The 57,671-nt window shown below is 46.1% G+C and carries 55 protein-coding genes and 1 tRNA gene (2 of these 56 cut by a window edge); 43 read left to right on the top strand and 13 right to left on the bottom strand.

All coding sequences use genetic code 11. The features are described 5' to 3' along the window. The 8 genes from MKY41_RS06050 to MKY41_RS06015 all read left to right on the top strand — a co-directional run. Nucleotides 1-1,388 carry the 3' portion of a tripartite tricarboxylate transporter permease gene (locus MKY41_RS06050; protein WP_340744184.1) on the top strand. Its footprint begins 142 nt before the window's first position, so only the last 1,388 of its 1,530 coding nucleotides appear in the window; its start codon lies beyond the left edge, outside the window; the stop codon is at nucleotides 1,386-1,388. 13 nt (nucleotides 1,389-1,401) lie between these two features. Further along, nucleotides 1,402-2,775, top strand: coding sequence for an FAD-binding oxidoreductase (locus MKY41_RS06045; protein ID WP_340744183.1), 1,374 nt, complete (start codon nucleotides 1,402-1,404; stop codon nucleotides 2,773-2,775). A 30-nt stretch (nucleotides 2,776-2,805) separates the two neighbouring features. Further along, a complete protein-coding gene (locus tag MKY41_RS06040) occupies nucleotides 2,806-3,765 on the top strand; it encodes a formylglycine-generating enzyme family protein (RefSeq protein ID WP_340744182.1) in 960 nt (319 codons plus the stop codon). Between the two features lie 334 nt (nucleotides 3,766-4,099). Then, on the top strand, nucleotides 4,100-4,750 hold the full coding sequence (gene bluB, locus MKY41_RS06035) for a 5,6-dimethylbenzimidazole synthase (protein ID WP_340744181.1): 651 nt from the start codon (nucleotides 4,100-4,102) through the stop codon (nucleotides 4,748-4,750). A gap of 63 nt (nucleotides 4,751-4,813) precedes the next feature. Further along, nucleotides 4,814-5,218: a YugN family protein gene (locus MKY41_RS06030; RefSeq protein WP_340744180.1), complete on the top strand. Its 405-nt coding sequence runs from the start codon at nucleotides 4,814-4,816 to the stop codon at nucleotides 5,216-5,218. A gap of 125 nt (nucleotides 5,219-5,343) precedes the next feature. Continuing rightward, complete coding sequence (locus tag MKY41_RS06025; protein WP_340744179.1) at nucleotides 5,344-5,895, top strand: DUF420 domain-containing protein; 552 nt, start codon at nucleotides 5,344-5,346, stop codon at nucleotides 5,893-5,895. Nucleotides 5,896-6,051: 156 nt separating this feature from the next. Continuing rightward, entirely contained in the window at nucleotides 6,052-6,414 is a 363-nt protein-coding gene (locus MKY41_RS06020; RefSeq protein ID WP_340744178.1) for a general stress protein, read from the top strand. 139 nt (nucleotides 6,415-6,553) lie between these two features. Then, a complete protein-coding gene (locus MKY41_RS06015; RefSeq protein WP_340744177.1) occupies nucleotides 6,554-7,249 on the top strand; it encodes a DUF421 domain-containing protein in 696 nt (231 codons plus the stop codon). 89 nt (nucleotides 7,250-7,338) lie between these two features. Here the strand turns inward: MKY41_RS06015 and MKY41_RS06010 are convergent, their stop codons facing one another. Next, nucleotides 7,339-7,515, bottom strand: coding sequence for a hypothetical protein (locus MKY41_RS06010; protein WP_173426008.1), 177 nt, complete (start codon nucleotides 7,513-7,515; stop codon nucleotides 7,339-7,341). Nucleotides 7,516-7,657: 142 nt separating this feature from the next. Further along, complete coding sequence (locus MKY41_RS06005) at nucleotides 7,658-8,128, bottom strand: general stress protein (protein ID WP_041074381.1); 471 nt, start codon at nucleotides 8,126-8,128, stop codon at nucleotides 7,658-7,660. A 258-nt stretch (nucleotides 8,129-8,386) separates the two neighbouring features. Between MKY41_RS06005 and MKY41_RS06000 the strand changes: the two genes are divergently transcribed. Genes MKY41_RS06000 through MKY41_RS05990 form a run of 3 tightly spaced genes read left to right on the top strand, consistent with a single transcriptional unit; the run spans nucleotide 8,387 to nucleotide 13,093 of the window. After that, nucleotides 8,387-12,007: an AAA family ATPase gene (locus tag MKY41_RS06000; protein WP_340744176.1), complete on the top strand. Its 3,621-nt coding sequence runs from the start codon at nucleotides 8,387-8,389 to the stop codon at nucleotides 12,005-12,007. Nucleotides 12,008-12,012: 5 nt separating this feature from the next. After that, a complete protein-coding gene (locus MKY41_RS05995; protein WP_340744175.1) occupies nucleotides 12,013-12,453 on the top strand; it encodes a hypothetical protein in 441 nt (146 codons plus the stop codon). 4 nt (nucleotides 12,454-12,457) lie between these two features. Next, complete coding sequence (locus MKY41_RS05990; RefSeq protein ID WP_340744174.1) at nucleotides 12,458-13,093, top strand: hypothetical protein; 636 nt, start codon at nucleotides 12,458-12,460, stop codon at nucleotides 13,091-13,093. 50 nt (nucleotides 13,094-13,143) lie between these two features. Here the strand turns inward: MKY41_RS05990 and rpoN are convergent, their stop codons facing one another. Further along, nucleotides 13,144-14,490, bottom strand: a complete 1,347-nt coding sequence (rpoN, locus tag MKY41_RS05985; protein ID WP_340745644.1) for an RNA polymerase factor sigma-54 — start codon at nucleotides 14,488-14,490, stop codon at nucleotides 13,144-13,146. Nucleotides 14,491-14,756: 266 nt separating this feature from the next. On the opposite strand from rpoN, the gene MKY41_RS05980 reads away from it, so the two are divergent. The 13 genes from MKY41_RS05980 to MKY41_RS05920 all read left to right on the top strand — a co-directional run bounded on the left by MKY41_RS05980 (nucleotide 14,757) and on the right by MKY41_RS05920 (nucleotide 31,389). Beyond that, entirely contained in the window at nucleotides 14,757-16,646 is a 1,890-nt protein-coding gene (locus MKY41_RS05980) for a sigma 54-interacting transcriptional regulator (protein WP_340744173.1), read from the top strand. Between the two features lie 56 nt (nucleotides 16,647-16,702). Beyond that, nucleotides 16,703-17,092, top strand: coding sequence for a PaaI family thioesterase (locus MKY41_RS05975; RefSeq protein WP_340744172.1), 390 nt, complete (start codon nucleotides 16,703-16,705; stop codon nucleotides 17,090-17,092). Between the two features lie 161 nt (nucleotides 17,093-17,253). Continuing rightward, nucleotides 17,254-18,006: an enoyl-CoA hydratase/isomerase family protein gene (locus MKY41_RS05970; RefSeq protein WP_340744171.1), complete on the top strand. Its 753-nt coding sequence runs from the start codon at nucleotides 17,254-17,256 to the stop codon at nucleotides 18,004-18,006. 59 nt (nucleotides 18,007-18,065) lie between these two features. Beyond that, nucleotides 18,066-19,040 (top strand): TAXI family TRAP transporter solute-binding subunit, encoded by a 975-nt coding sequence (locus MKY41_RS05965; protein WP_340744170.1) that lies wholly within the window; start codon nucleotides 18,066-18,068, stop codon nucleotides 19,038-19,040. Between the two features lie 46 nt (nucleotides 19,041-19,086). Next, nucleotides 19,087-21,018, top strand: coding sequence for a TRAP transporter permease (locus MKY41_RS05960; RefSeq protein ID WP_340744169.1), 1,932 nt, complete (start codon nucleotides 19,087-19,089; stop codon nucleotides 21,016-21,018). Between the two features lie 91 nt (nucleotides 21,019-21,109). Next, nucleotides 21,110-22,255, top strand: coding sequence for an MFS transporter (locus MKY41_RS05955; RefSeq protein ID WP_340744168.1), 1,146 nt, complete (start codon nucleotides 21,110-21,112; stop codon nucleotides 22,253-22,255). Nucleotides 22,256-22,271: 16 nt separating this feature from the next. Then, on the top strand, nucleotides 22,272-23,633 hold the full coding sequence (locus MKY41_RS05950; RefSeq protein WP_340744167.1) for an MmgE/PrpD family protein: 1,362 nt from the start codon (nucleotides 22,272-22,274) through the stop codon (nucleotides 23,631-23,633). Nucleotides 23,634-24,137: 504 nt separating this feature from the next. Next, nucleotides 24,138-25,340, top strand: coding sequence for an acyl-CoA dehydrogenase family protein (locus tag MKY41_RS05945; protein WP_340744166.1), 1,203 nt, complete (start codon nucleotides 24,138-24,140; stop codon nucleotides 25,338-25,340). Continuing rightward, entirely contained in the window at nucleotides 25,306-27,426 is a 2,121-nt protein-coding gene (locus MKY41_RS05940; protein WP_340744165.1) for an acetate--CoA ligase family protein, read from the top strand. The genes MKY41_RS05945 and MKY41_RS05940 overlap by 35 nt, the downstream gene beginning before the upstream one ends. A 32-nt stretch (nucleotides 27,427-27,458) precedes the next feature. Next, nucleotides 27,459-28,301, top strand: a complete 843-nt coding sequence (locus tag MKY41_RS05935) for a 3-hydroxyacyl-CoA dehydrogenase NAD-binding domain-containing protein (protein ID WP_340744164.1) — start codon at nucleotides 27,459-27,461, stop codon at nucleotides 28,299-28,301. A gap of 30 nt (nucleotides 28,302-28,331) precedes the next feature. After that, nucleotides 28,332-29,525: a thiolase family protein gene (locus MKY41_RS05930; protein WP_340744163.1), complete on the top strand. Its 1,194-nt coding sequence runs from the start codon at nucleotides 28,332-28,334 to the stop codon at nucleotides 29,523-29,525. A gap of 68 nt (nucleotides 29,526-29,593) precedes the next feature. Then, nucleotides 29,594-30,367: an electron transfer flavoprotein subunit beta/FixA family protein gene (locus tag MKY41_RS05925; protein WP_340743372.1), complete on the top strand. Its 774-nt coding sequence runs from the start codon at nucleotides 29,594-29,596 to the stop codon at nucleotides 30,365-30,367. Nucleotides 30,368-30,411: 44 nt separating this feature from the next. Then, nucleotides 30,412-31,389, top strand: coding sequence for an electron transfer flavoprotein subunit alpha/FixB family protein (locus MKY41_RS05920; protein ID WP_340744162.1), 978 nt, complete (start codon nucleotides 30,412-30,414; stop codon nucleotides 31,387-31,389). Between the two features lie 238 nt (nucleotides 31,390-31,627). Here the strand turns inward: MKY41_RS05920 and pssA are convergent, their stop codons facing one another. Beyond that, nucleotides 31,628-32,167 carry a CDP-diacylglycerol--serine O-phosphatidyltransferase gene (gene pssA, locus MKY41_RS05915; protein WP_340744161.1) on the bottom strand — a complete coding sequence of 180 codons (540 nt, stop codon included), beginning with the start codon at nucleotides 32,165-32,167 and terminating at the stop codon, nucleotides 31,628-31,630. Between the two features lie 57 nt (nucleotides 32,168-32,224). Here pssA and asd point away from each other — a divergent pair, with 57 nt between their 5' ends. Next, nucleotides 32,225-33,013: an archaetidylserine decarboxylase gene (gene asd / locus MKY41_RS05910; RefSeq protein ID WP_340744160.1), complete on the top strand. Its 789-nt coding sequence runs from the start codon at nucleotides 32,225-32,227 to the stop codon at nucleotides 33,011-33,013. A gap of 212 nt (nucleotides 33,014-33,225) precedes the next feature. On the opposite strand, the gene MKY41_RS05905 is transcribed toward asd, so the two are convergent. The 5 genes from MKY41_RS05905 to MKY41_RS05885 all read right to left on the bottom strand — a co-directional run bounded on the left by MKY41_RS05905 (nucleotide 33,226) and on the right by MKY41_RS05885 (nucleotide 36,289). Next, nucleotides 33,226-33,630, bottom strand: coding sequence for a MaoC family dehydratase (locus MKY41_RS05905; RefSeq protein WP_340744159.1), 405 nt, complete (start codon nucleotides 33,628-33,630; stop codon nucleotides 33,226-33,228). 65 nt (nucleotides 33,631-33,695) lie between these two features. Then, entirely contained in the window at nucleotides 33,696-34,199 is a 504-nt protein-coding gene (locus MKY41_RS05900) for a hypothetical protein (RefSeq protein ID WP_340744158.1), read from the bottom strand. A gap of 79 nt (nucleotides 34,200-34,278) precedes the next feature. Continuing rightward, nucleotides 34,279-34,692, bottom strand: a complete 414-nt coding sequence (gene phaQ / locus MKY41_RS05895) for a poly-beta-hydroxybutyrate-responsive repressor (protein WP_340744157.1) — start codon at nucleotides 34,690-34,692, stop codon at nucleotides 34,279-34,281. Between the two features lie 144 nt (nucleotides 34,693-34,836). After that, nucleotides 34,837-35,787 carry a hypothetical protein gene (locus MKY41_RS05890; protein WP_340744156.1) on the bottom strand — a complete coding sequence of 317 codons (951 nt, stop codon included), beginning with the start codon at nucleotides 35,785-35,787 and terminating at the stop codon, nucleotides 34,837-34,839. Then, a complete protein-coding gene (locus MKY41_RS05885; protein ID WP_340744155.1) occupies nucleotides 35,780-36,289 on the bottom strand; it encodes a sigma-70 family RNA polymerase sigma factor in 510 nt (169 codons plus the stop codon). Before MKY41_RS05885 ends, MKY41_RS05890 begins: the two co-directional genes overlap by 8 nt. Before the next feature lie 402 nt (nucleotides 36,290-36,691). Here MKY41_RS05885 and MKY41_RS05880 point away from each other — a divergent pair, with 402 nt between their 5' ends. The 5 genes from MKY41_RS05880 to glpK all read left to right on the top strand — a co-directional run bounded on the left by MKY41_RS05880 (nucleotide 36,692) and on the right by glpK (nucleotide 42,090). Continuing rightward, nucleotides 36,692-37,147 carry a polyhydroxyalkanoate biosynthesis repressor PhaR gene (locus MKY41_RS05880; protein ID WP_340744154.1) on the top strand — a complete coding sequence of 152 codons (456 nt, stop codon included), beginning with the start codon at nucleotides 36,692-36,694 and terminating at the stop codon, nucleotides 37,145-37,147. Nucleotides 37,148-37,241: 94 nt separating this feature from the next. Further along, nucleotides 37,242-38,024: a 3-oxoacyl-[acyl-carrier-protein] reductase gene (gene fabG, locus MKY41_RS05875; RefSeq protein WP_340745643.1), complete on the top strand. Its 783-nt coding sequence runs from the start codon at nucleotides 37,242-37,244 to the stop codon at nucleotides 38,022-38,024. Nucleotides 38,025-38,103: 79 nt separating this feature from the next. Beyond that, complete coding sequence (phaC, locus tag MKY41_RS05870; RefSeq protein WP_340744153.1) at nucleotides 38,104-39,192, top strand: class III poly(R)-hydroxyalkanoic acid synthase subunit PhaC; 1,089 nt, start codon at nucleotides 38,104-38,106, stop codon at nucleotides 39,190-39,192. 201 nt (nucleotides 39,193-39,393) lie between these two features. Further along, nucleotides 39,394-40,578, top strand: a complete 1,185-nt coding sequence (locus tag MKY41_RS05865) for a CaiB/BaiF CoA transferase family protein (RefSeq protein WP_340744152.1) — start codon at nucleotides 39,394-39,396, stop codon at nucleotides 40,576-40,578. A 21-nt stretch (nucleotides 40,579-40,599) separates the two neighbouring features. Beyond that, the gene (gene glpK, locus MKY41_RS05860) at nucleotides 40,600-42,090 is read left to right on the top strand and encodes a glycerol kinase GlpK (protein WP_340744151.1); all 1,491 of its coding nucleotides are present in this window, start codon (nucleotides 40,600-40,602) and stop codon (nucleotides 42,088-42,090) included. A 282-nt stretch (nucleotides 42,091-42,372) separates the two neighbouring features. On the opposite strand, the gene MKY41_RS05855 is transcribed toward glpK, so the two are convergent. Then, nucleotides 42,373-43,137, bottom strand: coding sequence for an NRDE family protein (locus MKY41_RS05855; protein ID WP_340744150.1), 765 nt, complete (start codon nucleotides 43,135-43,137; stop codon nucleotides 42,373-42,375). A gap of 142 nt (nucleotides 43,138-43,279) precedes the next feature. Here MKY41_RS05855 and MKY41_RS05850 point away from each other — a divergent pair, with 142 nt between their 5' ends. Then, entirely contained in the window at nucleotides 43,280-43,726 is a 447-nt protein-coding gene (locus tag MKY41_RS05850) for a YusW family protein (RefSeq protein WP_340744149.1), read from the top strand. A 97-nt stretch (nucleotides 43,727-43,823) separates the two neighbouring features. After that, a complete protein-coding gene (locus tag MKY41_RS05845; RefSeq protein ID WP_340744148.1) occupies nucleotides 43,824-45,362 on the top strand; it encodes a class I adenylate-forming enzyme family protein in 1,539 nt (512 codons plus the stop codon). A gap of 42 nt (nucleotides 45,363-45,404) precedes the next feature. Here MKY41_RS05845 and MKY41_RS05840 read toward each other — a convergent pair whose 3' ends face one another. Next, nucleotides 45,405-46,364, bottom strand: coding sequence for a ketopantoate reductase family protein (locus MKY41_RS05840; protein ID WP_340744147.1), 960 nt, complete (start codon nucleotides 46,362-46,364; stop codon nucleotides 45,405-45,407). A 145-nt stretch (nucleotides 46,365-46,509) separates the two neighbouring features. Between MKY41_RS05840 and dacB the strand changes: the two genes are divergently transcribed. After that, entirely contained in the window at nucleotides 46,510-47,976 is a 1,467-nt protein-coding gene (dacB, locus tag MKY41_RS05835) for a D-alanyl-D-alanine carboxypeptidase/D-alanyl-D-alanine endopeptidase (protein WP_340744146.1), read from the top strand. Between the two features lie 204 nt (nucleotides 47,977-48,180). After that, nucleotides 48,181-48,798: a class I SAM-dependent methyltransferase gene (locus MKY41_RS05830; RefSeq protein WP_340744145.1), complete on the top strand. Its 618-nt coding sequence runs from the start codon at nucleotides 48,181-48,183 to the stop codon at nucleotides 48,796-48,798. A gap of 86 nt (nucleotides 48,799-48,884) precedes the next feature. On the opposite strand, the gene MKY41_RS05825 is transcribed toward MKY41_RS05830, so the two are convergent. Continuing rightward, nucleotides 48,885-48,975 (bottom strand) — tRNA-Ser (locus MKY41_RS05825). Between the two features lie 168 nt (nucleotides 48,976-49,143). Between MKY41_RS05825 and MKY41_RS05820 the strand changes: the two genes are divergently transcribed. The 5 genes from MKY41_RS05820 to MKY41_RS05800 all read left to right on the top strand — a co-directional run bounded on the left by MKY41_RS05820 (nucleotide 49,144) and on the right by MKY41_RS05800 (nucleotide 52,083). Further along, the gene (locus tag MKY41_RS05820; protein ID WP_340744144.1) at nucleotides 49,144-49,611 is read left to right on the top strand and encodes an S-ribosylhomocysteine lyase; all 468 of its coding nucleotides are present in this window, start codon (nucleotides 49,144-49,146) and stop codon (nucleotides 49,609-49,611) included. A gap of 19 nt (nucleotides 49,612-49,630) precedes the next feature. Continuing rightward, nucleotides 49,631-49,846 carry a hypothetical protein gene (locus tag MKY41_RS05815; RefSeq protein WP_340744143.1) on the top strand — a complete coding sequence of 72 codons (216 nt, stop codon included), beginning with the start codon at nucleotides 49,631-49,633 and terminating at the stop codon, nucleotides 49,844-49,846. A gap of 335 nt (nucleotides 49,847-50,181) precedes the next feature. Beyond that, nucleotides 50,182-50,862, top strand: a complete 681-nt coding sequence (locus MKY41_RS05810) for an RluA family pseudouridine synthase (protein WP_340744142.1) — start codon at nucleotides 50,182-50,184, stop codon at nucleotides 50,860-50,862. A gap of 304 nt (nucleotides 50,863-51,166) precedes the next feature. Next, a complete protein-coding gene (locus tag MKY41_RS05805; RefSeq protein WP_340744141.1) occupies nucleotides 51,167-51,700 on the top strand; it encodes a YhcN/YlaJ family sporulation lipoprotein in 534 nt (177 codons plus the stop codon). Nucleotides 51,701-51,924: 224 nt separating this feature from the next. Further along, entirely contained in the window at nucleotides 51,925-52,083 is a 159-nt protein-coding gene (locus MKY41_RS05800; protein ID WP_340745642.1) for an aspartyl-phosphate phosphatase Spo0E family protein, read from the top strand. Between the two features lie 188 nt (nucleotides 52,084-52,271). Here the strand turns inward: MKY41_RS05800 and MKY41_RS05795 are convergent, their stop codons facing one another. Next, on the bottom strand, nucleotides 52,272-53,366 hold the full coding sequence (locus MKY41_RS05795) for a branched-chain amino acid aminotransferase (protein WP_340744140.1): 1,095 nt from the start codon (nucleotides 53,364-53,366) through the stop codon (nucleotides 52,272-52,274). A 382-nt stretch (nucleotides 53,367-53,748) separates the two neighbouring features. Between MKY41_RS05795 and MKY41_RS05790 the strand changes: the two genes are divergently transcribed. From MKY41_RS05790 to MKY41_RS05775, 4 genes are all read left to right on the top strand, one after another. Beyond that, nucleotides 53,749-54,780 carry an ABC transporter substrate-binding protein gene (locus MKY41_RS05790; RefSeq protein WP_340744139.1) on the top strand — a complete coding sequence of 344 codons (1,032 nt, stop codon included), beginning with the start codon at nucleotides 53,749-53,751 and terminating at the stop codon, nucleotides 54,778-54,780. Nucleotides 54,781-54,802: 22 nt separating this feature from the next. After that, nucleotides 54,803-55,855, top strand: coding sequence for an ABC transporter permease (locus MKY41_RS05785; protein ID WP_340744138.1), 1,053 nt, complete (start codon nucleotides 54,803-54,805; stop codon nucleotides 55,853-55,855). Next, the gene (locus tag MKY41_RS05780; protein ID WP_340744137.1) at nucleotides 55,830-56,627 is read left to right on the top strand and encodes an ABC transporter ATP-binding protein; all 798 of its coding nucleotides are present in this window, start codon (nucleotides 55,830-55,832) and stop codon (nucleotides 56,625-56,627) included. The genes MKY41_RS05785 and MKY41_RS05780 overlap by 26 nt, the downstream gene beginning before the upstream one ends. Before the next feature lie 307 nt (nucleotides 56,628-56,934). After that, nucleotides 56,935-57,671, top strand: the 5' portion of a protein-coding gene (locus tag MKY41_RS05775) for a bifunctional diguanylate cyclase/phosphodiesterase (protein WP_340744136.1). Its footprint extends 1,408 nt past the window's final position; only the first 737 of its 2,145 coding nucleotides appear in the window; it begins with the start codon at nucleotides 56,935-56,937; its stop codon lies off the right edge, out of view.

Genomic DNA, 57,671 nt, shown 5'->3' with positions numbered 1-57,671 from the left:
CACTGACATTCCATCTATCCAGTTTGAATGGACTCTTATTATTAATGTGCGTGTATATGGGGGTTCAATTTGGCGGTCGGATCAGTGCGATTTTAATTAATATTCCTGGGGATGCAACAGCGGTCGTTTCCACTTTTGACGGCTATCCATTAGCGAGACAGGGAAGGGCCGGCTTTGCTTTGACCATCAGCGCCATTGCTTCTTTTATCGGCGGACTGATTGGAATCATCGGTTTGGTGTTTTTGACATCCAAGTTAGCACAAGTTTCCTTGTTGTTTGGGCCAATGGATTATTTTGCTTTAATGTTATTCACTTTGATCGCGACTTGCGGAGTATTGGAGAAAAAACCGTTAAAACCTCTCATTGCTGTTAGTATGGGCGTATTGATTTCGACCATCGGATTGGATGCTGTTACCGGCCAGGCGAGACTGACATTCGGAACTCCCTACCTTTGGGATGGTATTCATATCGTCGCAATCGCCATCGGGTTGTTTGGACTTTCCGAAACATTTTTCCGCTTTGAACAACGAAAGAAAAATGTCGGAGAAGCTGATTCGCTCAGTGACAAAATAAAATTTTCTAGTTTGTTCCCTAAAACGTCAGAAATGATCAAGGATTTGGGCGCGATGCTTCGCGGTTCTATTGTAGGTTTTGTAATCGGAGTTTTGCCTGGAGCAGGCGGTGTGTTGGCGACATTTTTATCATATGGCTTGGAGAAGAAGATATCCAAGGAGCCTGACAAATTTGGGCAAGGCGCTTCAAAAGGGCTTTCGACGGCTGAAGCCGCGAATAATTCAGCGGTAGGGGGCGCACTGATACCTACATTTGCTTTGGGTATTCCGGGATCGGGAGCGGCGGCTGTTTTGCTAGGCGGGCTGTTGATTATGGGATTGCAGCCAGGTCCGATGATGCTGACAAATTCAGGTGATATTGTCTGGGCCGCCTTTGCCGGATTATTCATTGGCAACGTATTACTGCTATTATTAAATGTGTTGCTCGTCCCTTTCTTCGCTACGCTTATTGTAAAGGCCGAGCCATATATGATGGCGATTATCGCGGCACTTTGTTTTATCGGGGTTTATTTTACTGATAATAGTTTGTTTAACGTAGGCGTCATGATCGTCTTTGGGATTCTCGGCTATTTTTTACGAAAAACTGGTTTTCCATTGGCCCCTTTATTTCTCGGCGTCATTCTCGGGCCCATGGTTGAGAAAAACTTGCGTCAATCTCTTTCCATGTCGCAAGGTGACTATTCTATTTTTTTCGTCAACCCGATATCGTGTACGTTGCTCATTTTGTCGGGGGCAATTCTTCTAATGCCGTTGTTGCGATTTCTTTCGAGAGTCATGAAACTCGGTGGAAATAGGAGAAAATCAATTGTTTCATAAGGAGTTGGTACCAATGGAAGTTACAGCGAAAAACATTGTTGAATCATTAAAAAACGCTTTGTGGGATGTTGAAGTTACAACGAACGAAACTATAAGAGAATTACATAGTAAAGATGAATCCTATCACGAACCTAGGATGCCCGATGTCGTTGTTTTTCCAACTAAGACGGAAGACGTCTCCAAAATTATGAAAGTGGCTCAACAGCATCAAGTGCCGGTCGTTCCGTTCGGACTTGGCTCCGGCTTGGAAGGACAAGTGATTCCCTTGAATGGTGGAATTTCGGTTGATTTTTCATCGATGAATAAAATTCTCGAAATCCGGGAAGATGATCTGCTTGTGACGGTGCAGCCTGGCGTGACACGTTCCCAATTAAATCAGGAACTAAAGAAGCATGGGCTGTTCTTCACCGTGGACCCCGGCGCTAATGCGACTCTCGGCGGCATGGCCGCAACGAACGCCAGCGGGACGACCTCTGTGAGATACGGGGTGATGCGTGATCAAGTGCGGGATCTGGAAGTCGTATTGCCGGATGGTACCGTCATGCATACGGGAAACAAGGCAGCAAAATCGTCCTCCGGCTACCATTTGAACGGGCTGTTTGTCGGTTCGGAAGGCACCCTCGGCAGCATTACAGAATTGACGCTTCGGGTGTATGGGATTCCCGAGCATGTCATGGCGGCGAGGGCTTCATTCCCGACGATGAAAGACGCCGTTGAATCGGTCGTCTCCATATTGCAAGCCGGAATTCCAATTGCCCGGGTGGAGCTAGTTGACGAAGCTTCCATGAAACAAGTAAATCTTCATAGCGAAACCGATTACGAGGAAAAGCCGACCCTTTTCTTGGAATTCCATGGCAACGAGGCGGGACTGCAACAGGATGTCGAATTCTTGATGGATATCGTCAACGACCATCATTGCAGCAAAATAGACTTTGAGAAGGATAACGCGGCCCGCAATCAATTATGGGAAGCGCGCCATAGCTTAGCGTATGCTTATATGCATGGATACCCCGGCAAGGGGATGATCACTACCGATGTGTGTGTCCCAATTTCCGAATTGGCGAACGCAGTGCTGTTCGCCCGTGAGAGGTTGGATGCCGCCGGATTGCCAGCGGGATTAGTGGGTCATGTCGGTGACGGAAACTTCCATACGCTTCTGATGGTTGACATGGATGATGCAGAACAGCTCGCAAAAGTAAATGAGATTAATGAACAAATTGTCCTGTACGCATTGGAGCGTGGCGGCACTTGCACAGGCGAGCACGGCGTCGGGGTTGGCAAGCAGAAATACCAGTCTACTGAACATGGTGCCGCTTTGGCAGTGATGCAGAACATCAAAAAAGTTTTAGATCCGGATAATTTAATGAACCCAGGAAAGATTTTTTAATTCGGACTACATCTATAGAAGGGGTGACCTATGGATACAATTAGAAGTTGCTGTGCAGGTAGCCGAGCCTCATACTCACAGGACATCCAACAGATCGCTTCTCCGGAAGTGAAGCAATCGATTTACCTGACAGAAGGGGAGATGGCCTATATTCCGGGAGGGACTTTCTTGATGGGGACGGATTATAAGTATGCGTTCCCTGACGATGGGGAGGGACCTGTCCGTAAAGTGGAAGTCAATCCGTTTAAGATGGACATCCATGCAGTCACAAACGAAAAATTCAAAGCATTTGTTGAAGATACTGGTTATATTACCGAAGCGGAACAATTTGGATGGTCTTTCGTATTTCACCATTTTGTCAGCAAGAAAACGGCGGCCATTGTCACACAACAAGTGCACGCAACCCCATGGTGGTGGGTCGTAGAAGGCGCTACTTGGAAACATCCCGAAGGACCGGATAGCGCTATTGAAAACAGATTGGATCATCCAGTCATCCACGTATCATGGAATGATGCCGCCGCCTACTGCAAATGGGCCGGCAAACGATTGCCAACTGAGGCGGAGTGGGAGTTCGCTGCAAGAGGAGGATTGGAACAAAAACTCTATCCATGGGGCGATGAGTTGACTTCAAACGGCCAACACCGATGCAATATATGGCAAGGAGAGTTTCCGGTATCCAATGAAAAATTGGACGGATATGCAGGCACAGCTCCTGTGGATTCCTATGATCCAAATGGGTATGGCCTATACAATATGGTCGGGAATGTTTGGGAGTGGTGTTCGGATTGGTTTGTCAATAACGTAGAAGAGCAAGGAGGACGGAACAATCCAAAAGGGCCCGAGATTGGAATGGCCCGATCGATTCGCGGCGGCTCGTATTTATGCCACTTTTCCTACTGCAACCGATATCGCGTGGCAGCACGGACTTCCAATACGCCGGATAGTTCATCCGGGAACATTGGTTTTCGCTGTGTATGGGACATCGACTGAAGTCTTTGCGGACTAATGAATCAAACATTGGCGATTTCTGTTGCTTGAAATGGAAGGCAACGACTCTAGCGGGAATCGAAAATTCTTTTGTTCCAAATGCGTAGCGTTTGGAAACATGGGATGCCTTAATTTCTCCAAAGGGCGCAGAAATACGGCAAATCGAACCCTTCGCTGTTCGTAAGTCGTGCCTTAATTTCTGCAAAGGGCGCAGAAATATGGCAAATCGAACCCTTCGCTGTTCGATTGGCTGGCATTTTTCAAATTATCAATCTGACACGGATGTAATCCTGCCCTTTATTGATATAATGAAGAGAGAAGAAAAAGGGGGGGTCCCATGTTTACGTATGAAGAAATGGAAGCTGTATATAAAGCCATCTATCAAAGAAGGGATATCCGTACATTTTTGCCGACGCCTGTGCCGGAAGAGAAGATCCATCGTATCCTGCATGCGGCCCATCATGCGCCTTCGGTCGGGTTCATGCAGCCGTGGAATTTCATTTTGATCGATGATTCGGAGGTCAAGGAGAAATTGGCTTGGGCGGCGGACAAGGAAAGACGGGCTTTGGCCATCCATTACGAAGGAGAAAAGGAGACGAAATTCCTCGGACTCAAAGTCGAAGGATTGAAAGAAGCGCCGCTCACCATCTGCGTGACGTGCGATCCGACAAGGGGCGGCTCCCATGTACTGGGTCGCAATTCCATACCGGAAACCGATATCCTCTCCACCGCGTGCGCCATTCAAAATATGTGGCTCGCCGCTTGTGCGGAAGGATTGGCGATGGGGTGGGTCAGTTTTTATAAGAAAAATGACATTCGGGATATATTGGACATCCCGCCGCATATCGATCCTGTCGCCTTATTGTCGATCGGCTATACCGAGGATTATCCCGAAAAGCCGATCCTTGAACTGGCGAACTGGAGAAGCCGCGAATCGCTAGAGCATCTGCTCTTCGGCAACAAATGGGGAAATGCGCAAAAAGCTTAAGTATGTTTCATCCGTGAATGGCGAATAATGTAAGGGTAGCATTCATGAAGGAGCGGATGGAACATGTTGAAACTGCAAACCAGCTTGGAAGGCAAGGCGGCTCTGTTCGGGGACGTCCACGATAAATTCAGCAAGGACGGCTATCGACTCGGTGGCAATTGGGATTACGACAAAGGGTGCTTCGACTCCGTGCTGAACCGTGAGGAAGGCGAGACGATTTACTTGCGGATTCCGTTTACCGTAGAAGAAGGGCGGCTTGATGATTACGGAGCGACCATCGCTTTTCAAACTCCTTATTTGATCAAGCATGTCGTCAACATCGGGTTGGATCATGATGAAAGCTCGCTTCTGACTGCCTCTTTCAATCAATTTCAAGAGCCGGTCGAATCGGATGGCCACATCGAGGACAAAACCAAATGGGTTGACATCGGGGAACAAGCCGTCGAGCAGCTTTCCAATTATTTATGAAAAGCCGGCCACTCGCACTCTCTGCGAGTGGTTCGTAACCTGAAAAAAGTTGAAAATTATACACCGATTACCGAGTCCGGATGTGATAAACTGAAATTTGGACTGAGGTAAAGGAGTGTAGTTTAATGATCAATTCCAGCATACATGAAAAGCCGTTCAAGAAACGGAATTATAAACCGTTCATCATCACGGTTTCAGTTCTTTTGATCGGTGCCATTGGTGTTCTGTCCGGCATGCCGGGGGTGGAAGAGTTTGACGCGTTTGACGTCACCATTCTGCCGCTCATGAACGCTATTTTTAACAGTTTTACATTTGTATTCCTCGTTGCCGCTTTGATTGCGATTAAAAAGCGGAATATAACGGCCCATCGCCGTTTCATCTACGCAGCGTTCGTGACGACTTCTCTTTTCTTGGTCACCTATGTGGCATTCCATTATTTGGCCTCCTCGACTTCATACGGTGGGGAAGGGATCTTGGCAGCAATCTATTATTTTGTGTTGATCACCCATATTTTATTAGCCGCAGCTATCGTGCCATTGGCGTTGACGAGCGTCGCCCGTGCCTGGAACCGGGAACATGAACGGCACCGGAAAATTGTGCGTTGGACGATGCCGATTTGGCTATACGTCAGTTTCACTGGTGTTCTCGTTTATATCTTAATCTCTCCTTATTATTGATACCGAATCAGCCGCATACCCAGTGGCTGATTTTTTTATTTCAATCAAATGACGTTTATTACGACTGTTACAGATTGCCGAATGGTGTTTAGATCACGCGTTCCGGGATAAACATAGAGTGTAAGAAATAACATAAAAAAAGGAGAGATTCATACTATGGCACGAAACAATGATAACAACCAAAACCGTGGAAAAATGTCTCTAGAAGAAGCAGGCCGCAAAGGTGGCGAAGCGACTGCGAGAAATCATGACCGTGAGTTCTACGAGGAAATCGGCCGTAAAGGCGGCGAAGCGACTTCCGAGAAACATGGCCATGAGTTCTACGAAGAGATCGGCCGCAAAGGCGGCGAAGCGACTGCGAAAAACCATGACAGTGAATTCTACGAAGAAATCGGTCGTAAAGGCGGAGAAGCCCGGGCGCGCCAAAACGACAATGATAACAACAATGGCAAGATGAGCCAAGAGGAGGCGGGCCGCAAAGGCGGCGAAGCCCGTGCCCGGCAAAGGGACGACAAATAAAGGACATCGCCAAACAGCTGAAGCGAGTTCCCCCCGCTTCGGCTGTTTTTTTCGCTCACCTTTCAATCTATTTCCAGGTTGCTAAACAGCTAATTAGGGGTAAAACAAGAGTAACTAGAAGTAGAGGAGGTAGGGGAGTGTGGAATATCTCACCAATGGAGCAAAATTGATCATCGGATTATTGGCATTCATCATCGTGCTCCGCTTGTTGGGGAAGAAGCATCTTGCTGAAATGACCCCCTATGATATTATCTATCTTCTCATGTTCGGTGGAATCCTCGAGGAGACGTTATACGATCCGAAAATCACCATTCCCATGTTCTTATTCTCGCTGGCCGTCTGGGCGGTGGCGATTTATCTTGTCGAAAAACTCGTCGTCCGCTCCAATACATTACGAATCTGGATCAAAGGCTCGCCCGACAAACTCATTGCGGACGGCAAAATCAATAAAAATCTACTGGAGAAAAACCAATTGGAAATGGAGCAGCTACGGACGATGCTTCGCCAGCAAGGCATCTTCTCGTTGCGCGAAGTCCGTGATTTATACATCGAGCCCGGAGGTGATATCTCCATCAATCCATACGCCGCCTACCAACCCGTCACTCTCCAAGATTTGAATATCGAAAAAGCGGAAGAGGAACCGTCCGTCCTGTTAGTGGATGAGGGGGAAATCAAGCCGGAAGTGCTCGAGTTCATCGGAAAAACGGAGGACTGGCTGCGGAGCGAATTGCAGAAATTAGGTCACAGGGCAATGCGTGACATTTTATATTGCGAATGGTCGTCCACCGAAGGCTTTTTCATCCGGACTTATGAACAAACGGCAAATTTTGACTGATCCACTGCGCGAGGGAATGAAGCATCCGCTTTGTTCCCTCGTATTTGTGCTTCATTGCTAAGATTGACACTTTTTTGGACCTTTTGTCTTTACAGTTCCTGATAAGCCTTCTGGTATTTGCCCCCGTCTTTCACTTCCGAATGATAAATTGCTTTCAAGGCGAAGCTCTTCTCCATCTCAAATTCTTTCATCACCTGCTTTAGCCGTTTCGTTAATTCGGGCTCATTTTTCACAAGCTGCTCCATTTTGACTTTGCTATACTGCATCCCCGATCTCCTCCTTGTATCAATAGTTCAATCAGTATAACATGATTCCCAATCAATGAAAAAATTGAACAACCTTCTATGGAATTCTTTCCATAATAAAACCGCCCACCTAATGAGTGAGCGGTTCTGTAATATGTTTTATTCAGACAAGCGGTCGATCGATATCAGTCGGGCGGCGATAATCTCCATCAACTAGAACGAGAATCTTTCCTTCATTGAAATAATCATCATACCGATGTGCTTCCTCTTCTGGAATACCCATTCCGATCAACGCGCCAGCCAATCCACCGACTCCAGCTCCGGCAGCCGCGCCGGTGATTCCGGCGACAATCGGCCCGGCTGCCACAATCGGCCCGATTCCCGGGATTGCCAAAGCGCCGAGTCCTGCCAGCACACCGCCTAGGCCGCCGAGAACACCGCCTGTTGCGGCACCCGTTGCCGCGCCGTCCGCAGCATGCGTTCCGGTCTCTTCTGCAATATGATCAACATTTTCGCTATGCTTGCTGACGACCGAGATTTCATCAGAAGTGTACCCTTGCCTTTTCAAATCTTCGATCGCTGCAATCGCTTCTGTTTCTGTATTATAGTAACCTACTACATGTCGTTGTACCATTTCTATCGCCTCCTGAAAATTTGTCTAGTGTAACTACTCTAGAAAATACCCCACCCACTCAATCTGAAACATTTACGTTAGGTCATCCGTATTACAAGACTAGGGCAGGGACGATAGATGAAACGTTCCTTACAAATAAAGATCATACCTATTATAATAGATAGAAACCATGGGGGAGCACCCTTGTGAGCTTAGGAAAACTTTCGGATTCAAAGTGGATAGAATTATGGAATGCTAGGAAAGGCGGCATCGATGCGAATGAATATAGTGGAAGTCATCAAGTTCCTTCTCCCGGAATATCAGATCGTTCAAGTGATGAAGGAGAAAGGGTTTCTCGCAAAACGGAATCGTGCGCAAGCGGGTACGCAACTGCATCAGCAGCAGACGATGACCGGCGGCGGGCAACAAGAAACGGCTCCGACTCCCGTGGCACCGGCTATGGATAGCACCATCCGGATGGCGAAACAGCCGCAAGGCGATACGGCAGCTTATCAATATAAGGATCGGACGAAGTGGACCGGCTCCGATATCCCGGGTATCTTTGCGGGGATCCGCTCCTATCTGGCCCATGACATTGTCGGACAGGAGGACTTCCTCGACCAGCTGATGATTGCGTTTCAACGACCGTTCATCACCGGCTTTGACGGAACGAAACCGAAAAACGTCCTGTTTGTTCTCGGCAATAAAGGGACCGGTCGGAAAACGAGCATCGACCGGACGATGTACTATATGAAACAGCATCGTCTGGCCAATAGCGAGACGGTCATGAAGATGGATCTCGTTTCATACACGACAGTTTCCGAGTTCCCGTTATTTTTATCGGATCTATATAAATGCCTCTACGGACAATCGGATGCGGTCCTGTTCGAGAACTTCGAGAAAGGCCATTCAAGTGTCATCGACGTCATCTCGACACTGGCCATTACCGGGACGTATGCATTGAGCTCGAGGTATGTCTTCCAGAATAATGCGTTGGTGGAAGCGACGGGGATGCTTGTGCAAAATTCCATTAGCGAAGTGGGGGCGAACGGCAAGTTCTTCATTTTCACATCTGAAAAAGGTGAGCAAGATGTGTTTGAGGTGTTCGGCACCAAGTTCATGGGGGCGGTCGGCGACATCACGCAGACGTCCTCGTTCTCGGAGATGGAATTGCGGGAACTGACCCGACGTCTTCTAGAGGGACTGAAGCAGAAGTGCCTCGTGCAGCTGGCCATCCTCATTGACTGGGATGAAAGGGTGCTTCAGGAGACGAGTCAGCAATTCAGGACTTCGACGGGTGTCAACGGATTACAGAATTTTGTCGATGAACAATTGTTCCGGCCGCTTGCTGAGTATAAATTGCGAAATCCGGGAAATTTGGACGAAACGGTGCCGCTTGCGAAATCCGCAATGGGGTATACGGCGGTCATCAATGGCGAAACTCACCAGCTGTCGGAGCTATTGCCGAAAAAAATGGACGCGGGCATTAAGGAAGTGAAGCGGGAATTAGCCTCCATTGTCGGAATCGATGCTGTTAAGAACTACGTGCTCCAACTGGAAGACCATTTGAAAATCCAGCAGCGCCGCGAATTGGCAGGGATTCGCTCAGCAGGTGTCTCCATGCACATGATTTTTGCCGGCAATCCGGGGACAGGAAAGACGACCATCGCCAGGATCGTCGCGAAATACTTAAAAGCGCTCGGTGTCTTATCGACCGGCCAGTTACGGGAGGTGACACGGGCGGATCTCGTCGGCCAATATGTCGGGCAGACGGCAAGATTAACGAATGACGTCATCAAATCGGCTCTCGGCGGAGTGCTGTTCATCGACGAAGCGTACGCGCTCTGCCGGGATAAGCATGATCTCTTCGGCTTGGAAGCGATTGACACGCTCGTCAAAGGGATGGAAGATCATCGCAATGACTTAGTCGTCGTGCTGGCCGGCTATGGGGATGAAATGGAAAAATTCCTCAAAGTGAACCCCGGCTTGAAATCGCGTTTTCCAAATCTGATCCATTTCGAGGATTATACGTCGGAGGAGCTTTGGGAAATCGCCCGGATTACAGCTCGCGGCAAAGGATACCGGATTGCGGAGGATTGCCAGGAAGCGCTTATTAAATTATTCGACAAAAAGCAGATCAAAGGCCGCAACGACAGCGGCAACGGAAGATTGGTGCGCAATATTGTGGAAAGCGCCATCCTGAACCAATCCAAGCGGTTGAATGAAGACCCGTCAGCCGAGTTAGATGAACTTCGATATGAAGATTTCAATTTCCAGGAGAGCGGACATTTCGATTTGGAAACGGCCTTGGCGCAAATCATCGGGCTTTCGCAAGTGAAAGACTTTGTTCGAATGCAGCATAAGCTGTTGATCGCGGAAGAGAAGCGACGGGTTGCTGGTTTACAGGTGGATACGACGCAATCGCTCAATATGGTGTTCAGCGGAAACCCGGGGACAGGGAAAACGACCATCGCCAGGCTCGTCGCAGATATGTTCAAGGAGATGGGCATGTTGAAATCCGGCCATCTCGTGGAAGTTGACCGCGGCGGCCTAGTGTCCCAATATGTCGGCCAGACGGCGAAGAAGACGGAGGAAGTGTTCCGCTCGGCGCTTGGCGGTGTCCTCTTCATCGACGAAGCATACGCATTGGCATCGGAGGGGGACAGCTTCGGCAAGGAAGCGATCAATACGCTCGTGAAATTGATTGAGGATTATCGCGGAGAGTTGGTCGTCATCCTGGCAGGGTATGAGAAGGAAATGAAAGATTTCATGAAATCGAATTCCGGGCTCGCTTCAAGGTTCCCGCTCCAGATCGAGTTTCCGGATTACAATGTGGATGAATTGTTCCGCATCGCCCAGAAAATCATTTCGGCTAAAGGGTTCCGGCTTGCGGCGGATGCGCAGCAATTGTTGGAAGAGCAGGTCGGCCTCATGCATAAGCAGGCGACAGTGGATTCCGGGAACGGGCGCATGGTCCGGAACTATATAGAGGAGATAACGAGAAACCAGTCTGCCCGAATCGCGACAACGGATGTGCCGACGGAAGAAATGCAGATGGTCATCCCGCAGGATATCAAACCGATGGAAAAGGTGAAAAATGATTTCAATTTGGAGACGGAATTGGCGGCCATCATCGGGCTGGATGAAGTAAAAGACTATATCCGCAGCTTGAATGCCCGTCTTCGTATGCAGAACGAGCGGAAAAAACTTGGAATGATCGTCGATGATTCCCAGACGATGCATATGATCTTCAAAGGCAATCCGGGCACCGGGAAAACGATGGTCGCCCGGACGGTGGCTCAAGTCCTTTATCACATCGGAGTCATCCGCACGAACAAGCTCGTTGAAACGGATCGGGCCGACCTCGTCGCTGGCTATGTCGGCCAGACGGCGATGAAGACGAGGGAAGTCCTCTTATCTGCGATGGACGGGGTGCTGTTCATCGATGAAGCCTATTCCCTCGCGCAAGGCGGCGCGAATGATTTCGGCAAGGAGGCGATCGACACGTTAGTGAAAATGATGGATGACCATCGCGACCGGCTCGTTGTCATCCTTGCCGGCTACAGCGAAGACATGGACCGGTTCCTGGCCATCAATCCAGGGTTGAAATCGAGATTCCCGAATATCATTGAATTCAAAGACTATTCGACGGATCAATTAATGAAGATTTCCGAACAGTTTTTCCAAGGCAGGGGATATGTCCTAGATGCTCCAGCTAAGGAGAAACTGGAAAAGATATTATCCGAAGTGTCACAGGAATCGCATTTCGGAAATGGACGTTATGTGCGAAACTTGTATGAGCGGGCGATCAATAATCAAGCGATCCGGTTAAGTGGCGATATGCAACTGACAAGGGAAGAATTAATGACGATTCAAGCGGATGATCTGGAAAGGGTGTGAGATCGATGAAAAGCAAATTGGCTGCAGTGGCGGCAATACTCTATTTCCTTTTTCCGATGTCTCTCGTCTTTTTCATTTTGATCTTTACCCCGCTTATGTTTGTATGGGATGTCGAGTCCATCCGCGCGTCCGGGTTTGCGGGACCACAATCTTCCATAGCACTCATCGGCATTTCCGGCTTGTTCATCGGGATTTCGATGCTCGTGCCGGCGTTGCGGCGGATGTACCGGGCCTTGCCTTGGCTCTATCCGTTCATTTCTATCTTTTTCATAAATCTGATCATAGCGAACGTGGCGTTGATGATCTTGAATACGGGATATGAAATATCGAATGAGACGCGCCATCTGCTCTTCACCATTTTCATGATCGTATTCATCATTGGGGCGAGATTGGCAATGAGCATTTATTTCCGGAAAAAGCCGGTGAGCTCTGTGGAAATGAGGTAGGACAATGACTGATAAGAAAAAAGACTTGAGGAGCAAACTGGAAGAAGTAAGGAAGCCGTCGAAAAAGAAAGGGAGGATCGACGGCAGGCCGCGCTTCGGGGAAGACGGTTCATGGGGCGCCCCGGAAACAGATGAAAAACCAATCCGGAAGCGCAATGACCGTCCATTGAAACTGTATGGACTAATGAGCTTTGCGATCGGGTTCGGGATGCTCGTATTCTGGAATTCCTCGACCCCGGAGTCTTCCGAAGCGGCACGCAACGCTTTGGAGACTAAAGTGTCCACGGGTGTTTCCGCCGGCACGATTCTGTTAAGAGATGATCAAAACATCGGGGAGCAAGACTATACGATTCAGCATTCATTCGGAGGGGACGAGGCAAAACTTTGGATTTGGGACTATGCAGCGGAGGATGGCGATTATGTTCAAGTGCTCGTCGACGGGCTCCCGACATCTGAACCGTTCATGATCCGCCACAAACCAAAAGCGATGACCGTGCCGACAGTCGGAACGATCCAGGTGAAAGGGATACGGGACGGAGGGGGAGGCATTACCTATGCCGTCCGCTATGAAGTGAACGGAACGAGTTATTTTAATAGCGCGCCCGAAGGTGAATTTAATACGTATACATTACAGCGGTAACGAAAAAAATGTCCGGAGGCAATCGCCTTTTCGGACATTTTTCATTCGGGTTAGTAACAATGCACTTCGGCAAATCGTTTCCGCTTGGAGGATGAAGGAATGTTCAACTCGTTCCGATATTTGGCAATGACTCGCCGGGAAGGAGAAACCTTCTCCTGTTTTTCGATTATGGAGACGAGATCTTGATCGGAATACGGTTTGGATTTGTCCTCTGCATCAATGAGCTTTCGGATCAAATCCTTCAGATAGGAAGAGGAGACTTCCCCGCTAGTTGCATCGTTTGCGCCGAGGCCTGCCGTGAAGAAGTATTTCAATTCAAACACCCCAAGCGGCGTATCCATGTATTTATTCGTCGTAATCCGGCTGATGGTCGATTCATGGACTTCAATTTCATCCGCTACCTGCTTCAACGTCATCGGCTTCAATGCTTTCAGCCCTTCATAAAAGAAGTCTTCCTGATGCTCCACGATAGCCTTAGCCACTTTATACAAAGTGGAGTGCCGCTGGGCCAGGCTTTGCTGGATCCGTTTCACCTCTTCGTACTTTTCCTTGAGATAGGCATAGTCCATTGATTGCTTGTCTTGCAGCAGGGCCAGATAACCGCTGTTTAAATTTACTTTCGGGATACAATCGTCATTCAGGATGACCGATAGCCCGTTCGGCTCTTTCAGTACATAGACTTCCGGCACAATATAGTTCGTAATGTCACTATTATATTTTGCGCCCGGACGCGGATCCAATGTCTGAATCAAATCATGTATATACTGAATGTCCTGCAACGTCACCTTCTGTTTCCTCGCAATGTCATTCCATCTGCGAGTTGAATACTCATCAAAATGTTCTGCTATGATACGCTCCGCCAGCGGGTTCCGCTCCGGTAACTTCCTTAATTGCAGTTGGATACACTCCTGTATCGATCGGGCACCGACCCCCGCCGGCTCCAATTCCTGGATGAGCCGAAGAATGTGGTTACCCTCCTCCGCTGAAATCTTCAATTCCATGCAAAGTTCATCCAATGGTGCCGCCAAATAGCCATTTTCATCAATAGAATATATGAAATTCCGAATTCCTGCCTTGACCGATTCGGGATATGGGGTCAACCCGGCTTGGTATAACAAGTAGTCTTGCAATGTTTTCCTCTCCAAATTTAGATGATCGATTGGGGAGAAATCATTCGACTCCGAGCTGCTCTTGCTACTCGTGCGCAATGTAGAACGCTCGATGATCGAATCTTTGGATGGTGTGGATTCCAAGTCGATCAGAGGATTGCTGATCGCTTGTTCATATATGTAATCGGATAGCTCCAACACGGAATGTTGCAAGAGCGAAATGGCGGTCCGTAATTCCGTCGTCATCACGAGTTGGGTCGTCTGTTTTTGCATTAAACCGACATTCATTTGCAAAGGTTTCTCCACCTTTCCTTTTTGTAACCGTTTTCAATAGAAGGCGAACTATACAATGAATTTTGACTATTACGTGACTATTAATTTAGCATACACGAATTGGCTCGTCAATGTAATTTTGGTTAGCTGTCTTTCTTTGGAAAGTATAATAGACACCCACAAACCGTATTGAAATAAAAATAATAATAATATACAGTTAATTGATTGTTAATATATTGAACGTTCGCGTTCATAAAAAAGATTTTATGAGGAGGGCTTTTATGAAACCTAAAATTATCATGACTGCAGGATACCCTGAAATGGCTTCCATGATCAAACAAGTATCGAACCAATTAGACTTTACTGTAAAAGTCGTGGAGGGGGTTTTGAGGGAAGCAGCTCTTGAGGTGAAGGGAATTATAGATAACGGGGGGTATGAGGTAGTAGTCAGCAGGGCGGGAACTGCCAATGAAATTAGCAAATTAGTTGACTTGCCATTGGTTTACAGTGATACAGATTACTTTGATTTTGTAAAAGCATTCATAGAAGCAAAAAAATATGGAGATAAAATTTGTTTTATAGCGTATCCGGAGGAGGGTTTTTTAGTCAATTTTGATGAGATTATAAACTTCATTGGTTTCGACGTAACGATCCTTCCTTATAAGACCTCGGAGGAATTGATTTTACAAGTGAAAAAAGCTAAACAGATGGGGATGGATGTTGTCGTTGGGGGAGGAAGACGCGCTGCGGCATTAGCTAAAGAATATGGAATGAAAAGTATGTATTTAACAATATCCGAGAGATCGATTAAAAGGACGTTGTTATTGGCTAAAAAGGTTGCGGATGATAGATTTATTATCAAAAAAGAGACAGAAAGGCTTAATGCTCTCATTAACTTGTCAGAAGACGGAATTCTCTTCTTGAATGAAAAGCGAATAATTGAATCTTGCAATACAGCAGTTGAAAAAATCTTTCAAATTAAGAAAGACACATTAATTGGCAAGCAAGTAGATGAGATTAAAGATGACAAAGTAAGGAGATCGTTAAGGAATCCTAAGCTTTACAGTGGAGAAGGGAATTTTACAGAGGGCGGTATCAATATTACATATGAGCCTGTTGAATTAGATCAAAAACAGATCGGCACCATCATTACTTATCGAGAAGTAAGTAAAATCCAGAAATTAGAAACCAAAATCCGTAGGGATTTACATTCCAAAGGACTGTTGGCACGCTACCACTTTAATCATATCGCCCACAATAGCCAGAAAATGAAAAAAGTCATCCATTTAGCGCGGGAGTATGCGACAACAGATTCCACCATACTTGTTATCGGAGAAAGCGGAACCGGCAAGGAATTGATTGCCCAAAGTGTCCATAATGCGAGTAATAGAAAAGAAGGACCTTTTGTAGCTGTAAACTGTGCAGCGTTGCCAGAAAACTTATTGGAAAGTGAACTTTTTGGTTATGCGGAGGGGGCTTTCACAGGTGCTAATAAAGGCGGTCGTCAAGGGTTGTTTGAATTAGCTCATGGGGGGACGATCTTTTTGGATGAAATAGGCGAAATTCCGCCGCATATCCAGACGCGCCTATTGCGAGTCCTCCAGGAAAAAGAAGTGATGCGGATCGGAGGAGACCGTGTTACACCTGTTGATATCCGGATCATTGCGGCGACCAACCGAAAACTTTGGGACTTGGTGCAGCAAGAGAAATTCAGGTTGGATCTATATTTCAGATTAAGTGTACTCCACTTGGAAATACCTCCGCTTTTCCAGCGGGAAGATGATATTCCGATCGTTGTAAACCACTTGTTACAGAAAGGAAATTCATCCAAGACATTTGAAGGTTTTTCAAAAGAGCTGCAAGATTTTTTCTTAACATATGAATGGCCAGGGAATGTGAGACAACTGGAAAATGTGATTGAAAGACTAATCATTAGAAATTTGACTCCCGCTATGGAAAAAGACTTTATCCGGGACATTGTAAAAGAGACCGAAATCAGTGAACGATCATCGTCGAGTTCCGATGTTTTCATAGTGAAACCCGGGAAGATGGAAGAAATTGAAAAGCAAATAATTGAACAAATGATGGAGCGCTATGACGATAATCGTACACTTGTTGCTGAAAAGATGGGGATAAGCCGAACAACTTTATGGAAAAAAATGAATTCGTAATGCCATTCTGGCACGCTAATTGCATTACTTCTTTCAAGAGAGGGGAGGAATGTCAATTGAACGCAGCACATGAAAATAAAATGGTGAAAAACCCATATTGGGAGCATATCGGATTAAAGGAAGTGGCGCTTGACTCGGGCCAATCCATATTGGAATTACCCATTAAATATGAAGTGACACAGAGTCGCAACAATGTGCACGGTGGCGTGATCGCCAGCATGATCGATGCGGCGGTAGGGGCAGCTTTGCGATCCACTTTGGAAAAGGGGAAAGCAGGAGTCACGGTAGAAATGAAATTGAATTACTTACGTCCAGCCAATGGAGAAAAGCTAATAGCAAAAGGGAAAATTGTGAAAAAAGGAAAGTCACTTGCTATAGGTGAAGCGGTCATTGAGAATGACAAAGGACAAGAAGTGGCTATAGGGCTTGTCACGTATATGATTTAGTGGCAAGGTGTTCAATAATAAAACGAACACCCTTGAATTTGTTTTGAAAATTAACAGAATGGTTTTTAAACTTGTGATAACTAGCCCATTATGTTTTGGCATGAATCTTGCAAGATAAAGAGTAACAAAAAAAATTCAAAATGAAGGGTGGCATTGCTGTTGTGAGCAGTATTTTATTGGAAATACGAAATGAAATTGTTGTTATTTATTTGAATGAACCGAAATCGTTGAATGCTTTGAGTCAAAGATTAAAAGAAGAACTCCTAAAAGCTCTGGATGAAACCGAGAAAATGCAGGAAGTAAAAGTGATACTCATCACAGCAAAGGGTCGATCCTTCTGTGCAGGTGGAGATATTAAAGCGATGGCTGCTCCATATGATCCGATGGAAATTAAACGAAATATGGATTTGTCTGCAAAAATTGTTCAGAAGATTAGAGAAGTACCGAAGATTGTCATTTGCATGCTCCATGGATATGTGGCGGGGGCTGGCATAAGCCTTGCATTAGCTGCTGATCTTATTCTCGCAGAAGAGGAGACCAAACTTGTTCTTTCTTTTAAAAATGTCGGTTTAATCCCAGACCTTGGTCTGCACTTTTACTTACCGAGTATTGTCGGTGAATGGAAAGCGAAAGAATGGATGTGGTCGGGAAAAACGATAACTGTTGAGGAAGCTGCCCAATTCGGCATGGTAAACCAAAAAGTTCCCAAGGGAGAATTGATTCAAGAAGGGTTCGCTGTAGCAGAAGAACTAGCGAAAGGGCCAATCGATTCTTTTATTACATCTAAGGAAATCATGAATTCTAACAGTATTGATAACTTGAAAAAGACGATGGCCAGAGAAAATGCAATGCAAGCGATAATGCGCGGGACAGTACAACATACCCAAGCATTAGAAGCATTTGTATCGAAATGACTGTGCGTAAGAATGATTCATACTAATGTTTGCGCTTACATGAAAAGGGAGGAAATAAAATGAAAAAACAACTTAAAGCATTATCGGTTATTTTTATGCTTCTTTTTTTAGTGGCATGTGGAAATGCAGATGCCAATGGAGATGCGAAAACAAATTATACATTAACCACTGCTGGAACAAGCGGTTCATTTTATGCCATAGGGGCAGCGCTAACACAAGTGCTGAACAATAATAGCGAAATCTTAAACGTGACGAACCAAGCATCTGGGGGATCGGTTGAAAATATTCGTTTGCTAGATAATAAGGAAGTCGAATTTGCATTAGTTGGTGGAGATAGTGCAGTAGGGGCTTATGAAGGGAAAGGCGAGTTTGAAGGGGAATCGCGAGAGGATTTGTTGAGAGGAGTTTTTAGCATGTATTCTCAACCACTATCTCTGGTTGTCTTAAAGGACTCAGGAATTTCCTCATTCCAAGATTTACAAGGAAAGAAAGTTGCGGTTGGAGCACCGGGAAGCGGTTCGGAAGTAAAAAGTAAAGAAGTATTGGAAGTATTAGGTCTACCTTATGATTCGGGCGTTAAGCAGCAATATTTATCGTTTGCAGAAGCGGTGGAAGGAATGAAGGACGGACAAATTGATGCGGCATTCATCTGGGCAGGGGTACCGGTGCCCGCAGTCCAAGAATTGGCAAGTGTACGAGAGATTGACTTGATCACCATCACGGAAGAGGAAGCATCTAAAATTAATCAATCAAACTCGGCAATATATGCGGAAACTATTCCAGCCAATACGTATAGCGGTGTGGATGAAGACAAAAAAACGCTTGCTGTCAATACACAAATCGTTGTCGGTGCAGATGTAGATGAAGAAATAGTATATGAATTTGTTAAACAGGTATTTGAGAATATTGATGATATTCATGCAGCTCACGAGTCAATGAAAGAAGTCACAATAGAGACGGCTCCAAATAATACGATTGAGTTGCACCCAGGGGCCGTAAAGTATTATGAAGAGCAGGGAGTACTTAATAAATGAATAAAAAAGGGCATGCCCCTTTTTTATTGTTAAGGGAGTGAAAGAGATGGAGAAAGAAACTGTAAAAGGATATGGAAAAACTATTACAAAGTTCATTTTTTTGGTCACAATCATTTTGTCACTTTTTCAATTATACACAGGGGGATTTGGAGTATTTACCCCGATGCTTCAAAGAAGTTTCCATTTAACTTTAGTTCTCGTTTTAGTGTTTTTGATGTATCCAATTCACACTTCCCTAAAATGGAGATGGATAGACATTGGAGCTGTTTTTCTAGCGATTGGTTCGGGTATTTATATTGCTTTAACTTACAAAGATCTCCTTTTTAGAGTAGGAAATCCTAACGCTTATGATATATTTTTCGGCGTAGTCACAATTATTCTGGTATTGGAAGCAACCAGACGTGTAGCAGGCTTAATATTATCCATGATTGGGGCTTTCTTTATCTTCTATTCCTATTTTGGTGGGCTGTTCCCCGGGATTTTCCAATCATCAAATATGTCCACCAATCGATTTATTTCGCTCGTATACATGTCCACCGAAGGGTTATGGGGAACGACATTAGGCATTGCCGCTACATTTGTTGCTCTATTCGTTATTTTTGGGGCATTTTTGAACGCTACAGGAGCAGGAAAAGTGTTCATTGATCTTGCCTATATTTTTGGAGGGAGATACCGGGGAGGTCCCGCAAAAGTTGCGGTCGTTTCCAGTGCCTTAATGGGAACAGTTTCTGGTAGCCCGGTAGCGAATGTGGCTTCAACGGGGCAATTTACGATTCCACTCATGAAGAAATTGGGGTATAAGCCAAAAGATGCGGCTTCTATTGAAGCGGTTGCATCGACGGGCGGATCCCTCATGCCACCAATCATGGGGGCAGGCGCATTTGTGATGGCGGAAATGACGGGTATTTCCTATTCTCAAATTATAATAGCTGCCGCAATCCCGGCTATTTTATATTATTTGTCTGTTTACTTTTATGTTGATTTGCAAGCTGCAAAAGATAATCTAAAAGGTTTGCCAAAAGAGTTGCTGCCAAAGTTTAAAGAAACGTTCGTTCAAGGTTTTCATCTTTATATCGGCCTTGGAACCCTTGTATATTTACTAGTGATTGTCCAAGTTTCCCCAATGCTTTCCGCTTTTTGGTCAATTGTTGCGCTCGTATCCACGTATATCATTTTTTATTTTAAAACAGTTGATTGGAAATTCCTCTCCAATGCTTTGATGGACGGGGCGAAGGGAATGCTACTGACTACGGTGGCTTGTGCAACAGCTGGAATTGTAGTCGGAGTCATTAATTTGACGGGTATTGGGGTTACATTAACAACGTTGATGGTAAATCTGGGTCAATCATCCCTGTTTTTAACGTTGCTCGTTACGATGGTGGCCTGCGTCATAATGGGGATGGGGCTTCCTCCGACAGCGGCTTATATTTTGCTCGGAGTATTAACGGCTCCGGCATTAATTAAACTAGGGGTGCCCGTGTTAGCTGCTCATATGTTTGTCTTTTATTTCTCTTGTTTGGCTCCCATTACTCCGCCTGTCGCTTTGGCTTCCTATACGGCGGCAGGGATTTCTGGAAGTAATCCATTACAAACATCCGTGAGATCGGCAAAGATTGGGTTAGTTGCTTTCTTGATACCTTATATGTTCGTTTATGGGCCAGAATTATTAGCACAAGGTTCTGTAAGCAATATTCTTTGGGCATTGCTTATGGCAATTGTTGGCGTATTTGTACTAGCAACTTCTTTAACGGGATGGTTAAAAGGACAATTAAATATCATCGAACGTATATTGTTCTTTGCAACTTCTATTCTATTGATTTCTGCTAATTTATTGACTGATCTAATAGGTTTGATTCTCTTAGTAGTATTATTGAGTATTACTTTGATAAAGAATCGAACTGCTGTCCAAAAAGGGTTATTCGAGTCGGGTACTGTAGTTTCCTCTAAAAAAGGGGAATCCGAAAATACGCTCATATAAAAATGTAAAAGAGCCGCAGATAGTATCGACAATCTGTGGTTCTTTTACTAATTGAATAAGATGGCGCCAAGCCATTGTGGTGGAGTGGTTGATGATGAAATTAAATCCTTTTTTGGCTGCGACAATCTTTATTTTCATTCCGGTTTTTGCTGCTCGTCCAATGACATCGTTGTTTGCTAAACAATTGGGAGCATCCATTATCGAAATCGGATTGATTACTGCTTGTTTCTCGATTCTGCCTTTACTGTTAGCTATTTTTGCAGGCCGCTACATCGATCGTTACGGGGAGCGTCCCCCTTTAGCGTTAGGATCTGTCGGAATCTTTCTCTCCCTTTGTTTGCCTTATTTCTTTCCCTATACCAGCATTTTATACCTTTCTCAACTACTACTTGGGATTTCTCAGTTGATGGCCATTCTTGCCATTCAAAATGGGGTTGCTAAATCTTCCGAAGGTGGAAGTATAAATAGCTCCATAGGATCGTTCAGTCTATTTTCATCAACCGGTATGTTGTTGGGACCTTTACTTGGGGGATATGCGACAGAACATTTTGGTTTCCAAACTTCCTATTTGCTATTGGCATTTGTTCCCTTGATTGCGCTCGTTTTGTCCTTTTATATAGTTAACAAAAATGTCAATCAACAAAGTGAGCCTTTAGAGGGGAAAAGTAATGTTAAAGAATTGTTTCAAATCTCAGGTCTCCGCTCGTCTTTATTAGTAAGTATGATCGTCCTCTCTGCATTAGATATTTTTTATGTATATTTTCCGTTGCTTGCCCAATCATTGGGGCTGAGCCTATCCGAGATTGGTTGGGCTTTATCAGCACAAGCTACCGCAAATGCGTTAGTCCGAATTTTCATGCCTCATTTGGTAAACAAATTCGGTATTACAACAATTTTATGGATTTTTATGTTGATTGGTGCTTTCGGATATGGAATGATCCCTTTTTTGCATGGGTTTGCCGCAATTTTTTTATTCGCTTTCATTTTAGGAACAGGGTTGGGTGTTACTCAGCCGCTGACAATTATTTTAGCGTATACGTTCTCGCCAGCCGGGAGATCAGCGGAAGTCCTCGGTGTCCGTCTAGCTTCCAACCGTTTAGCGCAAACAATTGTGCCTTTTGCCTTCGCGGGCATAAGTAGTTTCATCGGTCTAGGACCTATCTTTTTTATGAATTCGCTGCTTTTGATTTTCGGAGCATTTACTGCAAATGGTATATCTAAAATGATGAAAATTTGAGGAGGGACTAGGACATATGGGTGACATTCAATTATTGGAAAAAGGCATTACGGAAAAATTGGCTTTATTTGTGGAGGAATTCTCACATAGAAAATTATCATCAGGAGAATTGCGGCAAGTGAAAAAAGTGATTATTGATTATTATTGCGCGGCGATCACCGGTTCTATGAGTGAAACAAGTCAAAAGGTGTTGAACTATCTACTTGAAAATGAAGGGAAGGGGCAGATAAACGTCATTGGTTCACCTTATTTATTGTCAAAAACAAATGCAGCGTTCATAAATGGAACAAGTGCACATGCGCTGGATTTTGATGATGGCCATACATACGGATCTACACATCCTGGTGCAGCTGTGCTCCCCGCTGTGTTTGCCGTATCGGAGGCGATAAAAGCAGAGCCTATGCGAACGATAAAGGCAATTGTTGTCGGATACGAAATCGCTTTGAGACTTGCAGCTGCCATTCATCCAGTTTCCAGAAAAAAAGGGTTTCATAACACACCTATCACCGGTATATTTGGCGCTGCGGCTGCTGTCAGCTTTTTATATTGTTCCAATATACATCAAATCCGTAATGCTTTTGGGATTGCTGGCAGTTTTTGCGGAGGTATTTTTGCTTTTTTAGGTTCTGGTTCCGAAGTGAAGAGAATTCATCCCGGGCAAGCAGCACAAGACGGCATTAGAGCTGCGGAGCTTGCGCTAGCTGGTCTGACCGGTCCAGCAACTATTCTAGAGAAAGAAAATGGTTTTTTCATGGCGTTCGCCGACAATCAAATCAACCCGGAAGCGTTACAAAAGGAATCGGATATGCCACTGGAAATTATGAATATTTACTTTAAGCCGTATCCTTGTTGTCGTCACTTGCATGTGGCGATCGACTGTATATTTAAAATAAAAGAGAGGGAGATAATCGATCTTTCAGCAGTTCAAAATATTAGGGTCGGCGTTAATCAGATTGCTGCATTGCACAATCATACACACTGTATAAACTTACTTGACGCACAAATGAGTCTACCTTATTCCATCGCCGTCGCTTTACTGAACGACACTCTTCAAGTTGATAGTTTCAAGCCGGAAAGTGTAGAGCCGCAGGTTTGGGAAATATGCGATAAAATCGAAATATATATAGACGAGGAAGCGGATAAGGACTATCCGAAAAAAAGGGCGGCAAAAGTTGAAATTGTGATGGATGACGGGAGGACGATAAAAGCAGCTTTGGATAATCCATCGGGAGAGCCTTCTACACCTTTATCGGACAGGCAGATCGAGGCAAAGTTCCTTCATAATTGTGAACCTATTTTAGGGAGTGAAAAAACGGAAAAATTTTTAGAGTCCATGCAAACTTTCATAAATGATATGGATTTTCTATATGACATATAAAAATAGATTTAAAGGTTAACAAAGGTGTTCAGAATACGAACACCTTTGTTTTTTATTTAACCTGTATAAATGGAAAGCATGAAACAGGTGAAAGAAACTGTTTTATATATGTTGAAATGAATTCTTTCCCCACATTGGAGTGTTGGTAGTAATGATGGCATCACAGAATGCTAGTTAATTGGAAGGTAAACAGGATAGCGGAACCTATGTAGAGAGTAGTCATGGAGAACAGCTTTCCGCCAAAAAATGTAGCCTCTGATAGCGTAGGGTATCTAACGGTCAATACGGGTGGAAGGTACAATAAAACTATTTTTTTAGTAGAAATCAAAGAGTTGGCACGGTTATTGCATTTAATTAAGTGAAGCATCCCATCTTTGGGCTATATTCAGCAAATCATTGAGGGGGTGCATGTATGGAGGTTTTGAATGCTGCTGAATTAGGGTGATTGAGCCGACACCAAGTTGGAACTGATGCAAATTAAAAAATTTAAAGGGAGATGTCGATATGGATTTCAATCTTACAACAGAACAGGAAGAACTGAGAAAGTGGGCGAAACAACTGGCCAAGGAGAAATTTGGGCCAAAAGCGTACACGTGGATTCGGGATAAAGAAGTGCCTTGGGAGAATGCTCAGATTTTGGCGGAACAAGGATTGATGGGAATGACCATTCCTGAAGAAGATGGCGGGCAAGGGATGCCGCTCATTGATGCGATTATTGTTATGGAAGAAATCGCGAAGGTCTGCCCGAGTACGGCTGATATGTTTCAAGTAGGGAATTTTGGAGCTATCCGCCAGTTAGCTACATTTGGCTCCAAAGAGCTGAAAGGTCGGGTGCTGCCAGATATTCTTGCCGGGAAAAAATTGATTTCTGTTGCTATGTCAGAACCAAATGCAGGATCGGCAACTACGGATCTGGAAACAAAGGCGCGTATCGAAGGAGATAAGGTGATCATCAATGGATCGAAAGTGTTCAATACACACGGACCTCATAATAGCTATTATGTCGTATGGGTCCGTTTCGGTGAAGGGGTCAAATCATCAGGCGCTATTTTAGTTGAGAGGGATTCACCCGGTTTTGTTTTAGGAAAAACAGAAACTCATATGTCAGGGGAAGAGCATTGTGCTCTTTACTTTGAAGATTGTGAGGTTCCGGTGGAGAATATTTTAATACCTGAAGACGGTTTCCGTAAGCTGTTCACAATGTTCAATATCGAACGGATGGGGAACACCGCACGTTCTCTAGCTTTGGCGCAGGCGGCATTCGACCTTGCTGTGGAGCATGCCAAAGAGAGGAAACAATTCGGAAAGTCCTTAGCAGAATTCCAAGGGATTCAATGGAAGGTCGCTGAGATGAAAATGAAGTTGGACGCGGGAAGATTGCTTCTGTATCGCGCGGCAACAAATGCGGATAAAGGGGCACCAAGCCCACTCGAAACATCGATCGCCAAAGCTTACATCAACGTCTCGGCTTTCGAAGTGGCCCATGAGGCGGTACAAATTTTCGGAGGATACGGCTATTCCACGGATTATCCGTTGGAGTACATCTTCAGAAGAGTACGAGGTTGGATGATTGCTGGGGGAACTCCTGAAATGTTGAAGAACAAAATAGCAGAAGACGTATTTGAAATGCGTTTCAGCCAGAGAGCAAAACAAGGGGAGAGGAGTGCCAAGGATGAATCAAAGCAGTTTGTTACACAAGGAAACTGAAAATAAAACACCGTATTTCCTGATGGAACATGAAGGTACAAAACTTCTACGGGATTTGGGCTTGCCAGTTGCCGAATCGGGTTTTGCAAAAAATGAACGAGAAGCGATGAAAATTGCGAATGATATAGGTTATCCGGTCGTCCTGAAAGGCATGTCCAAAGACATTATTCATAAATCCGAAGCAGGAGTCGTCCGGTTGAATGTTACGAATGATCTCGATTTAAAAAGGGAATATGCAGCTGTCCTTGCGAATGCCGCTAGCTTTAATGCGAATGCGTCAATAGCAGGTGTGTTTGTGCAGAAGATGGCCGCCAAAGGGATCGAACTTATAATCGGTATTAAAAAAGATCCAATCTTTGGGCATCAGCTTGTCATTGGGGCGGGTGGGACTCTTGTAGAAGTAATTCAGGACTATGCGTTGCGGATGATGCCTGTAACTGAATCGGATATTGAAGAAATGGTAAGGGAATTAAAGAGTTATCCGATTCTGAAAGGCTATCGGAGTGAGGCGGGCATAAATGAAGAGTTTCTTAAGAAAATCTGTATGGGATTGAATACTTTAGTGAAACTGCATCCGCATATTGATGAGTTGGACTTGAATCCCGTCATATTTACTCAAGGCGAAGCAACAATTTGTGATGTCCGAATAGCAATGGGGCATGATTCGGATGAAAAAGGCAAGCGACGTTCCCTTACAAATGTGGATAAAATGCTGAACCCAAAGTCGATTGCAGTTATCGGGGCTTCTCAGGATGAGAAAAAGAACGGAGGAAGATTGTTCCGTTATCTTGTAGAAAATAAATACCCTGGTGAATTATATCCTATCAATCCAAAGGCATCCGATATTAAAGGGTATAAAGCGTATCCCGATTTGAAAGATGTTCCAGCCGATATTGATCTGGCTTGTATTATCGTCGCTGCGCCACTCGTTCCAGATGTTTTACGATCATGTATTGTCAAAGGAATCAAAGCGGCGATCATCTACTCTTCAGGGTTTGCCGAAATCGGGGAAGAGGGGGAACGCCTGCAAGAAGAAATACTCTCCATTGCAAAAGAAGGGGATATCCGCCTCCTTGGCCCCAATTCAATCGGAATCGCGAGCCCATCTAAGCAGATTTACACAGCTTTTGGGGCTGCATTGGAATCGGAAATGAAAGTGCTAGGCAATATTGGCTTTATTTCTCAAAGTGGTGCAATGGGCAGCGCGCTATTGAGTCGAGCTTGGGAAGAAGGAATTGGGTTTAGCAGATGGATAAGCATTGCAAATGAAGCCGACTTGGATAGTTCGGATTTTGTCGAAGTCCTTGCGGAAGATGAACTAACGAAAGTGATCGCGATTTTTATGGAAGGGCTTCAAGATGCGACGGCGTTTGAAAAAGCGGTCAGTAAGGCAAGGAAGAATGAAAAGCCTGTCATTGTATTTAAAACAGGAAAATCAGAAGTAGGAAAAAGAGCTGTTCAATCCCACACGGGGAGTATGGCGGGAGATGATGCCGTTTACACGTCTGCATTCCGTAAATACGGCGCTCTCAGAATCGAGCATATTGAAGACATGCTTGATACAGCCATTGCGCTGGACGTCCAGCCTTTGCCGAAGGGGAATAAAATCGGAGTGATTACGGCTTCCGGCGGTGCGTGTAGTGTTATAGCCGATCTTTGTTCGGCGAAAGGGATGGAAGTGCCTGAGCTATCCACCAATACTATGTCAAAAATACAAAAACTCATCCCTCCTTTCGGGTCTTCCCAAAATCCGATTGATGTCACGGCGGAAATCATTGCAAAGCCTGAAATGTTCAAAGAAGTTGTGAACGCGCTAGATAAAGATCCTGATATTAGCGGCATTCTGATCATGTTGACAACGAATGCCGATCCGGGGGCTTCCATTATTGCCAGAGCCATTATTGATATTTATAAACAAAGTGATAAGCCGATTGTCGTTGGACGGCTCGGTGCAGACTCAATTGCACCTCAAGCTATGCAGATTTACGCAGATGAAAAACTGCCTGTTTACGCTACTCCGGAAAAAGCGGTCAACATTATGGATTATTTAGTGAAATATAGCGAGCTGTCAAAGTCGAAGCAATGAGCTGAAAAAATATTGGATGCGGGAGAAACGAAATGGTACAAATAACTGTCGTCGGTGCAGGCGTCATGGGGAGAGGGATTGCTTACACATGTGCAATCTCCGGGCATCAAGTACATTTGAATGACCTTCATGAACAGTCCTTGGTAAATGCCAAGGAAGAGATTGAGGAGTTGTTGAAGAATAGCTATCGGAAAGGATATTTGTCAGAAAGCGGTTATCAGCAGGCAAAAGCAAACTTGAGATATAACAAAGATTTAGCATCCGCTGTTAAGGATGCCGATTTGATCATCGAAGCGGTCCTTGAAAGAATCGATTTGAAGATTGATTTATTTAAAAAATTAGATTTTCTTTGCAAGTCTGATACCATATTGGCGACTAATACATCAACGATTAGCCCAACTGAAATTGGGGCTCAAACAAAACGTCCGAATCAAGTAATTGCCATGCACTTTTTCAATCCAGTTCACAAAATGAAGCTGGTTGAATTAATAAGAGGTTTAGAAACGGCAGATGAAACTGTTGATTTCGTGAAGCGCATTTGCAATTCTTTGAATAAAGAGTACGTTGAAGTAAATGAGTTTCCGGGTTTTGTTACTTCCCGAATGAATTGTTTGATAGGAAACGAAGCGATGAACATGTTGATGGAAGGCGTTGCCTCTGCCAGGGATATTGATAAGGCGATGATGATGGGATTAAATCATCCGATGGGTCCTTTAGAGCTCGCTGACTTGGTAGGTTTGGACACAAGATTACGGAACATGGAATATTTATATCAAACTCTCGGTGAAAAATATAGGCCTTGCCCTCTGCTTGTGAAGTATGTAAAGGCGGGTCGTTTAGGTAAGAAAAGCGGTAGCGGTTTTTATGACTATTAATCGTTTCATTATGAAAGGAAGAGGTGGGGAATGCGTAACGCATTTATTGTAGAAACGGTCAGAACTGCAATAGGTAAGATGGGAGGGGCCTTGCAAAATGTCACCGTCGATTACTTGGCAGAAGCCGTCATCCGAGGAGTCCTTCAACGGATAAAAGTGGAAGCCGCGGTGGATGAAGTCATTTTGGGTCAGGCAAAACAGAGTACAGATACTCCCAATTTGGCGAGGCTTGCCGCTTTGCGTGCGGATCTACCTGTCAGCGTACCGGGCTATACGGTGCACCGCCAGTGTGGATCAGGCTTGCAGGCAATCCATAATGCGGATCAGCAAATTCGTCTTGGCTTGGCGGATGTCATCATTGCAGGCGGAGCTGAAAGCATGAGCACTGCCCCCTATTATTTGCGAAATGCTCGATTTGGATATGGAGCTGGAAACGGGCTGCTCCTAGATCCGAATACGGAAAGCCAACCGTGTTCCCAACCGATTGAAGTGTACGGCAATCTGACAATGGGATATACCGCGGAAATTCTGGCAGAGCAATACGGCATTACACGTGAAGAACAAGATATGTTCGCTTTGCGCAGCCAGCAGCTTGCAGCGGAAGCAATCGAAGAAGGTCGTTTTGCGGATGAAATCATTCCATTTGAAATAAAAAAACGAAAAGGAACAGTGACGTTTCAAGTGGATGAATATCCGAGACAAACGACACTCGGACAATTGGCAAAGTTGAAACCCGTTTTCAAAGAAGGCGGTTCAGTCACAGCGGGCAATGCGAGTGGACGGAATGACGGAGCTGCCGCCGTGCTGCTCATGTCAGAAGAAAAGATGAAAGAATATGGGCTTACGCCGAAAGCGAAAATCATCGCGCAAGCAGCGAGTGGCGTATCCCCCGAAATCATGGGAATCGGTCCTGTAGAGTCTACCAAAAAAGCTCTTCAGCAGTGTGGATTGTCTATTGATGATATCGATTTGATTGAATTGAACGAAGCATTTTCGGCGCAAGCTTTGGCTGTCATAAAAGAACTTAATCTTGATATCGATAAAGTGAATGTCAATGGAGGTGCCATTGCATTAGGCCATCCGATCGGAGCGACTGGTGCAATCTTGATGACAAAACTATTATACGAGATGCAACGCCGCAATGTGAAATACGGCATCATCACACTCTGTATTGCGGGAGGACTGGGAATTACAACGATGGTGGAAAACATGCAATATAAGTAATGAGCCGAGAACCAAGGAAAGGACTTGGTTCTCTGTCCAATTCTGCAAACGATAGGGGAGGAATCACTATGAACATTTATGTATTAGTGAAACGGACATTTGATACGGAGGAAAAGATAACGGTTACAAACGGCAAAATCGCGGAAGACGGGGCGGAATTCATCATCAACCCGTACGACGAGTATGCCATCGAGGAAGCGATCCAGCTTCGGGACGCCCATGAAGGGGAAGTGACGGTCATCACGATCGGGGACGAAGAAGCGGAAAAGCAGCTTCGTACAGCACTTGCGATGGGCGCGGACAAAGCGGTCCTCATCAATACAGAAGACGATCTGGATGAAATGGACGAGTATACGGTCGCTAAAATCCTGGCGGAATACTTGAAAGACAAGGAAGCGGACATCATCCTTGCAGGAAACGTCGCAATCGATGGCGGATCCGGCCAAGTCGGCCCGCGTGTTGCGGAACTTCTCGGCATCAATTATGTGACGACGATCACGGAACTCAATGTCGAGGGGACATCCGTCAAAATTGTGCGTGACGTGGAAGGGGACTCGGAAACGATCGAGACATCCTTGCCATTACTTGTGACAGCACAACAAGGTTTGAACGAGCCACGTTACCCATCCTTGCCAGGCATCATGAAGGCGAAGAAGAAGCCGCTAGATGAATTGGAGCTCGACGACCTCGACATCGACGAGGATGACGTGGAACCGAAAACGGAAACCGTCGAAATCTTCCTGCCTCCGCAAAAGGCTGCGGGCCGTGTGTTGGAAGGCGATGTAGCCGATCAAGTGAAGGAGCTTGTCAACTTGCTCCGCACAGAAGCGAAAGTGATCTGAATTCAGCAGGTGAATGGAATCGTATCTATTAGGAGGGACTCAATATGTCTAAAAAAGTGGTAGTACTGGGAGAAGCAAGAGAAGGTGCTTTGCGTAACGTATCATTCGAGGCGATTGCAGCCGCGAAGACAGTTTCCGGCGGAGGGGAAGTCGTCGGTGTGCTATTTGGCGATTCCGTCCAATCGCTGGCGGAGGAAATGATCCACTACGGTGCGGACCGTGTCGTCACAGTGGAGCATCCGCATCTGAAACAATATACATCGGACGGTTATGGACAAGCGTTCCTGGCAGTCTACGAACTGGAGAAACCGGAAGCGATCGTCTTCGGACATACGGCGCTCGGGAAAGACCTATCTCCGAAAATCGCGAGTAAATTGGAATCCGGCCTGATCTCCGACGTGACGGCGATCGAAGGGGAAGGCGACGCTGCTGCATTCATCCGCCCGATCTATTCCGGTAAAGCATTTGAAAAAGTGAAAAACAAGGAAGGTCTCCTCTTCGTGACGATCCGTCCGAACAACATTGCGCCGCTTGACCATGATGCAAGCCGTACGGGCGATGTCTCTTCCGTTTCGGTCGAAATCGCGAACCTTCGCTCGGTCATCTCGGAAGTCGTCCGCAAGGCGTCGGAAGGCGTGGATCTTTCGGAAGCGAAAGTGGTCGTGGCGGGGGGCCGCAGTGTAAAAAGCGCGGAAGGCTTCGAGCCGCTGCAGCAGCTTGCGAATCTGTTAGGCGGTGCGGTAGGCGCATCCCGTGGGGCATGTGACGCGGACTACTGCGATTACTCTTTGCAAATCGGCCAAACGGGGAAAGTGGTTACACCTGATCTGTACATAGCGGCAGGAATTTCAGGGGCGATCCAACATATGGCAGGGATGTCGAACTCCAAAATCATCGTGGCGATCAACAAAGATCCAGAGGCGAACATCTTCAAAGTGGCGGACTATGGAATTGTCGGCGATCTGTTCGAAGTCATTCCGATGCTGATTGAAGAGCTTGAAAAAGCCAATGTAGCAGTCTAATTAAATTATCCATGAATATAGGGAGATAGAGGTTGTCATCAATAACCGTAAAAACATCCTGTCTGGTTGTTTTTGTTTCGTCGTGAACTTAGTGAAAATTGGTAATTTCACTTATTACTCTTTAAAAAGAGAATCCCATGGGAAGGCCGCCAAAGCGCTTTCCCATGGGATTTTGTAATGTTTCACAAATGATAAACTTTATGTTAAAAGTAACTTAATTATCTACTAATCATATAAATCACACTTTCGCAATGTGGACATTGCTGATCATCAAAAAGGATAATAGCAGCATAAAGAGTATGAGCACGCCGTCTTGGACGTACGGATAGATGAAATAGCTCAGCGTCAGCAGGACACCTGCTGCGGTGATCGGCAATCCGCGGAACGCGCCATCGAATTCTTTCACATTGTAGCGTGCAAGGCGGACAGCCCCTGCCAAAATGTAAAAGATGGTCACTGCAATACCGACCCAGAGCATGGCGGAAAAGGCCAGCTTGTATATGAGCAAGGCTGGGGCAATACCGAATGAAACGAGATCACATAACGAGTCAAGCTCCTTGCCAAACTGGGATTCTGCATGGAAGTGTCTCGCTGCCATGCCATCGAAACGGTCGAACAGCGCCGCCAGAAAGATGAAAACAAGGCTCTTGTGGCTAAGGTCGTTGATTATTAGTATAATAGCTATGATTCCGAAACTGAGGTTGGTGAGTGTAATGGCATTCGCCAACTGCATCTTCATTTTTGGTAAATAAAGATCCCATGCTTTTTGTAAAAACATAAGTTTCCTCCTTAAAGTATAGTTACGTTATATTCCATAGAAAGCGAGGTACTGAACATGGTCCAACGAAAACTGTTCAAAGCATTTGTGGAGCTAACTGGTCGTCCGCTCTCCTCTTCCATCTTGAAAACCTTCACTCGATCGGGTATAAGCCGCCCGCTCATCCAGCCCTTCTCCCGCTATTTTGAAATTAACGAGAAAGAGATGGAACGGCCACTCAATACGTATGATTCACTGAATTCTTTCTTTACGCGAAATTTGAAAGAGGGCAGCAGGGTGATCAATCCTTCGCCGGACACGTTAGTTTCCCCTGTCGACGGCATCGTCAATGGAATGGGCACCGTCAATGAAGACCGAGAGTTCTATATTAAAGGCCAGCCGTATCAGCTAGCCGATATTTTCGGAAGCCAGCAAAAGGCGGACCGCTATGCTGGCGGGTTTTTCTACATCCTCTATCTGTCGCCCAGCCATTATCATCATTTCCATTACCCATTCGATGGCGACATCATTTCCCGCTATGCACTCGGCAATGTGTCCTATCCGGTGAATGAGCTCGGTCTTCAGTTGGGGGATCGGCCGTTTGCGACGAACTACCGGCTAATTTCTGAAATGGAAACGAATTACGGTAATATGGCAATCGTGAAAGTCGGCGCATTGAATGTCAATAGCGTCCAAATCCGGAATGCTTCCAAAATTGCCGTGAAAGGGGAAGAGTTCGGCCATTTTTCTTTCGGTTCGACGGTCATCCTTTTTCTCGAACCGCGTTCTGATTTCCGACCGCTCATCCAAGACAGGACAGATGTAAAGGTAGGCCAACCGATTGGCCGTTGGGCGCCGAAGGCTTGATTTGAAAACTGCGCCAACAAGAAAAGGAGTTGCATTCGGAAGGCTGAACTTGACTGCCCGATAGAACTCCTCGACCATTATATCTATATTATTATACCACGATATTAATGATATCCGCAATTTGGAAATGTAGCTTAAGAAATGGGGCAGAAGCTTGTCTTTCTCTCTGTAAATATAGAAGAAACCCACTTGCATCGACAAGTGGGTTTCTTCTATTTCATAACAACGGCCTCTCCTTCGAGGACGAGTTCATCCCGTTGGTTTTTGACAATGGTCCGGAGCCGGATGATCCGCTTGGAATCTTTCTTTTCCAGTACCTCCACTTCTGCCGTAACCGTATCGCCGATTTTCACCGGAGCTAGAAACGCCAGATTTTGGGATAGGTAGATCGTATCTCTGCCCGGAAGCTGCATCGCCAACACATTGGAAATGAATCCGGCTGTCAGGATTCCATGGGCGATGCGCTCTTTGAACACTGAATTCTTAGCATATTCGGCATCGACATGGATCGGGTTGAAATCGCCAGTCACCCCGGCAAACTGGTAGACGTCATACTCTGAAACGGTTTTTGTGAAACTGGCTCGATCGCCAATTCTGATTTCATCATACGTAGGCACTGATAGATGTTTCCTTTCGGTTGAGTAACAGTATTTTGGTTGGTTGACATAGTAGCGAAAGCTATTCAGATTCCTGCTAGTAGTTTTTTATGTGTCTCTTTCAATTGATCTGTCAGTTTTTCAACGGATTTCAAAAGTTCCGCATTGCCTTTCTGTTGCTGGTCCAGCACATTTTTTACATTGGATTCGAGCTGTACTTGTGATTGGGAGAATAGGTCCAACATCACTTTGCTTGGAGTCCAGGACAGGGCCTGCACAGTGCTATTGATTTCATCGAGCTGGTTCAGCCAAGTCGAAGCGAGGGGGAGGTATCGCTCTTTATCCGATTCTTTCATCGTCTTTTGTAAGCTCGATTTCCATTCTTCTGAAATCTTATTCGATTCCGCTTCCAATTGAGTTAGTGTGGCCCGTGTTGAATTCAGAAGTTCTTTTTGATTTTCAAACGCTTGGAGAGATCTCTCCGAAATGTCCTGTTGAAGGTTTTGGATTGTTTTGAAGCCGTTCAACCACCCTTCCCAGATCAAATCCACTTCATTCACCGGCTGTTTCACTTCTTTTGCTTTCGTCATCAGTAATTCCTCCTTGTACATAATATCCATCCGCGGATGGAACTTTATATGAATGCAACGTGCTGCATTGTTGCTGTGCTCACTCGTTGTCCGGTTCCTCGTCTTTTTCCTTCCGGGAATAAGTTGGGAAAAAAGGATTGTACAGGCTGAAGAACTGGTCCAGCATTTTCTGGTAATGACCCAAGGAACCTGCCCACAGTTCCAAGTACTGTTCTCCGGCTTTCGTGATGGAATAAATCCGTTTTGCTGGGCCCCCGGATTCCGTGTCCCATTCGGAAGTCACCATCGCGTCCTTTTCCAGTTGACGAAGAATTCTATAAAAATTACCTTGATCCAATGAATCGACCCCGAATTGGGAAATTTTTTGCATCAATTCATAGCCATGTGAATTCCAATCACGTAAATGAAGAAGCATTAAAGGAATGAGGAAATTTTTAGGCGTCCCCAAATTCACACTTTTTTCATTTTTGTTCGAGTCGGGTGATTTTTCCATAGCGCACTCCACTCTCCTTGCAAAATATCTATATGTGTAATTTACACCTAAGTGTTCAGGAAGTCAAGAAAAATCTTCCAAATAAGAAGGGTGCAAACATAAAAAAGCCCGTTCCATAGTATGGAAGGGCAATTGTGAAAAACATTAAGGTTCGATGATTTCCCAAGACAGGACAGTCCGTAAGTTGCCAGGTCCGTTCGGTTCTGTATTGATGACAGGATAAGAGAGGGGGTCATAGGTCAGTTTGATTGTCTGCAATGGTTCAATCTGCGAAGCATCCCGACCGATCGTGAACCAGGCGGAATCATAACCCATTTCAATCACTTCTTCCATCGGTTTCTCTTCGATCTCTTCTTTATTCAGACCTTGCACGATGAGGATCTTTTCCCCTTGAATATCGGCGACGAGGCCCTCGATCTCTGTATACATAAGCGCCGGGTCGATGGAATGCGGAATCTGCTTGTCCTCCATGAAAGCTTGGATCGTCTTCTCGTGTTTCTCCATAAAGGCATCTAAAACTTCACGGTTCGTTTTTACTTCAGCTGGTGGATTTTCTTTTATCCATTCGAGCGCTTCATTATATTCGATGGTTAGGTGGTTAATATTTTGGAAGTATTCATCATAGCTGATGCCGAAATTCTCCAACTGCTGCCGTTCCATCTCTTCTATTTCCTCGGGTGTCATGCTTTCATAAAAGGAATGTTTCGCATCCTGTGCCTTTTCACTTAATTCATCAGCGTTCGCAGTAAAGCCGAGCGAACGGGCATAATCGATCACAGCATCCGCCTGCAAAGTGGTCATAAGTATGAGATAGCGTGCCTCTTCCCCTGAAATGCCAAGAGATTCCGTCTTCAACATGAGGTTATAGTATGTTTCATTAACCTCATACCGGTCCTTGTTCGAATTGACCGGATTGCCTTGATAAACATTGAATGCAAAGAACAGGATGGCTGCCGTGACAACGAGGGAAGCAACGTATGGAAACAGGTTTTTCTTTTTCGGTTTTCCTGGCGGCCGGATGTTCCGTTTTAACTCCTCCTTATCCTTGGACACGTCTCCAACGATAGCATGCAGACTTTTTTTCACTTCATTCAATGGAAAGCACCTCCCAATAATCGGATTGCAGTTCTTTCTTCAGTAATTTCCGCGCCTTTGTCATTCTCGTTTTCACCGTATTTTCCGAAATGCCGAGGAGTTGGGCGATTTCTTTCATCGTGCACTCCTCGTAGTAGTAAAACAGGATGATTTCCCGGTATTTGATGGGCAGCTCCAAGATGGCAATTGCGATATCCGCTTTCTCTTCTTGCAAAATCAGCGGATCTTGCTGGATATGTATTCGTTCCATCCAATCCTTATTGAATTGTAAGTTACGGAATGACCAGCTGCGTAAATGATCCTTGCAGCGGTTTGCGGTCATCGTTGTCAAATAGGCCCGCAATTTTCCCTGTTCTTCGTAATCCACTTTTTCATATAACGTGATGAACACTTCCTGTACGATGTCCTTCGCGGTTTCCCGGTCGCGGACGTAGAAATACGCCAGCCGAATCAAATGCTCCCCATGCTCATCGATGATTTTCTCTATCTGTATTTGCTCCATCTCACTCACCGCCTCTCTTAATGTAAACGGAACAGAAGTACAAATAGTTTTAAATAAGGGAAAACCTATTTTATCAGAAAGGATAATTGACAAATTTATGAACTTCACAGAATGGACATAGTATTTTGTCGAATTTATAAAGGAAAAAAGGTATTCATTTATCAGAATTATATATCGAATAGTATTCATTTATAGATAACTAAGTACGATTTGAACGTTTTTTCTAGGTAAATGTGGAAAAAAAGGTACTCTTTAAATAAAATAGTTTCTGACATATTGTAGAAATATGGGGTTTTTTGTCCATTATCGTTCGTTGACTTAAATTGGAACGTCCCCCTATACTTAACACAGGAGATGCCCCACTACTCTCTGAAACTGTGAATTTTAAAGGAGATGAGATGTTTGTCACAGACACTACAATTTGACCCGTTCGCCATGTGGAAAACGATTTATGAACAAACAGAAGCCAATTGGAATGATGCCATCCAGCAATCGATGAAAAAAGAATCCTTCTCGGAAGGGATGGGTGAAACTCTAAATTATTATTTGCAATTTCAGGAACTGGCTAAAAAAATGACGGAATCTTATTTAAAACAGGCCAATATGCCAACGCGCGGGGAACTCGCGGATGTGGCATCGCTGATCATCAATTTGGAAGAGAAAGTCGATAATTTGGATGATCGTTTCGACGAGGAAATCGCTAAATTGGATGCAGCGAAAGAAATTGCCCAATTGCGAAGAGTCGTATCCAACCTTGATAAGAAACTCGATCTTGTCATGGAAGCGGTGGAAAAGATGAATCAGCAAAAAGCTGAGCCATCCACTCCAGCTGCTGCAGAAGCGCAACCGAAGAAATAAGGGGTTCTGGTTGCCAGCAACAAGCAACCAGGAAGACAGATGCTCCACTGACATCATTATTAAGACTAAATAAAGAGAATGGAAGTGTTACATGATGACATTGAACGCATTGGAAATTACACAGACAGTTGAAACTGGGAAGCCGCTAGCAGGCCAAGTCGCCATCGTGACGGGGGGATCACGTGGCATCGGCGCTGCGATTGCGAAGGAGTTGGCCCGCAATGGCGCCATCGTGGCCATCAATTTCGTATCCGGCTTTGAAAAAGCGGAGAGCGTTGTAAAAGAGATTGAGGAACAAGGTGGTACGTCATTTGCCTTCCAATCCGATGTTTCAAAGGCGGAGGAAGTTCAAGAGTTCATCAAAGAAGTAAAAGGCCGTTTTGGCAAAATCGATATTCTGGTTAATAATGCCGGTATTACGCGCGACCGGACATTCCGTAAACTATCCCAAGAAGAGTGGAATGAAGTGATCAACGTCAACCTCAGCAGCGTGTATCATACGACGTCGGCCGTCATCAACCATATGCTGGAACAGAAGTATGGCCGGATTATTAACATCAGTTCCATCATCGGCCAGGCCGGCGGTTTCGGGCAGACGAACTATTCAGCTGCGAAAGCAGGAATGCTCGGTTTCACAAAGTCGCTTGCATTGGAGACGGCACGGAGTGGAATTACGGTCAATGCCATTTGCCCAGGGTTCATCGCAACGGAGATGGTGGCGGCCATGCCGGAAAACGTCCTGGATTCGATCGTATCGAAAGTGCCGATGCAACGTTTAGGGAAAACGGAGGAAGTTGCGGAAGCCGTACTATTCCTTGCTCAAGCCGACTATATCACGGGCCAGCAGATCAATGTGAATGGCGGGCTTTATATGTAATCTGAAGTAATCCATAGAAGCAGAGAAGGGAAGACTTCCCATGCAGGGGAGGTCAGTGGAATTGTGGAGGAGGAGAACAATGATTTATTCCAACGTAAAAGAAGTGGAAAACTGGATGGATGCCATGCCGGAAGATGTACGGAAGAGTTATACGCGTTTTAAACGGATGACGGAGGTTCTGACGAAAGAGCCGGAACCGCAAGTGGGGCAAACGCCGAAAGAGGTCATCTGGACGAAAAACAAAGCGAAGCTCTACCGCTATCAACCGGCTGTCAAAAAGACGAATAAAATACCGATCCTGATGGTGTACGCGCTGATCAACAAGCCGTATATCCTGGACTTGTATCCGGGAAATAGCCTGATCGAACATCTGACAAACCAAGGGCATGATGTATACCTGTTGGACTGGGGGACACCAGGATACGAAGACCGCCATATGAAGTTGGATGATTTCATCTTGGATTATATTCCGAGAGCCGTTAAAAAAGTGCTGCAGACATCCGACGCGAAAGAGATTACAATGTTCGGCTACTGCATGGGCGGCACGATGACGGCAATCTTCACTGCGTTGCATCCGCAGTTACCGATCCGCAATTTGGTGTTGATGACAAGTCCATTCGACTTCGCTGACGCGGGCCTGTATACAAATTTCTTGGATAAACGCTATTTCAATTTGGATAAAGTGGTCGATACGCTTGGAATGGTGCCGCATGATATGATCGATTTTGGAAATAAAATGCTGAATCCGATTGCGAATTTCTACGGTCCGTATGTCAGTTTGGCGGATCGAGCAGATAATGAGGGCTTCGTCAATAACTGGATGCTCATGCAGAAGTGGTTGAATGACGGAATTCCGTTCCCGGGTGAAGCGTACCGCCAATGGATCGGCGAATTTTATCAGGAAAATAAATTGATCCGGGATGAATTGTACATCCGAGGCCGTAAAGTCGAGTTATCCCAGATCAAGGCGAACCTGTTGAACATCGCAGGCGAATTCGACAATATCGTCTCACCGAACCAATCGGAGCCGATCAATGGCAAAGTGTCGAGCAAAAACAAAGAGTACCATGTCATGAAAACGGGTCATGTCTCTGTCGTCACAGGACGCCGTGCAATCAATGGAACGTATCCGTTGATTGATGAATGGCTTGTAAAACATTCACAGTAACAGAGCAAAACCGGCCACCTGGGGAAAGGTGGCAGCAGACCATAGTCGAACTTCCGATCGGAAGTTTGCCTATGGTCTTTTTTCCATGGAGGAAAATATTATGGAAAATGGAAAGGAGAATGTCTAAATAAAACGAAATGGTATACAAGCAGTCTATTCAAAAGATTGCAAACAAGGGGAAGAGAATGGGAGAGGGTACATATGAGTTTGTTGGCGGGATTGAAGATTTTGGATTTTTCTACGTTGTTGCCGGGACCGTATGCGACGATGATGCTGGCCGATCTGGGGGCGGATGTAATCCGTATTGAATCGGCAACGCGGCAAGATTTGGTCCGCAGCATGCCTCCGGTTGACGAGGAGGGTACTTCCGCGACACATGGCCATTTGAATCGGTCGAAGAAGTCGATGACATTGAATTTGAAACTGGATGAGTCGAAGGAAATCATCCATGCTTTGCTGCAAGAGTATGATATTATCATAGAGCAATTCCGTCCGGGTGTGATGGAACGCCTCGGGTTGGATTACGAAGCGTTGCGGAAGATCAATCCCCGATTAATCTATTGTTCGTTGACGGGATTTGGACAGACGGGACCTTATCGCAATCGACCGGGTCATGACAATAATTTCCTCGCCCTTTCCGGTGTCATGGATTATTCGCGAAGGAAAGAAGGAGTGCCCCCGACAATGGGCATTCAAATCGCGGATGTCGCAGGCGGATCGCTCCATTCTGTGATCGGCATTTTGGCAGCCGCCCTGCACCGGGAGAAAACGGGCGAAGGGCAATATGTCGATGTCAGCATGACGGACACTGCGTTTTCATTGAACGCGATGTATGGTCCGGGGTATTTGGTGGGAGAGGCGGAGCCGAAACCGGAAGAATTAATGCTGAATGGCGGTATCTTCTATGATTATTACGAGACGGCGGATGGCCGATTCTTTGCGGTAGGAAGTTTGGAACCCCAATTCTTAAAGCTGTTTTGCGAGGCGCTGGAAATTCCGGATTCATTTGAAATGGCGCTCAGTGTGAAAGTGGCGGACCAGCAAGCGTTTAAGCAAAAGGTCAAAGATGTATTTCTGTCGAAAAATTATGAGGAGTGGCTCGGCATTTTCAATGAAGATTTTGAAGGGTGCGTAGAACCTGTCCTTTCATTCGCGGAAGCGACCGAACATCCACAGATTCAAGCGCGCCAAATGATCGTCGAAGTGCCGAAAGCGGACGGAACGACCCAGCGGCAAATCGCCTCGCCGATCAAATTCTCAACTGCACAGCCCATATACTCCCATATAGGTGCGGGGTTGGGGGAACATACGGAATCGATTTTGCTTGCCCGTGGGTTCACTGCCGAGCAGATCGGGGAATGGAAAGAAAAAGGGGTCTTCAGTTAATGTTGGAAAGAGGGGTGCTGAATGAAAAAATACATGATGGCGCTCGATCAAGGGACGACGAGCTCCCGAGCGATTTTATTCGATGAAAAAGGAAGTGTCGTCCATACGGCGCAACGGGAATTCAAACAATATTTCCCGCAGCCCGGTTGGGTCGAGCATAATGCCGATGAAATATGGAGTTCCATTTTGTCGGTCATCGCGGGCGTGTTGTCGGAGAAGAATATTTCTTCCGATCAGATCGCTGGCATCGGAATCACTAATCAACGGGAAACGACAGTTGTCTGGGACAAGCATACCGGCAATCCGGTTTACCATGCGATTGTTTGGCAATCCCGGCAGACTGCGGACATTTGCGAGGAGTTGCGGAAGCAAGGCCATAATGAGACATTTCGCAAGAAAACCGGACTCCTTCTCGATCCCTATTTCTCGGGGACGAAAGTGAAGTGGATTTTGGATCATGTGGAAGGGGCGAGGGAAAAGGCGCAGCAAGGGGATCTGCTCTTTGGTACGATCGATACATGGATCGTCTGGAAGCTGTCCGGAGGGAATGCCCATGTGACCGATTACTCGAACGCCTCCCGGACGCTGATGTACAATATCCATGAACTGAACTGGGACGAAGAGCTACTCGGCATCTTGGGGGTTCCGAAGTCGATGCTGCCCGAAGTTCGTCCATCCTCTGATGTCTATGCGCAAACCGAGGCGCGGCATTTCTTCGGGCATGCCGTCCCGATTGCGGGCATTGCGGGAGATCAGCAAGCAGCCTTATTCGGGCAAGCTTGTTTCGAACGCGGCATGGTGAAGAATACGTACGGAACCGGATGTTTCATGTTGATGAATACGGGAACGAAAGCCGTGGAGTCGAAGCACGGTTTATTGACGACCATCGCGTGGGGGCTCGACGGCAAAGTGGAATACGCTTTGGAAGGGAGCGTTTTCGTCGCAGGTTCGGCAATCCAATGGCTGCGCGACGGATTGCGCATGTTCCGTAAATCTGCGGATAGCGAAGCGTATGCAACCCGAGTGGAATCGACGGAAGGTGTCTACGTCGTCCCGGCTTTTGTCGGCTTGGGGACACCGTATTGGGACAGCGAGGTGCGGGGGGCCGCTTTCGGATTGACCCGCGGGACGAAAAAAGAGCATTTCGTCCGGGCGACGTTGGAATCCCTCGCCTACCAGACGAAGGATGTCCTCGATGCAATGGAAGCAGATGCCGGCATTTCCCTGAAGACGCTGCGCGTGGACGGCGGTGTCGTCGCCAACGATTTTCTCATGCAGTTTCAGGCGGATATGTTGGATGTCCCTGTGGAACGGCCTGTCATAAACGAAACAACCGCACTCGGAGCCGCCTACCTGGCCGGCCTGGCAGTCGGCTTTTGGCGCGACTGCTCCGAAATCAATACCCACTGGAACCTCGATCGGCGTTTCGAGCCGGAAATGCAGCTTGCCGAACGCGATCGGTTGTATGCGGGATGGAAAAAAGCGATCCAAGCGGCTATCGCATTTAAATGAAAGAACTAGGGGCTGTTTAGAAAGTAGGTTTTTCCAGTAAACACGCAAAAAGCAAGGGCACTGGTCGCTTTCCGTGGGCCAGCCGTCCTTGCTTTTTGCTGGTGTACATCCTGGTATACAGATTTTTCAACGTGCCCATAACATTACGCCCCGCGTCCATACCATCGGGCTGCACGCTCATAACTCGGTGTCACACGACGATAACTTTACGGATTACGCTTATAGTTCCGGGCTTTGCGCCCATAAATCATCGTGCCGCGCTCATAATCCCATCAGCCACAATCACTCAATCTGAAAAGTGAATGTACGATCTCCTGCAAACTCGCCGTCGCGATAGGTCCGTTCCACGAAGGTGACGTTGTTTTCATGATCGACGAGCAGGACGGTGGAGGAGCGGGTGCCGTACCCTTCCGACCGGATGAAAAGGGAAGAGAGGACCCGTTCCAATTCTCCGCCGACTCCTGTATCGGGGAGTTGTTCGCCCGGGAACGGCTCGGCGTTGGCCAGTACGTCGAACAATCGATCCGGGTGGATGGCGCTGTTTTGTTCAGCCAGCCCTCGGACCCCCGCCTTCCCCTTTACGACTTTAGGCCACGGCGTATCGAGGAAATGGTTGCTCAACCCATGGGTCCCCGGGGTGATTACCGTAACTTCATTTTGGATGTTCGAGTAATACATCAATTCTTCCGGCGTGCCGACGATCACGTTGAACCCCGCATACTGCTCCCGCTTCTCCTGCAACGAACCTAGGAATTCCGCGGACGGCACGTCAGAATTGAGGAAGTCTGTCACAATTTCACCGCGCGACCGGACGTCATGCCTTTGTTGCTGCACATCCCGGTAGTTGGTCAAAGCAGCGAAACGCCCGTTCTTCGCGATGCCGAGCCATGTTCCTTTTTGGGATAAATCCCTGCCTGCCAACAGTTGGGGTTGATCTTCCCAAAAATGAGCCGGGGCAGTCGGCCTTTCGTAAAACTCATCTCGATTCGCTGCCACGATCAACCGATAGATCGGGTGGTCCTGGAAATGAAAATTGATCAAACACATGACAACGTCACCTCTCCTTTCCCAAAGTATACAATGTCCCCCTGTCCAAGAAAAGAGAGCCAACCTCAATCCGTAGGCGACTACGTATAAACAGAGCTGAAAACGGTCAAAATAATCATGCTAGAAAGAGAGGATGATTCATTTGCGCCGGAAAGGCTTTTTCATCGCTTCGCTCATCGTGATCCTATGCCTGCTTGCTGCTTGTCAGAATAAAAACATCGTGACGAAAGGGCCGGAAGGGGAAGATATTTCGGACGAACCGAACGGCAGTTTGTACGGATTCACCGAGTTCGTCTTCTCTGTGGATACTAAAGATAAGAAGGAGGCCATCCAGGCGATGTATAAGGAAGGCCGTGTTCATACCGAGGCGAATTATTTGAATAAAATTGAAAATATCTATGTACGTGGGAACAAAGCGTTAAAAAAATTGAATGAGATTTTCCCTGACATGTCCATCGATCCGGAAACCGATGACCTGGATATAATCAAACAGGTGACGGAGGCGTTTGAGATATCGGATTTCGAGAAAGCGAGCGTCAAGGTCAAATTCAAAGGCCATGATCCGAAAGATTTGATGTTCACCAAATGACAGCATTGTATTCCCGAAAAGTTCAGAAATCATTACCTATTCACGAAGTATTTTGATAGGATGAAAGAGAGCCTAGTAAAATAGGGAGGGAATAGAAATGTTGACAGTAGGGAATATGATCAGACAAAACGCATTGAAATTTGGGGATAAACCGGCTGTAATCTTTCAAGGCAAGACAACCTCGTACAGGCAACTGAACGAACGGGCGAATCGGCTGGCGAATACATTTCGGTCACGCGGCTATGAAAAAGGGGATAAAGTGGCTGTATTGATGAAAAACAATGCCGCCTATGTCGACATGATCGCAGGTCTTTCCAAAATTGGGGTTGTCATTGTCCCGATGAATTACCGTTTGGTCGGACGGGAAATTGAATATATTCTTCAAAACTCCGATAGCCGGGGCCTCATTGTGACGGCTGAATATGAAAGTGAACTGGATTCCATCCAAACGGTCGGGGAGATGGACACTATTCTTGTCGTCGGTGGCACGTCCACCGAGGGGCGACTGGATTATGAAACAACGATTCAGTCGGCGTCCGACGAGGAACCGGAAGCGGAAGTGGATGAGAAAGATACATTCTATATCGGCTATACGTCCGGCACGACCGGAAAGCCGAAAGGGGTTGTCATTTCCCAACGGTCCCGGGTTTTGACCGGGATGGCGGCTGCCTATGAATATAAAATCGACGAGTCGGATGTCCATCTCGTCGCGGGTCCGATCTACCATGCCGCCCCATGGATTTTCCTCGTCATGCAGCTCATCGTCGGAGGAACGCTCGTCATCCATGAAACGTTCGAGGCGGAACAAGTCCTTTCGGATATTGAAAAATATCACATAACGAACGCATTCCTGGCCCCAACGATGTACAGTTTCATCACCAACGTCAAGGAGGAAGTGAAGGCGAAATACGACCTGTCTTCCATCCGTGTCCTCATTTCGGCCGGTTCGCCGCTTGCGACGAAATCGAAAGAAGACATTTTGGCATTTTTCCCGGGCGTCGATCTCCATGAATTTTACGGATCCACGGAATCCGCTATCACATTGAATATTAAACCGAAAGACATCGAAAACAAAGAACGCAGTGTCGGGCATCCGTTCCCGTTAGTCGACTGCCTCATCCTCGATGAGAATAAAGAACCGGTGAAGCCTGGAGAAATCGGCGAACTTTATTTTAAAGGGCCGTATTTGCTTGACGAATATTATAGGAATCCGGAAGACACGCAAGCGTCCTTCTACCAAGGGTATTTTTCCGTTGGCGATATGGCGATGCAGGATGAGGAAGGTTTCTATTATATTGTAGACCGGAAGAAGGACATGCTCATCAGCGGCGGGGTCAATATTTATCCGAGGGATATCGAAGAGGTGCTCTATACGCATCCGGATATCATTGAAGCGGCGGTCATCGGAGTCCCCCATCCGGTTTGGGGAGAGGCGGTCAAAGCAATCGTCGTCCTTCGCGAGGGAGCGGCATTGACGGAACAGGACGTCATCGATTTTTGCGAAGGGAAAATGGCGGGCTACAAAAAGCCGAAGTCGGTCAGCTTCCTGCCAGAATTGCCGCGGAATCCATCCGGCAAAATACTGAAAACGAGCTTGCGTGACGAATATTGGGAAAAGGAACAGAGCAAAATCTGAAAAGAGACCGCAATCCCACCGGATTGCGGTCTCTTTTCGTGCCTACACTAAATAGGTGATTTTTTCTTCGGTTTTATCCAATTCTGTGTTATTGATGGCTTCAATGATGGGAATCATCTGGAGCAGTTGATCATTGATCGGTGTCGGCACGCCGTACTTCTTGCCGAGTTCGCATACTTTTCCGGCGAAGTATTCCACTTCCGTCTTCCGTCCGGCGTCGACATCTTGCAACATTGAGGTTTTCCCGTCCGGCGCCAATTTTGCCAAGATAGGGCGGAAGGAATGGACATCCTCTTCCGTCAAATGGACTCCCGCTTTTTTGGACAACTCCACCACTTCATACATAGCGGCTTCCATCCATTGATGGGCGGCCGACACGTTTTGGAACACTTTATACGGCGCGCGCAAGACGGCGGAGGTTTGATTGATACCGACATTGAACATGAATTTCCACCAGAGCGTTCTCCAAATATCTTCCGGGACTTCGTACGGGATTTCGGAACGGTCAAACAATTCCATGACCGCTTTCACATGATCCGATACCGTCTTGTCCTTTTCACCGAAGCAAATCTTCCCGATGTTGGAAAACCGCACTTGATTTCCCGAGCGGATGGCATCAATTCCGACGCACATGCTATAAAGGATCGGGTTGTCGGGATATACTGCAGCAAGCTCTTCTTCACTCGAAATGCCGTTCAGCAGTGGAAGGAGAATTGTTTTGGGTCCGACATGGTGTTTCATATCGCGGATCGCTTCTTGCAATTCCGCGTTTTTCACTGCAATTAGGATGAGGTCGGCAGGAGCCGCTTCTGCATCAGGTTTCGTAAAATGGAAGTGGAACGGTTCTCCTTCGACATCGATGCCTGTTTTGGAATATCGTCTGATCCGTTCTTCATTGGCAATGACGGTGTGCCGTTCACCAAGTGTTTTATGTAGTCTGCTGCCATACGCAGCTCCGATTGCACCAAGTCCGATCAGTATTACCGATTGAATTGTTCTCATAGGATCCCCATCTCCTGTCATTGAAAAGTCTCCTATAAAGGATAGCATAATCATCAGTCAATTTGTAAAACTCAAATACTATTTTAATGATTAGTAAACCATGGTAGACTAGTAGCTACATTGAATCTATGAAGGAGGACCAAGTGTGACCCGACGTAAACTCACCATTGCAATCTTGTCTCTTTTCCTACTCATTTCGTCGCAAGTTTTACCACTGACTGCTGAAGCAGCCACCTCGTATGGAGAATTGGAAAAATCGATGAATCAGCTCCTGTCGGATTCGCGTCTAAAGAATTCAATGAGCAGCATCGTCATCCGAAAAGCATCCACCGGGGAAATCGTATATCAATATCAAGCGGACAGGGGAATCACACCGGCTTCGAACCAAAAGCTCCTCGCCGCAGCAGCCGCGCTGGAGACGCTGGGTGAAGACTATCGGTTCCGGACCGACGTGCTGACCGACGGGACTGTCACGAACGGGATCCTCCGCGGAAACGTCTATTTACGAGGCATGGGCGACCCGACTTTAATGAAAAAGGATCTTGATTTATTTGCTTCCCGACTGGCCAGTCAAGGCATCAAGCGGATCGAAGGGAATCTAGTAGGGGATGACAGCTTTTTCGATACGGTCCGGCTATCGCCAAGTGTCACGAAAAATCAGGAGACGTACTCCTTTGCAGCACAAGTGTCCGCCTTAACTCTATCGCCCGATCGCGATTATGATGCCGGCTCCATCATCGTCGAGGCCAAGCCTACGCGGCGCGGGCAGAAAGCCAAAGTCACCTTAGCGCCGGCGACCAAATTCGTCAATATCGTTAATCAATCGAAGACAGTGGCGAAAGGCAATTCCAATACATTGCGGATTTATCGCAAACATGGCACGAACACGATTTACATCACGGGCAATGCCCCGATTGGTTCAAGCGGCAGAAAAGAGTGGGTCGCTGTATCCAATCCGACGGCCTATACTTTGCACGAATTCAAACAATCATTGACAGCAAAAGGGATCCGCCTTGTCAACTCGTCCAACATGCGCGGAAAAGTTCCTGCGTCAGCGCAGTTGCTGACCCACCGGGATTCCATGGCACTCAAGGATCTGCTAGTGCCTTTTATGAAGTTGAGCAATAATACGCATGCCGAAATGCTGGCAAAAACAATGGGCAGGGAAGTGTATGGGGAAGGCAGTTGGGACGCGGGCCTGAAAGTGATGCGCGAATTTGTGGAAGCGAGCGGCCTGGATCGTGCGCAATGGAAGATCGAGGATGCCTCCGGACTCTCTTCGGCGAATAAAGTATCCGCTGCCCAGGTTTCCGGGCTGCTTCATGTCGTCCGTTCGAAACCTTGGTATCGCACCTTCGTCCAGGCATTGCCCGTTGCGGGGGCCAATGAACGCTTCGTAGGCGGCACATTGCGCAACCGGATGAAAACGGCACCCGCGAAAGGGAATATCATTGCCAAAACAGGCAGTCTGACAAATGTCAACGCGCTATCCGGTTATGCAGAAACGAGAGGCGGGGAAACACTGATCTTCAGCATTCTGACACAAGGTCAGAAAACGAGCACCGTTCCCGTCATTGATCGGATGGCCGCCGCCATTGCGAATACGAAATAATTAATTGAAAGCGGCGGAAAGTCGCATGTAGTACATCACTTAATAAAGGGTGATGTACTTTTTTTATTTAGACCTTAATTCCTTCATCCGCATTACTTTTTTGAATCATACATTGAACGTTGTGGTAATATATGAACGTAAATTTTTCTTGGGGAAATAGATAGTAAAAGAAGTGGCTTTGCTTGCTGAATAGGAGAGTGAATTATGGAAAACAACGTTTTTGAAGAGATGGCAAAAAGATACGATACGGAAGAAAGAATGGAATTAGCAAATGTTATAGTGCAGGAAGTAAGATCAGAACTGCAAAACAGTCAATCATGTTCTCTAATCGACTATGGGAGTGGGACGGGTCTCGTTAGTTTAGAACTATCGGATTTAGTGGATTCTGTTTTACTGGTGGATTCATCAAAGCAAATGTTAGGTGTTGCGAACGCTAAAATTTCTCTCAAAGGAATTACTAACTTCAAAGTGCTTCATTCAGATTTTACTCAAGAAACTCCGGATCTTCAGGCAGACATCGTGTTACTGTCACTCGTCCTTCTACATATTCCGGATACTACAAAAATTTTACAACAACTATTCAACATTTTAAATGAGGGCGGCAAGCTCATTATTATTGATTTCGACAAAAACGAGAAAATATATCATCCGAAAGTGCATAACGGTTTTTCGCAGGCAGAACTGAAAGAAAGATTAGCCGAAGTTGGGTTTGAATCCATCGAAATTAAAACATTCCATCATGGGAATCGTATTTTTATGAATCAAGATGCCTCCATGTTTCTATCAAGGGCTGTTAAAAAGAGAGAAAAAAGGGACGGATGAGCATATTTCATTCTGCTCATCCATCCCTTTTTTTATTGAGGTCCTCGATTTTGATCAAACCAAGGAAGGCGACTTTTTAATATATATGGCGGAGACGAGAGGATTTGAACCCCCGCGGCGCTTGCACGCCCTAGCTGATTTCGAGTCAGCCCCCTTCAGCCTCTTGGGTACGTCTCCATTTTCACAAAAGATAGTATACCATCCGGAAATCGGATGCGTCAACGGTTTATTTTCAGAAGAAGTTGGCCGCTGCCATGTGAAGCAATGTCCCATAAAAGCCGAAAGTCTGTTAAAATGAATGAGAACGCTTCTGAGGCCATAATGAAAAAGGGGAGTGGAAACGACATGGTTGAAAAAATGAACGTAGAAAGTTTCAATTTGGACCATACGAAAGTCAAGGCGCCTTATGTGCGGCTTGCCGGTGTTATTAAAGGGAAAAATGGCGATGAGATCCATAAATACGATATCCGCTTAAAACAGCCGAACAAAGAGCATATGGAAATGCCTGCGCTCCATTCATTGGAGCATCTGATGGCGGAAAAAATCCGGAACCATCATGACCAGGTTGTCGACTTGAGTCCGATGGGATGCCAAACGGGATTCTATCTGTCCGTCATCAATGATGATAATTACGACAATATCTTGGCCGCATTGGAAAAGACTTTGCGCGACGTACTCCAAGCGGAAGAAGTCCCGGCGTGCAATGAAATTCAATGCGGATGGGCCGCAAGCCATAGCCTGGAAGGCGCCAAAGAATTGGCGGAAGACTTGTTGGCCAAACGCGATGAATGGAAAGAAGTATTTGCTGAATAAGGGACCAGGCGGGGAGCAGTTGCAGATCCGGAACGACCGGACTTGCGGCGGCTCTCTTTTTATCTTTATTCAGCAAAGTTTATTTGTGCCGAAAGCGAAGCGGCAGGCACAGAAGACTCCCACCTCTATAGGTGCTGAGATGAATGCGGTTTTATCTCCTGTTCGGCGGGTGTTCAAACCCCCGCTGAACAGGGGAACTCAGACTAAAACCGCCGCGTCCAGCGGCGACGTCTGAGTGACCAACATCCTGTTGGCCCAAAGCCTCCGACGCACAGGACGTGGCGTTTTTGTCGGCCGGCGGATGTCACGGATTTTTAAGGGGAGCTTTTAAAGGAAGGCAGTCTAAATGCGCGACGTCCTAAAGGTGCCTTAATTTCTGCAAAGAACGCAGAAATACAGCAAATCGAACCCTTCGCTGTTCGATTCGCAACGACTGCATGGCCGACATCCTGTCGGCCTCGAGCTCGAAAAAATCCGGATGCAATCACGCCGGGGCGTGATTGATATAGTCCCCGCTTTTCTTGTACAGTACAATCAAAGCACGATACATATAAAAGGCAGGAGATTCTATTGGATATACCCATCTTATATGAAGACAATCATTTATTGATTGTGGAAAAGCCACCGAACATTCCAGTACAGGAAGACCGGACAGGCGATAAGGATTTACTGACATTGTTGAAGGAAGATATCAAAAACCGGTATGCTAAACCGGGTAATGTCTATCTCGGCCTAGTCCATCGGCTGGATCGCCCCGTCGGTGGTGCCATGGTATTCGCAAAGACATCCAAAGCTGCGTCCCGGTTAGCGGACGAATTGCGTAGACAAGCAATCGGCCGCACGTATGTCGCCATCGTGCGCGGTACGCCCGCGAAAAAGAAGGGGAAACTGGTACACCACCTCGTCAAGGATGCCCGGGAAAATAAAGTCCATGTTGTCGACGCGAAACGGAAAGACGCCAAACAAGCTGTACTGGACTATGAAGTTATTGCCAGTTCAGACAAATTAAGTATGCTGACCGTCAATCTGCATACCGGCAGGCCTCATCAGATCCGGGTCCAGCTCGCAGCAATCGGCTGTCCGCTCTATGGCGATCAAAAATACGGGGTGAGCGTCAATCGCCCCGGCCAGCAAATTGCACTATGGGCACAATCGCTCAAGTTGACCCATCCGACGAAGAAAGAAGAAGTGTCGATCCAATCATCACCGCCCTCGGAATACCCATGGAATTTATTTGACGGGTTCCGATAAATCCTTACATCGTTTAAGAATGGCTCCATATGGGAAATGTGTTAATAGTACATTTCTTTCATGGAGAGGATGAAGGTGATGGCAAATAAACCTACTTGGGATAGTAGGCCCGAACAGCCCGATAAGACCGAATGGGCGGTGTTCTTCGGAGTCTTGGTCCTCATCGCTATTCAAATCATCTGGGGTCTGATGTCATAAGGAAGCAGCTCGCACACTGAAAAAAGTTGTGCGGGCTGTTTTCAATATGCAGCTATAAAAAACGGTTTTGATGGGTACCCTAGGATGGAAAGCGAGGAGGAATAATATGAAAAAATGGTTGCAGGTAACAATTCTTTTACTGGTAGCCTTGTCTTTGATAGCTTGTGGGAATAAAAATAACAACAACAATGCTTCCAATGACCAAGCTGCCAACACAACACAAAACCAAGAGGATAATGGAGTCGGAACGGGAGAGCATGCCCAGGGCGATTCTGCGAATACAAATGACGGGCATGACAACCAATCCCGCTTGGAAGTGGCGGATGAAGCGGCAGACCGCGTAGCTGATTTAGAGGAAGTCGATAATGCGACCGTCCTTGTCACGGATCGGAACGCCTATGTAGCTGCCGTATTGACGAATCAATCCGAAGCGGAGCTGACATCCGACTTGGAAAACCGGATTGCCTCTGCTGTCCGGGATGCAGACCAGGACATCGAGAATGTCTACGTATCCGTTAATCCGGATTTTGTCGAACGGATGAATGAGTACGGGACTAAAATTGATGAAGGGCAGCCAGTGGAAGGTCTTTTCGAGGAATTTACGGAAGCGGTGCGCCGGGTCTTCCCAGATGCCCGGTAATTCGATAAAAAATTCAAGGAAATTTTAGGTTTTATTGGGTAGTGAAAGGGGTATTTGTTTACTAATCCCGTCTTCTCTTATGGATAGAACGGAATAGGATACTGATTTGTGACAAATTGATGACAAGTTAAAAAAGTAGCAGAATCCGACATTTATTTCAAACGTTCTGTTATAAGATAGGGAAGGGTTTGAGTATATCAAATGGAGGAAGAGTCGTGGAAAAGATGTTATGCGAAAAACTGGATCTATCTCTCATGATTAACAGGCAGCGGAAAGTGATGTACAAAAAAGCGAAAGATTTTGGATTCACCCATCCATCTGTTGTGCAGTGCAGTCAAGAGTTAGATGCCATGCTTAACCGTTACCAACTTATTCGTACGTGACAACTCCAGAATTCACATATACAGAAGCGAATACCAAAAGACATCACCGGATTGGCCATAGGCCGGGTGATGTCTTTTTTTATAGCTTAGGAAGTTGTAAAATCTTGGCATGTGGATAACTTTTCTGCCGGGTGCGTCTTCGACCAGACTCCGGGCGCCAGCCCCGACAAGCGCTTTTGTTCTGAATTTTAAGCTTGTGCGATCGCGGATTTTTCCACTTTGACGACCCAATCGAAAGGATCTTCGATTTTGCCGGTCTGGATGCCTGTTAATGTATCGTAGAGCTTTTTGGAGAGAACACCGGTCTCTCCGTTACCGACCACCATTTTTTTGCCATCCCAGTTCAGTTCACCGACGGGCGAGATGACGGCTGCGGTTCCTGTGCCGAACACTTCTTCCAATTGGCCATTCGCATGAGCCTCTTGGATTTCCGCGATGGAGATTCTCCGTTCCGTGACAGGCATATCCCAGTGGCGGAGCAATTCCAAAATAGACTTCCGGGTGATTCCTTCTAAAATGCTGCCATTTAATGCAGGAGTGATGATTTCGCCGTTAATTTTGAAGAAGATGTTCATGCTTCCCACTTCTTCAATATATTTTTTCTCCACACCGTCCAGCCAGAGTACTTGGGAGTAACCTTCGCGGTCAGCAACTTCCTGTGCCTTCAAAGCGGAAGCATAGTTGCCTGCTGTCTTGGCATTTCCCGTCCCCCCTGCAACCGCGCGGACGAAATTGTTCTCAACGAGGATCTTGACCGGGTGGATGCCCTCTTTATAGTAGGAACCTACGGGCGAAAGGATAATCATGAATTTATATTCTTTGGCGCTGGAAACGCCTAGATGGGATTCGGTCGCGATGATAAATGGACGTATATAGAGGGAAGTCCCTTCAGCAGTCGGGATCCACTCTTTATCTATCTCAAGCAATTGATTCAACGCATCAAGTGCCAGTTCTTCGCTGATTTGTGGAATGCACATACGGTCATTCGAACGGTTCAACCGTTTCATATTCTCTTCCGGTCGGAATAGGCGGATCGTTCCGTCTTCAGAGGCAAAAGCCTTCAATCCTTCGAAAACCGTCTGTCCATAATGGAAAACAATTGCAGCTGGATCAAGCGTAATTGGCTCATACGGAACGATTCTATGATCATGCCACCCCAATCCCTCGGTATAGTCTGCTATGAACATATGATCCGTGAACACCCGGCCGAATAATAGATTATTTGGATCCGGCTTCTGTTTCAACGTCTCACTTTTTCTGATCAGAATTGGTAGTCTACTCATCGTGATCGAAACCTCTTTCCTCGTCTTAATAAAAAAATATCGCTTGGAACGATTATACTGCTTTTTTCAAAATAATGAAAGAAAAAAATATTAAAACCTTGCCAAAATGAAGACTTACGACCTAGCATTTTTCAAAATGAAAAAATGAAGGAAAATTTGTTTTTTTAATTTTCATATAGAAATGTTAACATATAAATGAAACCGCTTACATATACAGTAGAGAGAATTGGCAAAATGTTTTTAAGAAAATGAGTTTTTCGCGATTAAACTGTCAGAATCCTATTGACTTCCGTTCTTTCGCGGTGTAGCATAACGATAAACTTGTAAGAAAAGTTTCACAAGTCGCGGTACATTTTATTTTATAAAAGGGGGAAGGTTTTTTATGAGAAAAGGTTGGAAAAAGTACGCATTCATTCTATTCGCGTTGATGCTAGTTTTGGCGGCTTGCGGCAATGGGGGAGACACAACTGATGCGCCAGCACCAACTGATGGCGATAATAAAGAGCCAGAAACAGCAGCACAACCAGAAGAGTCGACTAAGTATAAAGTCGGAGTCACACAAATTGTCGAACACCCGTCTTTGAATGCAGCTTTTGACGGTTTCAAGAAGGCTTTGGAAGATGCAGGTTTGGATGTTGAGTATGATATCCAGAACGCACAGAACGACAATAGTGCGAATACGACAATTGCCAACAACTTGGTTAGCTCCGGAGTCGACCTGATCTTTGCGAACTCCACGCCAAGTGCACAAGCAGTGGCCGGAGCAACATCTGATATTCCGATTGTCTTCACTTCTGTTACTGACGCGGTAAGCGCAGAATTGGTCGCTTCCATGGAAAGCCCAGGAGGTAATGTGACGGGAACAATTGATAATCATCCGGAAGCAATTCCAACAACTATGAAATTCCTAAAAGAAGAACTCGGTGCTAAAAATGTAGGAATGGTCTTCAACTCCGGAGAGCAAAACTCTCGTTCTCAAGTAGATGCAGTAAAAGAGATTTTGGCTGACATGGATATGACAGTCGTGGAAGCATCCGTTGCTACATCTGCTGACGTTAAACAAGCGACAGAATCATTGTTGGGGAAAGTTGACTCGCTTTATATCATTACGGATAACACGGTCGTTTCCGCTTTGGAATCCGTAGTTTCTGTAGCAAACGATAACAAACTTCCGATGATGGTCGGGGAATTCGACTCGGTTAGTCGTGGCGGCTTAGGCGCTTACGGTTTTGAATATTATGATATTGGATACGAAGCAGGCCAAATGGCTGTGAAAATCCTGAAAGGCGAGAGCAAGCCAGCAGAAATGCCGGTTCAAATCCCGCAAAACTTGAAACTGATCATGAATAAACAGACGGCTGAAACAATCGGCGTAGACATCAAAGACGAGTGGAACGCTGAATTTGCCGAATAAATTAGTAAGGAGATGACATCGCATGTTTTCAGCTGTATTTGGCTCAGTTGAGCAAGGAATCATCTATGCGATCATGGCGTTAGGAGTATATTTGTCTTTTCGTGTACTTGACTTTCCAGATTTGACGGTTGACGGTAGTTTTGTAACGGGAGCGGCTGTTGCAGCGACGATGATATTCTTCGGATATCATCCGTTGCTCGCAACGGGCGTGGCATTGGTCATCGGATTTGTTGCAGGATGTATCACAGGATTGTTACACACCAAAGGGAAGATTAATGCGCTCCTATCCGGGATCCTGATGATGATTGCATTGTATTCCATTAATCTACGAATCATGGGGATGACGTCGGACACATCGGTCGGGCGCCCGAATATCCCATTATTCAACGCAGAAACGATGTTCAGTAAATTTCAGGCTTTCTGGAGTTCACTAGGCATTGACCAGGCTATCAATGGTTTCTTCGGAATGATTGGCGTGAAGTTCCTTCCATCTACATGGGGTACTTTGTTCGTTATGATTTTCATCACATTGATCATTAAATTCTGTGTCGACTGGTTCTTGAAAACAGAGGTCGGCCTTGCAATCCGTGCAACAGGGGACAATAAGAAGATGATCCGCAGCTTTTCCGCCAACACGGATACTCTTGTTATCATCGGACTTGGTTTCTCCAACGCGCTAGTTGCGTTCTCTGGTGCTTTGATCGCGCAATATTCGAAATTCTCGGATATCGGTATGGGTATCGGGATGATCATCATCGGTCTAGCTTCCGTTATTATCGGAGAAGCAATCTTCGGAACAAAAACAATCATGCGGACAACGATGGCGGTTATCGCGGGTGCTATCATCTATCGGATCGTCCTTGGGCTCGCACTACGCATCGACTTGCTCGATACAGGAGACATGAAGCTTATCACAGCGGTCATCGTAATCTGTGCACTCGTCCTCCCGCAATACTTCGAGAAGCGCCGCGAGCGGAGCCGGAAATCGAAACGTCGGGCGGAACGTATACTTGAAAGGGAAAACGGTTTGAAAATGGAGGCGAATGGCGTTGCTGAAATTAAAACACATCAATAAGATATTCAACGAGTCGACGCCGGACGAAAAAATCGCCCTGGATGAAATCAATCTTCATATGAAACCAGGTGATTTCGTAACGGTCATTGGAAGTAACGGGGCCGGGAAATCGACGATGATGAACATGGTATCTGGCGCATTGACACCCGATTTCGGAACGATTGAAATTGGGGGAAAAGATGTAACGAAACTGCCGGAATATAAACGTTCCACGATGATCGGCCGTGTCTTCCAAGATCCGATGGCCGGAACAGCGCCAACGATGACAATAGAAGAAAATTTGGCGATGGCGTATTCCCGCAATAAGAAAAGAAAATTGCGCAGTGGCGTGGATCGGAAGCGCCGCGAGTTTTTCCGGGAATCTTTGGAAACGCTTCACTTGAATCTGGAGAACCGTTTAAATGCGAAAGTCGGCCTGTTATCGGGTGGGGAGCGTCAAGCACTCTCCTTGCTCATGGCCACTTTCACTCAACCGTCCATCCTGCTGTTGGATGAGCACACGGCTGCGCTCGACCCGGCACGTGCTGCGTTGATCACCGACCTGACGAAGCGCCTCGTGGATAAAGATAATCTGACGACGCTCATGGTCACCCATAACATGCAGCAAGCGCTTGACCTTGGAAACCGTCTTATTATGATGGACAAAGGGCAAATCATCCTGCAAGTCGGGGATGAAGAAAAGAAACAGCTTACAATCGAAAAACTGATGGCCGAATTCCAACGCATCCGTGGCGAAAAACTGACAAGCGATGCAGCCCTCTTATCGGTCTGATTGATAGGGACATAATTCCGCCTTTCCAAAACAACCAAGAAATAGTACAATTAGGGTAGATTACCACGGTCAATAAAACCGGCAGCACCCTAGTTGGAACTATGATCGGTTGAGAGCGAAATAAGCAACCGACCAATTGTTATTGGTCGGTTTTATTCATTTATAGCATTATACATAACAGTTTTTTAGCAGGAATGAAGCCCTGTCAGGCACTTGGTAGGACTTGGGCCGTCAATGTAATTGCATTGCAATATAATCACCGGGGTGCCTGTCGCCATCGGATGAACAAATCGGGAGCTGATACGAGATGATACATGATCAGACCGGCAATATTCCAGGAATCCAAGAAGCGGATCGAAATGAAAAGGAACTTGAGTTTTCCACGAAACGAGATTTGGAGAATCTCAAAAGAGCTTTGGACAAGTCTTCTATTGTTGCAATCACCGATAAGAAAGGCGTAATCCGATATGTCAATAGCCAGTTTTGCAAAATATCTGGTTATACACGGTCGGAATTGATTGGCGCCACCCATCGCATCATCAATTCGAATTATCATCCGCCGGAATTTTTCAAGGAACTTTGGAAAGTCATCGGATCGGGAAGTGTATGGCGTGGGGAAATTAGGAATCGGGCAAAAGACGGATCGCATTATTGGGTCCAGACAGTCATCATCCCTTTTTTGGATGAAGAGGGCTTACCGTATCAATATGTCTCGATCCGGAATGATATTACGAAACGGGTCGAAGCCGAACAAAAGCTCAAAGAAAATGAAGAACGTTTTTTCCTCGTCGCGGAAAACGTTTCGGATCTGATCGGCATCTTCAACCGGGATGGCCGGTTTGACTACTTATCTCCATCGGTTGAAACATTATTCGCTCTCGATTTGGAATCGATGATGAAGACGAAACTGAAAGATTGGATGCCTGAAGAGGACTGGGTGATGCTTCAACAGGAGATGAAGGAAATTTCCGACCATCTGAAGAAGATTTCCAAAATGGAGTTTCGCATCGTGCAGACCGACGGAACACCCCTCCTGTTAGAGAC

Source organism: Sporosarcina sp. FSL W7-1349, from assembly GCF_038003045.1.
Lineage (GTDB): Bacteria > Bacillota > Bacilli > Bacillales_A > Planococcaceae > Sporosarcina.
Note: the sequence above shows the minus strand (reverse complement) of the source record. Positions and strands in the feature narration are given on the sequence as shown.

What these genes read in the sequence shown, in the direction of transcription:
- phaQ (WP_340744157.1), bottom strand. Translation starts at nt 34,692, where the DNA reads ATGGAAAAATCACCCGACTCGAACAAAAATGAAAAAAGTGTGAATTTG.
- MKY41_RS05980 (WP_340744173.1), top strand. Translation starts at nt 14,757, where the DNA reads ATGAAACCTAAAATTATCATGACTGCAGGATACCCTGAAATGGCTTCC.
- MKY41_RS05920 (WP_340744162.1), top strand. Translation starts at nt 30,412, where the DNA reads ATGTCTAAAAAAGTGGTAGTACTGGGAGAAGCAAGAGAAGGTGCTTTG.
- MKY41_RS05865 (WP_340744152.1), top strand. Translation starts at nt 39,394, where the DNA reads ATGAGTTTGTTGGCGGGATTGAAGATTTTGGATTTTTCTACGTTGTTG.
- MKY41_RS05945 (WP_340744166.1), top strand. Translation starts at nt 24,138, where the DNA reads ATGGATTTCAATCTTACAACAGAACAGGAAGAACTGAGAAAGTGGGCG.
- MKY41_RS05925 (WP_340743372.1), top strand. Translation starts at nt 29,594, where the DNA reads ATGAACATTTATGTATTAGTGAAACGGACATTTGATACGGAGGAAAAG.
- MKY41_RS06020 (WP_340744178.1), top strand. Translation starts at nt 6,052, where the DNA reads ATGGCACGAAACAATGATAACAACCAAAACCGTGGAAAAATGTCTCTA.
- MKY41_RS05935 (WP_340744164.1), top strand. Translation starts at nt 27,459, where the DNA reads ATGGTACAAATAACTGTCGTCGGTGCAGGCGTCATGGGGAGAGGGATT.
- phaC (WP_340744153.1), top strand. Translation starts at nt 38,104, where the DNA reads ATGATTTATTCCAACGTAAAAGAAGTGGAAAACTGGATGGATGCCATG.
- MKY41_RS05950 (WP_340744167.1), top strand. Translation starts at nt 22,272, where the DNA reads ATGGGTGACATTCAATTATTGGAAAAAGGCATTACGGAAAAATTGGCT.
- MKY41_RS05965 (WP_340744170.1), top strand. Translation starts at nt 18,066, where the DNA reads ATGAAAAAACAACTTAAAGCATTATCGGTTATTTTTATGCTTCTTTTT.
- pssA (WP_340744161.1), bottom strand. Translation starts at nt 32,167, where the DNA reads ATGTTTTTACAAAAAGCATGGGATCTTTATTTACCAAAAATGAAGATG.
- MKY41_RS06010 (WP_173426008.1), bottom strand. Translation starts at nt 7,515, where the DNA reads ATGCAGTATAGCAAAGTCAAAATGGAGCAGCTTGTGAAAAATGAGCCC.
- MKY41_RS06040 (WP_340744182.1), top strand. Translation starts at nt 2,806, where the DNA reads ATGGATACAATTAGAAGTTGCTGTGCAGGTAGCCGAGCCTCATACTCA.
- MKY41_RS05955 (WP_340744168.1), top strand. Translation starts at nt 21,110, where the DNA reads ATGATGAAATTAAATCCTTTTTTGGCTGCGACAATCTTTATTTTCATT.
- MKY41_RS05820 (WP_340744144.1), top strand. Translation starts at nt 49,144, where the DNA reads ATGGTTGAAAAAATGAACGTAGAAAGTTTCAATTTGGACCATACGAAA.
- MKY41_RS05960 (WP_340744169.1), top strand. Translation starts at nt 19,087, where the DNA reads ATGGAGAAAGAAACTGTAAAAGGATATGGAAAAACTATTACAAAGTTC.
- MKY41_RS06005 (WP_041074381.1), bottom strand. Translation starts at nt 8,128, where the DNA reads ATGGTACAACGACATGTAGTAGGTTACTATAATACAGAAACAGAAGCG.
- MKY41_RS05830 (WP_340744145.1), top strand. Translation starts at nt 48,181, where the DNA reads ATGGAAAACAACGTTTTTGAAGAGATGGCAAAAAGATACGATACGGAA.
- MKY41_RS05855 (WP_340744150.1), bottom strand. Translation starts at nt 43,137, where the DNA reads ATGTGTTTGATCAATTTTCATTTCCAGGACCACCCGATCTATCGGTTG.
- MKY41_RS05805 (WP_340744141.1), top strand. Translation starts at nt 51,167, where the DNA reads ATGAAAAAATGGTTGCAGGTAACAATTCTTTTACTGGTAGCCTTGTCT.
- glpK (WP_340744151.1), top strand. Translation starts at nt 40,600, where the DNA reads ATGAAAAAATACATGATGGCGCTCGATCAAGGGACGACGAGCTCCCGA.
- MKY41_RS05800 (WP_340745642.1), top strand. Translation starts at nt 51,925, where the DNA reads ATGTTATGCGAAAAACTGGATCTATCTCTCATGATTAACAGGCAGCGG.
- MKY41_RS05930 (WP_340744163.1), top strand. Translation starts at nt 28,332, where the DNA reads ATGCGTAACGCATTTATTGTAGAAACGGTCAGAACTGCAATAGGTAAG.
- MKY41_RS05845 (WP_340744148.1), top strand. Translation starts at nt 43,824, where the DNA reads ATGTTGACAGTAGGGAATATGATCAGACAAAACGCATTGAAATTTGGG.
- MKY41_RS05940 (WP_340744165.1), top strand. Translation starts at nt 25,306, where the DNA reads ATGAATCAAAGCAGTTTGTTACACAAGGAAACTGAAAATAAAACACCG.
- MKY41_RS05840 (WP_340744147.1), bottom strand. Translation starts at nt 46,364, where the DNA reads ATGAGAACAATTCAATCGGTAATACTGATCGGACTTGGTGCAATCGGA.
- fabG (WP_340745643.1), top strand. Translation starts at nt 37,242, where the DNA reads ATGACATTGAACGCATTGGAAATTACACAGACAGTTGAAACTGGGAAG.
- MKY41_RS06000 (WP_340744176.1), top strand. Translation starts at nt 8,387, where the DNA reads ATGAATATAGTGGAAGTCATCAAGTTCCTTCTCCCGGAATATCAGATC.
- asd (WP_340744160.1), top strand. Translation starts at nt 32,225, where the DNA reads ATGGTCCAACGAAAACTGTTCAAAGCATTTGTGGAGCTAACTGGTCGT.
- MKY41_RS05795 (WP_340744140.1), bottom strand. Translation starts at nt 53,366, where the DNA reads ATGAGTAGACTACCAATTCTGATCAGAAAAAGTGAGACGTTGAAACAG.
- MKY41_RS05785 (WP_340744138.1), top strand. Translation starts at nt 54,803, where the DNA reads ATGTTTTCAGCTGTATTTGGCTCAGTTGAGCAAGGAATCATCTATGCG.
- MKY41_RS05790 (WP_340744139.1), top strand. Translation starts at nt 53,749, where the DNA reads ATGAGAAAAGGTTGGAAAAAGTACGCATTCATTCTATTCGCGTTGATG.
- rpoN (WP_340745644.1), bottom strand. Translation starts at nt 14,490, where the DNA reads ATGAATGTCGGTTTAATGCAAAAACAGACGACCCAACTCGTGATGACG.
- MKY41_RS06045 (WP_340744183.1), top strand. Translation starts at nt 1,402, where the DNA reads ATGGAAGTTACAGCGAAAAACATTGTTGAATCATTAAAAAACGCTTTG.
- MKY41_RS06025 (WP_340744179.1), top strand. Translation starts at nt 5,344, where the DNA reads ATGATCAATTCCAGCATACATGAAAAGCCGTTCAAGAAACGGAATTAT.
- MKY41_RS05995 (WP_340744175.1), top strand. Translation starts at nt 12,013, where the DNA reads ATGAAAAGCAAATTGGCTGCAGTGGCGGCAATACTCTATTTCCTTTTT.
- MKY41_RS05885 (WP_340744155.1), bottom strand. Translation starts at nt 36,289, where the DNA reads ATGGAGCAAATACAGATAGAGAAAATCATCGATGAGCATGGGGAGCAT.
- MKY41_RS05990 (WP_340744174.1), top strand. Translation starts at nt 12,458, where the DNA reads ATGACTGATAAGAAAAAAGACTTGAGGAGCAAACTGGAAGAAGTAAGG.
- MKY41_RS05900 (WP_340744158.1), bottom strand. Translation starts at nt 34,199, where the DNA reads ATGACGAAAGCAAAAGAAGTGAAACAGCCGGTGAATGAAGTGGATTTG.
- bluB (WP_340744181.1), top strand. Translation starts at nt 4,100, where the DNA reads ATGTTTACGTATGAAGAAATGGAAGCTGTATATAAAGCCATCTATCAA.
- MKY41_RS06030 (WP_340744180.1), top strand. Translation starts at nt 4,814, where the DNA reads ATGTTGAAACTGCAAACCAGCTTGGAAGGCAAGGCGGCTCTGTTCGGG.